This window comes from Polaromonas sp. P1_E3 (genome assembly GCF_056405935.1).
In genome coordinates this window covers 1-49,059 of record NZ_JBFUBD010000011.1, presented here as the reverse complement: position 1 = coordinate 49,059, position 49,059 = coordinate 1, and the positions used below count along the sequence as shown (strand labels likewise).

The 49,059-nt window shown below is 62.2% G+C and carries 48 protein-coding genes; 17 read left to right on the top strand and 31 right to left on the bottom strand.

Features of this window, described 5'->3' with window-relative positions:
• A partial coding sequence (locus AC1D0Z_RS04025; RefSeq protein WP_477656956.1) for an ABC transporter ATP-binding protein occupies positions 1-565 on the bottom strand: 565 nt, incomplete at its 3' end.
• 209 nt (positions 566-774) lie between these two features.
• Here AC1D0Z_RS04025 and AC1D0Z_RS04020 point away from each other — a divergent pair.
• Positions 775-1,596 carry an IclR family transcriptional regulator gene (locus AC1D0Z_RS04020; RefSeq protein WP_477656955.1) on the top strand — a complete coding sequence of 274 codons (822 nt, stop codon included), beginning with the start codon at positions 775-777 and terminating at the stop codon, positions 1,594-1,596.
• Between the two features lie 46 nt (positions 1,597-1,642).
• The gene (locus AC1D0Z_RS04015; protein ID WP_477656954.1) at positions 1,643-1,921 is read left to right on the top strand and encodes a hypothetical protein; all 279 of its coding nucleotides are present in this window, start codon (positions 1,643-1,645) and stop codon (positions 1,919-1,921) included.
• 13 nt (positions 1,922-1,934) lie between these two features.
• Here AC1D0Z_RS04015 and AC1D0Z_RS04010 read toward each other — a convergent pair whose 3' ends face one another.
• Entirely contained in the window at positions 1,935-2,831 is an 897-nt protein-coding gene (locus tag AC1D0Z_RS04010) for a LysR family transcriptional regulator (RefSeq protein WP_477656953.1), read from the bottom strand.
• A 100-nt stretch (positions 2,832-2,931) separates the two neighbouring features.
• Here AC1D0Z_RS04010 and AC1D0Z_RS04005 point away from each other — a divergent pair, with 100 nt between their 5' ends.
• Genes AC1D0Z_RS04005 through amaB form a run of 3 tightly spaced genes read left to right on the top strand, consistent with a single transcriptional unit; the run spans position 2,932 to position 6,716 of the window.
• Positions 2,932-3,960 (top strand): 2-oxoadipate dioxygenase/decarboxylase family protein, encoded by a 1,029-nt coding sequence (locus tag AC1D0Z_RS04005; protein WP_477656952.1) that lies wholly within the window; start codon positions 2,932-2,934, stop codon positions 3,958-3,960.
• Entirely contained in the window at positions 3,957-5,174 is a 1,218-nt protein-coding gene (locus AC1D0Z_RS04000) for an aminotransferase-like domain-containing protein (RefSeq protein WP_477656951.1), read from the top strand. Before AC1D0Z_RS04005 ends, AC1D0Z_RS04000 begins: the two co-directional genes overlap by 4 nt.
• 30 nt (positions 5,175-5,204) lie before the next feature.
• Entirely contained in the window at positions 5,205-6,716 is a 1,512-nt protein-coding gene (amaB, locus tag AC1D0Z_RS03995; RefSeq protein ID WP_477656950.1) for an L-piperidine-6-carboxylate dehydrogenase, read from the top strand.
• 62 nt (positions 6,717-6,778) lie between these two features.
• Here amaB and AC1D0Z_RS03990 read toward each other — a convergent pair whose 3' ends face one another.
• The 14 genes from AC1D0Z_RS03990 to AC1D0Z_RS03925 form a co-directional block, all read right to left on the bottom strand.
• Positions 6,779-7,561, bottom strand: coding sequence for an enoyl-CoA hydratase (locus tag AC1D0Z_RS03990; protein WP_477656949.1), 783 nt, complete (start codon positions 7,559-7,561; stop codon positions 6,779-6,781).
• Between the two features lie 47 nt (positions 7,562-7,608).
• Positions 7,609-8,433 (bottom strand): acyl-CoA thioesterase, encoded by an 825-nt coding sequence (locus AC1D0Z_RS03985; protein ID WP_477656948.1) that lies wholly within the window; start codon positions 8,431-8,433, stop codon positions 7,609-7,611.
• Between the two features lie 27 nt (positions 8,434-8,460).
• The gene (locus tag AC1D0Z_RS03980) at positions 8,461-9,339 is read right to left on the bottom strand and encodes an alpha/beta hydrolase family protein (RefSeq protein ID WP_477656947.1); all 879 of its coding nucleotides are present in this window, start codon (positions 9,337-9,339) and stop codon (positions 8,461-8,463) included.
• Positions 9,340-9,382: 43 nt separating this feature from the next.
• Positions 9,383-10,240 (bottom strand): alpha/beta hydrolase family protein, encoded by an 858-nt coding sequence (locus AC1D0Z_RS03975; protein ID WP_477656946.1) that lies wholly within the window; start codon positions 10,238-10,240, stop codon positions 9,383-9,385.
• A 90-nt stretch (positions 10,241-10,330) separates the two neighbouring features.
• On the bottom strand, positions 10,331-11,530 hold the full coding sequence (locus tag AC1D0Z_RS03970; RefSeq protein ID WP_477656945.1) for an acetyl-CoA C-acyltransferase: 1,200 nt from the start codon (positions 11,528-11,530) through the stop codon (positions 10,331-10,333).
• 24 nt (positions 11,531-11,554) lie between these two features.
• A complete protein-coding gene (locus tag AC1D0Z_RS03965; RefSeq protein ID WP_477656944.1) occupies positions 11,555-12,061 on the bottom strand; it encodes a DUF4442 domain-containing protein in 507 nt (168 codons plus the stop codon).
• A gap of 112 nt (positions 12,062-12,173) precedes the next feature.
• Positions 12,174-14,606 (bottom strand): 3-hydroxyacyl-CoA dehydrogenase/enoyl-CoA hydratase family protein, encoded by a 2,433-nt coding sequence (locus tag AC1D0Z_RS03960; RefSeq protein WP_477656943.1) that lies wholly within the window; start codon positions 14,604-14,606, stop codon positions 12,174-12,176.
• 2 nt (positions 14,607-14,608) lie between these two features.
• On the bottom strand, positions 14,609-15,493 hold the full coding sequence (locus tag AC1D0Z_RS03955) for an alpha/beta hydrolase family protein (RefSeq protein WP_477656942.1): 885 nt from the start codon (positions 15,491-15,493) through the stop codon (positions 14,609-14,611).
• 24 nt (positions 15,494-15,517) lie between these two features.
• Positions 15,518-15,952: a DUF2147 domain-containing protein gene (locus AC1D0Z_RS03950; protein ID WP_477656941.1), complete on the bottom strand. Its 435-nt coding sequence runs from the start codon at positions 15,950-15,952 to the stop codon at positions 15,518-15,520.
• 29 nt (positions 15,953-15,981) lie between these two features.
• Positions 15,982-17,778 carry an acyl-CoA dehydrogenase C-terminal domain-containing protein gene (locus tag AC1D0Z_RS03945; protein WP_477656940.1) on the bottom strand — a complete coding sequence of 599 codons (1,797 nt, stop codon included), beginning with the start codon at positions 17,776-17,778 and terminating at the stop codon, positions 15,982-15,984.
• 16 nt (positions 17,779-17,794) lie between these two features.
• Positions 17,795-18,514: a TetR/AcrR family transcriptional regulator gene (locus tag AC1D0Z_RS03940; RefSeq protein ID WP_477656939.1), complete on the bottom strand. Its 720-nt coding sequence runs from the start codon at positions 18,512-18,514 to the stop codon at positions 17,795-17,797.
• A gap of 405 nt (positions 18,515-18,919) precedes the next feature.
• On the bottom strand, positions 18,920-19,768 hold the full coding sequence (locus tag AC1D0Z_RS03935; protein WP_477656938.1) for a fumarylacetoacetate hydrolase family protein: 849 nt from the start codon (positions 19,766-19,768) through the stop codon (positions 18,920-18,922).
• 29 nt (positions 19,769-19,797) lie between these two features.
• Entirely contained in the window at positions 19,798-20,544 is a 747-nt protein-coding gene (locus AC1D0Z_RS03930; protein ID WP_477656937.1) for an SDR family NAD(P)-dependent oxidoreductase, read from the bottom strand.
• Positions 20,541-21,275 carry an SDR family oxidoreductase gene (locus AC1D0Z_RS03925; RefSeq protein ID WP_477656936.1) on the bottom strand — a complete coding sequence of 245 codons (735 nt, stop codon included), beginning with the start codon at positions 21,273-21,275 and terminating at the stop codon, positions 20,541-20,543. The genes AC1D0Z_RS03930 and AC1D0Z_RS03925 overlap by 4 nt, the downstream gene beginning before the upstream one ends.
• Before the next feature lie 230 nt (positions 21,276-21,505).
• Here AC1D0Z_RS03925 and AC1D0Z_RS03920 point away from each other — a divergent pair, with 230 nt between their 5' ends.
• The 6 genes from AC1D0Z_RS03920 to AC1D0Z_RS03895 all read left to right on the top strand — a co-directional run bounded on the left by AC1D0Z_RS03920 (position 21,506) and on the right by AC1D0Z_RS03895 (position 28,106).
• Complete coding sequence (locus AC1D0Z_RS03920; protein ID WP_477656935.1) at positions 21,506-22,264, top strand: FadR/GntR family transcriptional regulator; 759 nt, start codon at positions 21,506-21,508, stop codon at positions 22,262-22,264.
• 72 nt (positions 22,265-22,336) lie between these two features.
• Entirely contained in the window at positions 22,337-23,335 is a 999-nt protein-coding gene (locus AC1D0Z_RS03915) for a sialic acid TRAP transporter substrate-binding protein SiaP (RefSeq protein WP_477656934.1), read from the top strand.
• Positions 23,336-23,417: 82 nt separating this feature from the next.
• Complete coding sequence (locus AC1D0Z_RS03910) at positions 23,418-23,993, top strand: TRAP transporter small permease (RefSeq protein WP_477656933.1); 576 nt, start codon at positions 23,418-23,420, stop codon at positions 23,991-23,993.
• Positions 23,994-25,388, top strand: a complete 1,395-nt coding sequence (locus tag AC1D0Z_RS03905) for a TRAP transporter large permease (protein WP_477656932.1) — start codon at positions 23,994-23,996, stop codon at positions 25,386-25,388.
• A 118-nt stretch (positions 25,389-25,506) separates the two neighbouring features.
• A complete protein-coding gene (locus AC1D0Z_RS03900) occupies positions 25,507-27,033 on the top strand; it encodes a UxaA family hydrolase (protein WP_477656931.1) in 1,527 nt (508 codons plus the stop codon).
• 11 nt (positions 27,034-27,044) lie between these two features.
• The gene (locus tag AC1D0Z_RS03895) at positions 27,045-28,106 is read left to right on the top strand and encodes a malate/lactate/ureidoglycolate dehydrogenase (protein WP_477656930.1); all 1,062 of its coding nucleotides are present in this window, start codon (positions 27,045-27,047) and stop codon (positions 28,104-28,106) included.
• Between the two features lie 17 nt (positions 28,107-28,123).
• Here AC1D0Z_RS03895 and AC1D0Z_RS03890 read toward each other — a convergent pair whose 3' ends face one another.
• Positions 28,124-28,879, bottom strand: coding sequence for an SDR family NAD(P)-dependent oxidoreductase (locus AC1D0Z_RS03890; RefSeq protein WP_477656929.1), 756 nt, complete (start codon positions 28,877-28,879; stop codon positions 28,124-28,126).
• Positions 28,880-28,936: 57 nt separating this feature from the next.
• Positions 28,937-30,355, bottom strand: coding sequence for a mannitol dehydrogenase family protein (locus tag AC1D0Z_RS03885; protein WP_477656928.1), 1,419 nt, complete (start codon positions 30,353-30,355; stop codon positions 28,937-28,939).
• Positions 30,356-30,456: 101 nt separating this feature from the next.
• Here AC1D0Z_RS03885 and AC1D0Z_RS03880 point away from each other — a divergent pair, with 101 nt between their 5' ends.
• From AC1D0Z_RS03880 to manD, 6 genes are all read left to right on the top strand, one after another.
• Positions 30,457-31,191, top strand: coding sequence for a FadR/GntR family transcriptional regulator (locus tag AC1D0Z_RS03880; protein ID WP_477656927.1), 735 nt, complete (start codon positions 30,457-30,459; stop codon positions 31,189-31,191).
• Positions 31,192-31,398: 207 nt separating this feature from the next.
• Positions 31,399-32,244 carry a substrate-binding periplasmic protein gene (locus AC1D0Z_RS03875; protein ID WP_477656926.1) on the top strand — a complete coding sequence of 282 codons (846 nt, stop codon included), beginning with the start codon at positions 31,399-31,401 and terminating at the stop codon, positions 32,242-32,244.
• A gap of 66 nt (positions 32,245-32,310) precedes the next feature.
• A complete protein-coding gene (locus AC1D0Z_RS03870) occupies positions 32,311-32,976 on the top strand; it encodes an amino acid ABC transporter permease (protein WP_477656925.1) in 666 nt (221 codons plus the stop codon).
• Positions 32,973-33,632 carry an amino acid ABC transporter permease gene (locus AC1D0Z_RS03865; protein ID WP_477656924.1) on the top strand — a complete coding sequence of 220 codons (660 nt, stop codon included), beginning with the start codon at positions 32,973-32,975 and terminating at the stop codon, positions 33,630-33,632. The genes AC1D0Z_RS03870 and AC1D0Z_RS03865 overlap by 4 nt, the downstream gene beginning before the upstream one ends.
• Before the next feature lie 11 nt (positions 33,633-33,643).
• Positions 33,644-34,429, top strand: a complete 786-nt coding sequence (locus AC1D0Z_RS03860; RefSeq protein ID WP_477656923.1) for an amino acid ABC transporter ATP-binding protein — start codon at positions 33,644-33,646, stop codon at positions 34,427-34,429.
• A gap of 59 nt (positions 34,430-34,488) precedes the next feature.
• Positions 34,489-35,700, top strand: a complete 1,212-nt coding sequence (gene manD / locus AC1D0Z_RS03855) for a D-mannonate dehydratase ManD (protein WP_477656922.1) — start codon at positions 34,489-34,491, stop codon at positions 35,698-35,700.
• A 185-nt stretch (positions 35,701-35,885) separates the two neighbouring features.
• On the opposite strand, the gene slmA is transcribed toward manD, so the two are convergent.
• From slmA to AC1D0Z_RS03790, 13 genes are all read right to left on the bottom strand, one after another.
• Positions 35,886-36,533 (bottom strand): nucleoid occlusion factor SlmA, encoded by a 648-nt coding sequence (gene slmA, locus AC1D0Z_RS03850; protein ID WP_477656921.1) that lies wholly within the window; start codon positions 36,531-36,533, stop codon positions 35,886-35,888.
• A gap of 165 nt (positions 36,534-36,698) precedes the next feature.
• Positions 36,699-38,153 (bottom strand): sensor histidine kinase, encoded by a 1,455-nt coding sequence (locus AC1D0Z_RS03845; RefSeq protein WP_477656957.1) that lies wholly within the window; start codon positions 38,151-38,153, stop codon positions 36,699-36,701.
• A gap of 108 nt (positions 38,154-38,261) precedes the next feature.
• The gene (locus tag AC1D0Z_RS03840) at positions 38,262-38,966 is read right to left on the bottom strand and encodes a response regulator (protein WP_477656920.1); all 705 of its coding nucleotides are present in this window, start codon (positions 38,964-38,966) and stop codon (positions 38,262-38,264) included.
• Between the two features lie 282 nt (positions 38,967-39,248).
• Positions 39,249-40,160: an acetylglutamate kinase gene (gene argB / locus AC1D0Z_RS03835; protein ID WP_477656919.1), complete on the bottom strand. Its 912-nt coding sequence runs from the start codon at positions 40,158-40,160 to the stop codon at positions 39,249-39,251.
• Between the two features lie 75 nt (positions 40,161-40,235).
• Complete coding sequence (locus AC1D0Z_RS03830; protein WP_477656918.1) at positions 40,236-41,339, bottom strand: glycosyltransferase family 4 protein; 1,104 nt, start codon at positions 41,337-41,339, stop codon at positions 40,236-40,238.
• A gap of 167 nt (positions 41,340-41,506) precedes the next feature.
• On the bottom strand, positions 41,507-42,301 hold the full coding sequence (locus tag AC1D0Z_RS03825; protein ID WP_477656917.1) for a glycosyltransferase family 2 protein: 795 nt from the start codon (positions 42,299-42,301) through the stop codon (positions 41,507-41,509).
• Positions 42,301-43,317, bottom strand: coding sequence for a glycosyltransferase family protein (locus AC1D0Z_RS03820; protein WP_477656916.1), 1,017 nt, complete (start codon positions 43,315-43,317; stop codon positions 42,301-42,303). Before AC1D0Z_RS03820 ends, AC1D0Z_RS03825 begins: the two co-directional genes overlap by 1 nt.
• Positions 43,318-43,384: 67 nt before the next feature.
• The gene (locus AC1D0Z_RS03815) at positions 43,385-44,182 is read right to left on the bottom strand and encodes a class I SAM-dependent methyltransferase (RefSeq protein WP_477656915.1); all 798 of its coding nucleotides are present in this window, start codon (positions 44,180-44,182) and stop codon (positions 43,385-43,387) included.
• Complete coding sequence (locus AC1D0Z_RS03810) at positions 44,179-45,315, bottom strand: glycosyltransferase family protein (protein ID WP_477656914.1); 1,137 nt, start codon at positions 45,313-45,315, stop codon at positions 44,179-44,181. Before AC1D0Z_RS03810 ends, AC1D0Z_RS03815 begins: the two co-directional genes overlap by 4 nt.
• 9 nt (positions 45,316-45,324) lie before the next feature.
• The gene (locus AC1D0Z_RS03805; RefSeq protein ID WP_477656913.1) at positions 45,325-46,329 is read right to left on the bottom strand and encodes a class I SAM-dependent methyltransferase; all 1,005 of its coding nucleotides are present in this window, start codon (positions 46,327-46,329) and stop codon (positions 45,325-45,327) included.
• Positions 46,326-47,201: a glycosyltransferase family 2 protein gene (locus tag AC1D0Z_RS03800; RefSeq protein ID WP_477656912.1), complete on the bottom strand. Its 876-nt coding sequence runs from the start codon at positions 47,199-47,201 to the stop codon at positions 46,326-46,328. The genes AC1D0Z_RS03805 and AC1D0Z_RS03800 overlap by 4 nt, the downstream gene beginning before the upstream one ends.
• 15 nt (positions 47,202-47,216) lie before the next feature.
• Positions 47,217-48,062: a methyltransferase, TIGR04325 family gene (locus AC1D0Z_RS03795; protein ID WP_477656911.1), complete on the bottom strand. Its 846-nt coding sequence runs from the start codon at positions 48,060-48,062 to the stop codon at positions 47,217-47,219.
• Positions 48,059-48,940, bottom strand: coding sequence for a hypothetical protein (locus AC1D0Z_RS03790; RefSeq protein WP_477656910.1), 882 nt, complete (start codon positions 48,938-48,940; stop codon positions 48,059-48,061). Before AC1D0Z_RS03790 ends, AC1D0Z_RS03795 begins: the two co-directional genes overlap by 4 nt.
• Positions 48,941-49,059 lie beyond the last annotated feature (119 nt).

Sequence of the window (49,059 nt, the reverse complement as noted above, 5' to 3'; positions counted from 1 at the left end):
TCACGGTGGTGGTGCCGACCTTGCGCTGGATCTGCCGCAATTCGAACTGCATTTCCTCGCGCAGCTTGGCGTCGAGGTTGGACAGCGGCTCGTCCAGCAGCAACACCGGCGGCGAGATGACCAGGGCGCGGGCCAGTGCCACGCGCTGGCGCTGGCCTCCCGAGAGCTCACGCGGGTAGCGGTCCGCATGCGCCTCAAGGTGCACCAGGGCCAGCGCGGCCTTCACGCGCTCGGCGCGCTCTTCCTTGGGCACACGGCGCATCTCCAGGCCGAAACTCACGTTGTCGTACACGCTCATGTGGGGAAACAGCGCATAGCTCTGGAACACGATGCCCAGGCCCCGCGAATTGGGTTTGGCGTGGGTGATGTCGCGGCCGTCCAGCGTGACCTGGCCAGCGGTCACTTCGCAAAAGCCCGCGATCATTTGCAAGGTGGTGGTCTTGCCGCAGCCCGAGGGGCCGAGCAGCGAGACAAATTCCCCTTTTTCCACCGACAGGTTCATGTCGGCCACGGCGCGTGTGGCGCCATAAGACTTGTTCACATTCGCCAGAGTCAAAAAAGACATGGGGAGCACCTCTGCAACAAGGGGAATGGCCAGCGCCGCAACATGCAAACGATGTGCAAGACGATGACACCCTGATGACTTCATGCTAGGGCATCATCTGAAAAATCGTCAATAGGTTATTCCGTATAGAGATATCTTTTTTTAATTTATTCCGCTTAATGGAATTTATATACACTCCGTCGAGTATGAATTCCGCCAAAGGAGAGACTGTGAAAGACGACGAGAATAGCTCCAGCAGCGTGCAACGCGCTTTTTCCATCATCCGGGCGCTGGCCGCTACGCAGGCCAGAGGCGGTCGCATCACGCACATCGCCAAGGCCACGGGTCTGACGCAGGCCACCACACACCGCATCCTGCAAAGCCTGGTCGCCGAGCGGGTGGTGGAGCAGGAAAGCGGCTCCAAGCTGTACCGCCTGAGCATTGATTTTTTTGCGCTGGCCGCGCAGGCTGGCAACACCATGGACCTGCGCAGCCTGTGCCGGCCCTCCATGCTGCGCCTGTGTGCCAGCCTGGGCGACACCATCTTTTTGCTGGTGCGCAGCGGTTTTGACGCTGTGTGCCTGGACCGCAGCGAAGGCCCGTTTCCCATCCGCTCTTTCACGGGGGACATCGGCGGGCGCGTGGCGCTGGGCATGGGCCAGGGCAGCCTGGCCATCCTGGCCTTCCTGCCCGAGACAGAGCGTGAAGAAGTCATCCGCTACAACCTGCCGCGCGTGCGCGAGTTCGGCGTGTACGACGAGGTCTACCTGCGCACCGAGATCGAACGCGTGCGCGAGCTCGGCTATGCGGGACGCAACACCAATTTGCTCGACGGCATGGCCGGCGTCGGAGTGCCGGTGCTGGACCGCGAAGGCCGCGCCGTCGCCGCGCTCAGCGTGGGCACMATCTCGTCACGCCTGAGCCCTGACCGCCTGCCTACGGTGGTGGAGCTGCTCAAGCGCGAAGCCACGGCCATCAGCGCGCAGATCAACCCGTTTGACAGCACGCTGCGGCGGCCGGCGCAGAGTCTGGCGCCGGCTGACAACACCTGAGACACTCTCACAGCGGCAATTTTCCCAGACCTGAAAGAGAGCGCTCATGGATAACGAACTCGCCAAGAAACAACGCGCAGGCTTTTCGGTCAAAGAGCGCGCCGTTGCAAAACTGGGGATCGCAGCAGGCGCTTTTTGCCTGGCCTGGATGGAATGGCTCACCCCTTCCGTCCCGCCTTTTACCGGCAAATGGGCCTGGACAAAAATCTGGGCTTTCGAGGCGATGGGACCACATGGAATTGTCGGCATATGGATGGCCCTGGGAGCGCTGCTGCTGGCATTCGGTCTTGTGCAGCTATGGCATTCGGGCAAGAACGTCGACTAAAAGCACGCGGCAATCACGGCATAGAAGTCGCCTGCTCGCGCAGCCAGCCGCGCAACTGCACCAACGGCCGCCAACTGGTTTTCTGTGAAGGCCAGACCAGGTAGTAGGCAAAATCCGAACTCAGCGACAGATCAAACGGCACGGCCAGCGTGCCGTCCGCAATGTCATCGGCGACCAGGAAGCGCGGCAGCACCGCCAGGCCCAGACCTGCTTTAACGGCCTGCGCGATCATGGAAAAGAGTTCATATTTAGGGCCGGTGCCTGCGCCCTGTGCATCGTCAATGCCGGCCAGCTGGAACCAGTCGCGCCAGGCATGCGGGCGAGTGCTCTGGTGAATAAGCGTGAACTTCAGGACATCGGCCGGACGGCGCAGCTGGCGCTTTTTCATGAGCAGCGGGCTGCACACCACCACGCTGTCTTCGCCCATCAGGTAGTCGGACTCGGTGCCGGGCCAGTCGGGCCGGCCGTAGTGAATCGCGGCGTCCAGTCCCGTCAATGAAAAATCAAAGGGCTGCAGGCGCGTGGCCAGGTTCAACGTCACATGCGGATGCGCCTTCAAAAACGACGGCATGCGCGGGATCAGCCACTTGGTGGCAAAGGTGGGCACCACGCCCAGCTCCAGCGTGCCGCCCTCGCCTTTGGACGACACCAGGTCCAGCATGGCGGCCTCCAGCGAATCCAGCGCCGGGCCGACGCGCGCGAGCAGCGAGCGGCCGGCGTCGGTGAGTTCCAGCTGGCGGGGCAGGCGGCGGAACAGGCTCACGTCCAGCTCCTGCTCCAGCCCCAGGATCTGGTGGCTGACGGCGCTCTGGCTCACCGAGAGGTCTTGCGCCGCCAGGGTGAAGCTGCCGCGGTGGGCGGCCGCTTCAAAAGCCAGCAAGGCCTGGGTGGAGGGGATTTTCCGTCGCATCGCATGAATATATCTCATGCATGCATCGAAATTGATCCTTTGCCTCAGCTACCGTAATTGCCGAAAATCCGACCTTCAATCGAACAAAAATACCCTTCAAATGACCCACCTCCAGAAGCTTCTCGCCGTTGTACTGTCGTCCGAAGCCGTCAAAACAATCCATGAGCAGATGTACGTTCATCCCGGACTGCAGCAAGCCGCTTCCAGCACGGTGACACGCGCGGAACTGGCCCAGGCGCTCAATATGGCCTTGTTCCACGACCTGGTGCAACGCGTGCCGGACGGGCAGGACTACATCGCCAGCGACGTGGTGGGCCAGCAACGCAAGGTGGTGTTCGACCACGGCGCGCTGCGCACGGTGCGCTGGCCTAGCGGTGCATTGCCGGCCGGCGAAGCGGCCTTCACGCGTGTGCTGCGCCCGCTGGGTTTTGAATTGCAGGGCACTTACCCGCTGCCGCGCCTCAAGATGACCGGACGTGCCTACAGCCACCGTGATTTCCCCGAAGACATCGCGCAGTTCTTCGTTTCCGAGCTGCACCCCGAGCAGTTCTCCGCGTCCTTCCAGTCCGCCGTCACACGCGTGCTGGCCAGCTCGCGGGACCCGCTGGGGCCACAGGACGTCGCCGACCTGGAGCAACTGACGCGCGACGGCGTGCTGCCCTTGGCGCAGGCGCTGCGCCTGCTGCCGCAACTGCTGCAGTGTTTTGACCGCCAGCACGGCGTGTTCACCATGGATGATTACGAATTGCTGCTGGCCGAGTCTGCCGAGATGGCCTGGATTTCCACCGAAGGCAATGCCTTCAACCACGCGACCGACCGCGTGGCCGACGTCGATGCGGTGGCCGAACGCCAGCGTGCGCTGGGCCGGCCCATCAAGGACAAGGTCGAGGTCTCGGCGAGCGGCCGCGTGCGGCAAACCGCCTTTCGCGCCGCCAGTGTGCAGCGCGACTTCATCACCGCCGAAGGCCGCGTCTCGCGCGAGGTGTCCGGCTCGTTCTACGAATTCATCACGCGCGATGAAGTGCAAACAGCCGGCGCGGCCAACGACCCGGTGCAGCCGCGGCTGGACCTGGCCTTTGACGCCGGCAATGCCACCGGCATCTTCGGCATGACATCCGCCCGCGCATGACGGACGCGCGCGGGGCACTGCGCCCGCTGTATGCGCGGGCCAGCGGCTCGCCGATACGTGCCATGCTGGCGTTGGCCGGCCGCGAGGGCATGATTTCATTGGCCGGCGGGCATCCTGACCCGGCGCTGTTGCCGGCTGACTGGCTGCGCGAGTCGCTGCAGGAAGTGGCCGGCCAGCTGCAGGGGCGTAGCCTGCAGTACGGCGCCACCGAAGGACTTCCCGTACTGCGCGAAGCCAGCGCGGCCCTGCTGCAACAGCGCGGCCTCAAGGCGGAGGTCGGGGACGTGCTGATCACCACCGGATCGCAGCAGGCCATCGACCTGCTCGCGCGCGTGCTGGTTGAGCCCGGCGAGGGCGTGGCGCTGGAATCCTTCAACTACCCGGCCGCGCTGCAGGCCTTCCGTTTCGCGGGCGCGCGCCTCGTCGAAGTGCCGACCGACGCGCAAGGCATGGATATCGACCAGCTCGAAGCCATCCTGCAGGCCGACCGACCGCGCGTGCTGTACGTCGTGCCCAATTTCGCGAACCCGACCGGCGCCGTGATGCCGCTGGCGCGCCGGCTGCGCTTGCTGGAATTGGCCGCGCAGTACGGCGTCACGCTGATCGAGGACGACCCCTACGGCGAACTCTGGTTTGATGAAGTACCGCCGCCTTCGCTCGCGCAGTTAAACCGGCAGGCGGGCTCGCCCGCGCAGGTCGCGTATATGACCAGCTACTCCAAGGTGGTCGCCCCAGCCTTGCGCCTGGGTGTGCTGCTGGCGCCGGCGGAGATCGCGCGCGGGGTGGTGCTGGCCAAGCAGGCGGCCGACGTGCACAGCGGTTCGCTGGAGCAGCTGACGCTGGCGGCCATGCTCGCCTCCGGGCGCCTGGCACCCCACCTGGCGGACCTGCGCCCGGCTTACGCCGCCAAAGGCAGGACGCTGGACCAGGCCTTGCGCGCGCAATGCGGCGGCCTGCTTGAATTTGACACCCCGCGAGGCGGCATGTTCATATGGGCAAAGCTCAGCGCTGCCCTGCCCTTGCTGCCCACGCAGGCCTGGGTGGACTTCGGCCTTGAACACCAGGTGCTGGTAGTGCCGGGCGCCGCCTTCAGCATCAGCAACAGCGCGCAACCCTGGTTGCGCCTGAGTTTTGCCAACCCCACGCCGGACGCGCTGCGGCAAGGCGCTGAACGCCTGGGCCGCGGCCTGCGCGAGCTCGACACCCAACACTGATTTCAAGACACACCACGAAAGGACTTCATCATGAGTCACGCCAACGACGTTTTATCCCTCTTCAAGGCCCTGGGCCTCAGCGCCGACCTGGCCAGCAAAGCACCTGCGGCCATCACGGTGGCCACACCCATCGACGGCAGCCAGCTGGCCCGTGTAGCCGTGCACAGCACGGCCGAGGTCGACGGCGCGCTCAACGTCGCACAACAGCGTTTCCTCGAGTGGCGCAACGTGCCCGCGCCCAAGCGCGGCGAACTGGTGCGCGCCTTTGGTGAAACGGTACGCCGCCACAAGGCCGGACTGGGCCAGCTGATCTCGCTGGAGACCGGGAAAATTTTGCAGGAAGGCCTGGGCGAGGTGCAGGAGGTCATCGACATCTGCGAGTTCGCGGTCGGCCTGTCGCGCCAGCTCTACGGCCTGACGATCGCCAGCGAACGTCCCGACCACAAGCTGCTGGAAACCTGGCATCCGGTAGGTGTGGTTGGCATCATCTCGGCCTTCAACTTCCCGATGGCGGTGTTCGCCTGGAACGCCGCGCTGGCGCTGGTCTGCGGAAACACGCTGGCCTGGAAGCCGTCGGAAAAAACGCCGCTGTCGGCCATTGCGCTGAACGGACTGCTGCTGCAAACGGCGAAAGACCTGGGCCTGGCTACTGAAGGCCTGAGCGAGCTGCTGATCGGCGAGCGCGCCACCGGCGAGGCGCTGGTCAAGCACCCGCATGTGAAATTGATCAGCGCCACTGGTTCCACCGCCATGGGCAAGAATGTGGCGATTGCCTGCGCCGGCCTTTTCAAACGCTCGCTGCTGGAGCTGGGCGGCAACAACGCCGCCATCGTCTGTCCTTCGGCCAACCTGGAGCTGGTGGTGCGCGGCGCAACCTTTGCTGCCGCCGGCACTGCGGGCCAACGCTGCACCAGCCTGCGCCGCCTGATCGTTCACCGCTCGATTTACCCGGAGCTGGTCAAACGCCTGGTGACCGTCTTTGAACGCCTGCCCATCGGCAATCCGCTGAAGGACGGCACGCTGGTCGGCCCGTTGATCGATGGCCGCGCGTTTGAGGCCATGCAGGCCGCCCTGGGCGAGGCGAAGAAGCTGGACGCCACCGTGCATTTCGGTGACCGCCAGCCGGGTGACGGCACGGCCCACTATGTGCGCCCCGCCATCGTGGAGCTGAAAGAACAGGCCGGCCCCATGCTGCACGAGACCTTTGCGCCGATTTTGTACGTGGTGCCTTATGACAACTTTGTCGAAGCCATTGCGCTGAACAACGCTGTGGCGCACGGCCTGTCGTCGGCCGTCTTCACACAGGACCTGCGCGAGGCAGAGCAGTTCACTTCGGCGCGCGGTTCAGATTGCGGCATTGCCAACGTCAACATCGGCACCAGCGGTGCCGAGATCGGCGGTGCTTTCGGTGGCGAGAAAGAAACGGGCGGCGGACGTGAATCGGGATCCGACGCGTGGAAGGCTTATATGCGCCGGGCGACGAATACCGTCAACTACGGATCCAGCTTGCCATTGGCGCAGGGCATACGATTCGATATTTAAGCCACAGAGGAGGCGGAGCGAAACCGCCGGCCTGCTTCGCAGTCGCCCTTCGGGCGCAGACTTCAGACTGCGCTGAAGTCTGGCCGGCGCTTTTCCATAAAAGCCGAGAACGCTTCGCGCGCAGCGGGCTCGCCCAGCATGCGCCCGAAGCTGGCACCTTCTTCGGCCATGCGCTCGGCCACCACGGTGGCGTTACCTTTTTTCATGAGGCGCTTGGTTTCCATTAACGCGCTCAGCGGCTTGGCCACCAGTTTTTGCGCCTGCCGCTGTGCCAGCGCATTGGCTTCGGCGGGTGGCACGATGCGGTTGATGAGGCCGATCTCCAGTGCTGTTTCGGCCGTGAAAGGCTCGCCCAGCAACAGTGCTTCGGCGGCACGCGGATAACCCATGAGCTGCGGCACCAGGAAACTGGAGGCAGCCTCAGGGCACAGGCCGAGATTGACAAAAGGCATTGAGAACGCGGCGTTGTCGCCGGCGTAGACCAGATCGCAGTGCAGCAGCAGCGTGGTACCTATGCCCACGGCGGGGCCACATACGGCAGCAACCAGCGGCTTGGGAAAGCTGCTGATACCGCGCAGAAAACGGAACACCGGGGAATCGGGCGTTGAAGGCGGCTTGTTCAGGAAATCGCCGATATCGTTGCCGGCGGAAAAAATGGTTTCATGTCCCTGGATCACCACCACGCGCACAGCCCCGTCGTGGTGGGCCGACTCCAGCGCATCGGCCATCGCGCCATACATCGCAGAGGTAATGGAATTTTTCTTGTCCAGGCGGTTCAGCGTGATGGTCATCACACCCGCGTCGATGTGGCTCAGGATTTCGGGAATAGGGGCTGAAGTGTTCATGGTGTTTTCCGTTGAGAGGCCAAGTGTAGGGGCCCTGGAAGCCGTTCTCATTCTTTGTAATAGACGATCTGCGTGCTCGTGGCCAGCAGCACGCCGGTTTCGCTCCACAGCTGCGCGGTCTGGTCGAAGAAACCGTTGCGAAAAGCCTGCGCCTTTGCCTGCCCCAGCAAGAACCCCTCGCCGCATTCCGCGAGCTGCCTGCTGTCCGCATGAAAGTAGGTCGTGATTGAAACAGTGCCGGCCGGCACGCGCGTGGCACGGCGCAGCCAGACGCGCGGATAGAACACGTCTGACATGGCGGCCAATGCCGGAAAATCGAGTGGGCGCGGCGGGTCGTCTCGCACCCACAGCTGCGTAAGGCTTTCCGTGCCACTGCCGTCCCAGACCTGCGGAATCACGCCGCGCACCGGCCGCATGTCGTAGCGGTTCGTCCATGCGGATGTTGAGAACCGCAGCCTGCCTGAGGCCTCAGCCAGCGTGACTGCGGGCATGGGTGTGTCGTTGGCACTCCAGGTCTCGCGGCGCGCCGCCGTGACGGCTGTGGCGGTCATTACGGCGCCGCCGGCATCGCCGTCCTGCGACAGCTCCACCGCCCAGTGCTGGGTGGAACGGTTGGTGCGGGCCGGCCTCGCCGTGACGGTGAAAGGCCCTTCTGCCATGGCCGCTGCGTAGTTCACCGTCAGCGCTACCGGCTCGCCCAGCAGGGCGGGGTGCAGCAGGATGGCGCGCAGGGCCGTGGCCGCTGTAGTGCCGCCGAAGGGCCCCACCATATTCCAGTACGCCGGACTGCTGTGGCCCAGCCAGGTGTCAGGCCTGCCGGCGCCGGCGGGTTCGAGCCTGAGCGCGTCGTCAAAAGAATGCGTGCTTGTCATGTTGGCGGTGTGATGCAGCTTTACGCTTCAGGCCGGGGAGTTGGCGGCGCCGGCCATACCTTCAATGATCCGCTGGGCGCGCGGCCACAAGGTCTGGTTGAACTGCTCCCGAAAGAAACCGAAGTGCCCGATGCGGCTGACCTGTATATCTGCCGGTGCTATGCGTTCAAAGCTGCGCGGCGCATTGCTGTACAGGTTGATGAGGTTTTGCGTGCCGCGCCAGGTCATCAGCTCGTCGTCTGTCATGGACAGCGCGGTCACCGGAAAACTGACCCGCCCATAACTCAGCCGTGCGCTTTCACCCTCGGCCCCCACGCTGTAGTGCGGATCCAGACACCACTTGCGCCACTGCAGCATCACGCCGGCCGGCAGGTCGCCCACTTTTTTGAGCCTGCGCCCCGGGAAATAACCGCAAAGGCGCGTAGCCAATGGCACCAGCACATACCAGAAATACAAAATCAGGCGCCTGAGCTGCGGCGCATTGTCGCGCCAGTAGCCGCTTCCTGCCGCGATGCTGACGAGCCCATCGATCTTGTCCTGATTTTTCAGGAAACCCGGCAGCTGCGCACCGAGGCTGTGACCCAGCAGGTATAGCGGTGCATCGGGCAAGGCCGCCTTGGCGGCATCTACCACCGCCTCATAGTCGGCGGCCCAGTCGAGCAGATCGGCCTTGAAACCGCGCAGGCTGCCGCTAGCGGTGCCGGGCAGGGATTCTCCTGAACCCCGGTAGTCAAATGTGGTGACGCGAAAGCCCTGACCGGAAAGCCATTGTGCAAACGGCGCGTAATAGTCCTGCCGCACACCCATGGCGCCGCCAATGACCACGCTGGCGCGCGCGGGCTTTGAAGGCGCATACACACGGGCGGCAAGTTGCGCCGTTCCTGAACTGAGGATCTGCATCTGCATCACATGCTCCTGGAAGTGGCTGAATTGGAATACGGCACGCGCATCAGGCGTGAAGGTGTTGCACCAGCTGCGGCCAGAAACTGGCGCGAAGCCTGTCGCGAAAGTACCCGAAGTGGCCGATATGCCTGACGCCCAGGTTTTCCGGCTCCAGGGTCAGGCATTGCACTGGCTCCCGCCGTGCACCGAACAAGGCCACGAACCGGTCTGCCGACCACTGGGAAAAGACCTCGTCGTCGCTGGAGTTGAAGTAGGTGATCGGCGTCTGCACGCGCTCAAAACGTTCACGCTGGTGGGCATCACGCGCCAGGTAGTCGGGATGGCGGCACCAGCGCGTCCATTGCCGCATCACACCGGCGGGAATGTTGCCGACCTTGCGCAGTCTTTGACCCGGGAAATAGCCGAACAGCGGCACCAGCAAGGGCCCCCAGATCTGCGTGGCGGCAAACAGGCCCCATCGCGGCACGGCCCTGCGCAGGCGGGGCCAGTAACCGCTGCCGCTGGCAACCAGGATGGCACGCTGGAAGAGGTGTGTGGTTTCAGAACTGGCAAACAACTGCCCGCCCAGGCTGTGGCCCAGGTAATACAACGGAAGGTCCGGTACGCGTTGCCGCAGGAACCGTGCAGCGGCGCTCACGTCCTGCTGGCCCCAGGTATCGAAGGTGGCAACAGTGGATGCCACGCGCTCACCGCCGGAGGCAAAAGTGCCGCGGTAGTCGAGCGTCAGAACGGTAAAGCCTTGCGCGGCCAGCCAGCGGGCGAAGGGCTCGTAATGTTGCTGGGGCGTGGCCATCGCACCGGCCAGCAGTACGCCGCCGCGGGCCTCGCCTCCCGCGGGATCCGCTGCAAACACCGTCGCTGCCAGCGCCCAGGAGTCCTGGGTCAGAACCGTGATTCGCTCCATCTTCTGTCTCCAGTCAGGAAAAGCCCAGTCTGCCCCGCAGCTGCCATAACCGCTGCCGCAAGCGCGACAGCGGGGCCGCCGCCGACGGCCTTACACGCGTTCGAAAATACCCGCAGCGCCCTGACCCATACCTACGCACATGGTCACCATGCCGTACTTGAGCTGGTGGCGATGCAGCGCATGGATCACGGTCGCGGCGCGGATCGCACCGGTCGCGCCCAGGGGATGGCCCAGCGCGATGGCGCCCCCCATGCGGTTGACCTTGGAGGCATCGAGCTTGAGCGTGTTGATCACCGCCAGCGACTGTGCGGCGAAGGCTTCGTTCAATTCAAACCAGTCGATGTCTTCCTGCTTGAGGCCGGCGTAGCGCAGAGCTGCCGGAATGGCTTCGATCGGACCGATCCCCATGATTTCGGGCGGCACGCCCTTGGCGGCGTAGCTGACAAAGCGGGCGAGCGGCTTCAGGCCGAAGTCCTTGACGGCCTTTTCGCTGGCCAATACCAGCGCACCCGCACCATCGGAGGTCTGCGAGCTGTTGCCGGCGGTGACCGAGCCGCGCGCGGCAAACACCGTCTTGAGTTTGGCCAAGCCTTCCAGCGAGGTATCAGGCCGTGGGCCTTCATCCAGGCTCACGGTGCGCGTCTTGGCGACGACTTCGCCGGTTTCCAGGTTGGCGGTGCGGTCGGTCACCTCAACCGGCGTGATCTCGTTACTGAACTCGCCGGCCTGCTGCGCCTTGATGGCCTTGAGGTGCGACTCGAGCGCGAACTGGTCCTGCGCCTCGCGCGAAACCTTCCACTGCTGTGCCACCTTCTCGGCCGTCAGGCCCATGCCGTAGGCGATGCCGACGTTCTCGTCGTTCATGAACATATTGGGCGACAGCGAGGGCGAGTTGCCCGACATGGGCACCATGCTCATGCTTTCGGTGCCGGCGGCAATCATCACGTCGGCTTCGCCCACGCGGATGCGGTCGGCCGCCATCTGGATGGCCGACAAGCCGGAAGCGCAGAAACGGTTGACCGTGATGCCGCCCACACTGGTGGGCAGGCCGGCCAGCACCGCGCCGATGCGCGCCACGTTCAGGCCTTGCGGGCCTTCGGGGATTGCGCAGCCGCAGATGATGTCTTCAATCGCCTTCGGGTCAAGCGACGGCACTTGCGCCAACGCGGCCTGCAGCGCCTTGACCAGCAGGTCATCGGGCCGCATGTTGCGGAAATAGCCGCGGCCCGAGCGCCCGATGGGCGTGCGAGTGGCGGCGACGATGTAGGCGTCCTGGACTTGTTTGGCCATGATGGTTTCCTTGAAATTTCTCGGTTAACTTTTCCGTGGGCCGGCGGGAATCCAGGCCCAGACAAATTCGCATTCGACCGGGTTGACGCCGGCTTCATCGGTCACAGTGACCGGCACGGTGACTTCACCCTTGTCGCTGGCTTGCATGGCCGCGCGCTGCTCGTCGCTCAGCGTGGCCACCGCGCGCAGGGCGCCGGTGGCGCGCTTCCTGAACGACATCTTCAGTTCCTTGGCCAGCGGGATGCAGTCGTCGCGCACGTTCATGCCCACCACCATGCCGGTGGCGGTTTCCGCCACCAGGTTCATGGCCGAGGCATGCACGCCGCCGATGTGGTTCTGCACCTTCTTCTCGTTCCTGATGCCGATCTCGACCCGGCCCGTGCCCATCTCAATAAAGTCCAGGCCAGCGGTGCCGGTAAATGGCACGGCGCGACGCAGCACCACGCTGCGGAACCAGCCGCGCGCAAAGGCTGGCACCTCATCGAGCCGCTGCAGCTGCCGCGCCAGGCGGTTGGGCTTGTGGTCGCTCATATCTTTCTCCCAACCAGCAAACGCCGCGGAACCGGCTTTGCCGGGCCGCAGGCGTTGCCCCCTGCAAGGGGGAAAGGCGCTACACGCAGTGAGTGTCCGATGGGGGTGTTCATCAATTGCGAACAGGTTTTCCGGTGCTCATCATTCCCATAATTCGCTCTTGCGTTTTTGGGTGCTCGAGCAATGAACAGAACGCCTTGCGCTCCAGCGTCATCAAATACTCCTCGGTCACCAGCGTGCCGGCATCAACATCACCGCCGCACACCACGCCGGCGATCAGGCTGGCGATGTGGAAGTCGTGCGCGCTGATGAAGCCGCCGTCGCGCATGTTGACCAGCTGGCCCTTGATGGTGGCCAGGCCGCTGCGGCCCACCACCGGGAACTGGCGTTTGTGCGGCGCGCGGTAGCCCGAGTTGAACAGCGCGCGCGCTTCATTGAGCGCCACGAACAGCAGCTCATCCTTGTTCGGCACGATTACGTCGCTGTCGAGCAGATAGCCGATCTTGCGGCTTTCAATCGCGCTGGTGCCGACCTTGGCCATGGCCGCGGCAGTGAAGCCTTCGGTCAGGAAAGGCAGGATGTCCTTGTTGGTCGAGGTAGAGGCGTTCTCCGCGGCACGGCGGGCAATGTAAGCCAGGCCACCGGCGCCGGGCACCAGGCCCACACCGACTTCGACGAGGCCGATGTAGCTTTCCATCGCGGCCACGCGTTTGGCCGAATACACTGCCATTTCGCAACCGCCGCCCAGCGCCAGGCCGCGAATGGCCGACACCACGGGCACGGCTGCGTAACGCAGCTTGAGCATCACGTTCTGCAATTCGGCCTCAGCGCCTTCAATCGCCTTGGCGCCGCCCATCATGAAGGCGGGCAGCATGGCCTGCAAGTCGGCGCCGGCCGAGAACATCTCGTCGTTGGACCAGATGACCATGCCCTTGTAGCTTTTCTCCGCCAGATCCACACCCATCGCGAGGCCTTCGGCCACGTCAGGGCTGATGGCGTGCATCTTGGTCTTGATGCTGGCGATCAACACGTCGCCCACTTCACCATTGACGCCGTCCAGCGTCCAGAGGCGGATCGCGTCATCTTCATGCAGGGTCGTGCCGGCGGTTTCAAAGGCGGGCGCTTTTGAACCCAGCACATCTTCGGGGAAGAACTGGCGCTCATACACGGGCAGCTTGCGGCGCGGGATGAATTTTTTGGCTGAGGCGCTCCACGAGCCTTCGGCCGTGTGCACGCCACCGGCCTCGGCCACAGGGCCCTTGAACACCCACTCAGGCAGCGGCGCTTTGGACAGCGCCTTGCCGGCATCAATGTCTTCCTGGATCCAGGTGGCGACCTGCTTCCAGCCGGCCTGCTGCCACAGCTCGAAGGGACCCTGTTTGGAACCAAAGCCCCAGCGCATGGCGAAGTCGATGTCGCGTGCGGTTTCGGCAATGCTTTCCAGGTGCACGGCGGCGTAATGAAACTGGTCGCGCAGGATGGCCCAGAGGAAACGCGCTTCGGCGCCCTCGGCTTCACGCAAGAGCTTGAGGCGTTCGCCCGCGGTCTTCTTCAGCATGCGGCCGACGACCTCATTGGCCTTGGCGCCGGCGGGCACGTATTCCATGCTTTCCGGATCCAGGCGCAGGATGTCGCGGCCCTGCTTCTTGTAAAAACCGGCGCCGGTCTTCTGGCCCAGGCTTTTGGATTCAAGCAGTTTGGCCAGCACGGGCGGCGTGCCATACACATCGGAGAACGGGTCTTCGACTTTTCCGCTGCCGGCGGGGCCCAGGTTGTCTTGCAGCGTCTTGATGACGTGGGCCATGGTGTCCAGGCCCACCACGTCGGCGGTGCGGAAGGTGCCCGAACTCGCACGGCCCAGCTTCTTGCCGGTGAGGTCGTCGACCACGTCATAGGTCAGACCAAAAGTTTCGGCTTCCTTGATGGTGGCCAGCATGCTGGCAATGCCCACGCGGTTGGCGATGAAGTTGGGTGTGTCGTGCGCGCGGATCACGCCTTTCCCCAGCGCGCTGGTGACAAACGCCTCCAGGTCGTCGAGCACCTTGGGTTCGGTGGTCGGCGTGTTGATCAGCTCGACCAGCGTCATGTAGCGCGGCGGGTTGAAGAAGTGGATGCCGCAAAAGCGCGGCTTGATGGATTCGGGCAGCGCCTCGCTCAGCTTGGTGATCGACAGGCCGGAGGTATTGCTGGCCACGATGGCGCCTTCAGCAATGAAGGGCGCGATCTTGTGGTACAGGTCGGTCTTCCAGTCCATGCGCTCRGCAATCGCCTCGATGATGAGGTCGCACTCCTTGAGCAGCTCCATGTTCTCTTCGTAATTGGCCTGCTGGATCAGCGCCGCATCTTCAGGCACGCCCAGCGGGGCCGGCTTGAGTTTTTTCAGGCCTTCGACCGCTTTGATGACGATGCCGTTCTTCGGGCCGTCCTTGGCCGCGAGGTCAAACAGCACCACAGGCACCTTGACGTTGACCAGATGGGCGGCGATCTGCGCGCCCATGACACCGGCGCCGAGGACGGCGACTTTCTTGACTTGGAATCGGGACATGGTTAAGACCTGGTTGAGGGAATCTGGTTGAAAAATTCGAGCACGGCGCTCCAGTAGCGCTGTGGCTCGTCGCGCATGCCGTGGGTGTGGGCGGCGCGTTCAAGGATCAGGCGCTGGATGCGTTCAGGACGTGAAGCAGCCTGCTGCAATGCATCGCCGAAAGGCACCGGCGTCCAGCGGTCGCCCTGGCTGTGTATCAGCAGCACGTCCACGTCGCGCATGTTGGCAAGGTGGTGTACGGGCCGCAGGCGCAACTCGCCTTGCGGGTTAATGCGCCGGCTGATGTTGAGCACGGCATGGGCAAAAGGATAAGCTTTCCAGAAATCGGGCAGCGAGGGCGCGCAAGCTTCAGCCACCACCTTGTCGTAAGGAAAATCCGCTTCATCAATCGCGCTCAGCGTATTGATCGCGCCGAAAGACGCCGTCAGCGCATGCACCGGCAGCCCGGCAAAAGCGCCACGCGCCCAGCAGCCCACCGATATCACGTCACCGGGGTAATCGAAATTGGTCGACGGGCTTTCGCCGAAACCGTTGAAGTCGAAAGCCACCACATGAAAGCCTGCGTCCAGCAGCGCCTGGGCATGGCCGTGGCGCAGCCAGAACCCCTTGCATGAAAAACCCATGGGATGGGCGCACACCACCACACCGCGCGGGGCCAGCGGCGTGCGCGCGACGATGGCCTCAAGCTGGCTGGTGCTGCGGCTGGCTATCTGCACCCTTTCCCAGCCTTCTTGCGGCACACTGGCCGGCCAGCGCCAGGGTTTCATGAAGCGGCCGAAAAACGGCTTCTTGAGCAGGTGGTGGCCCCACCAGCGGCGCGCGGCCGGCGCAGTGCTGCCACCGCCGCCAAAAGGCAATGACCGCAAACGGGAAATTGCTTCACCCATGGCGAGTCCTCACTTTCAGCATGCTCATTGCACACGCACCCAGGTCTGGGTGCGGCCAAAAGGCCCGATGGAGCCACGCACTTCCATCTTCTTGCCACCCTCAATGGGCGTCATCTTGAGGGAATAGCTCTTGCCGTTCTCGGGGTCGAGAATCTTGCCGCCTTCCCAGACGTCGCTGTCGGGCGACTTCTTGGCACCGCGAATGATTTCAAGTCCCAACCGCGACTTGTCCTTGCGGTCGTCCGTGCATTCGGTGCAGATGTCGTCGGGTTTGACACCGGGGGACAGACGCTTTTCGACCTTGCCGTTCAGCACGCCGCCCGCCTCCACGATGCGGACCTCGACTTTGGGGTCACCGGTTTTTTCGTCAAAGCCACGCCACAAGCCCACGGGCGTATTCTGGGCAAGCGCAGGGATGGCAACAAGACTCAAGGCCAGGACCAGCAATTTGCGTTTCATGGTGTCTCCCGTTGATCTGTACAAAAGGCTCAGGCTAACGCTTCGTCGGTTTCCATCAGCGCCTTGCTGCCGGCGCGCGCCGTGCGCATCAGCGTGGCGGTCTCGGGGAACAGCTTGGCGAAGTAAAAACGTGCGGTCTGCAACTTGGCCACATAGAACTTGTCCGTGTTGCCGGCAGCGATTTCGCGCAGCGCGGTTTGCGCCATCAAGGCCCAGAAGTAGCCAAACACCAGGTGGCCGGCCACGCGCAGGTAGTCCACTGCAGCAGCGCCCACTTCGTCGGGGTTCTGGAAGCCCTTGAAGCCTAGTTCTGTAGTGAACTTGGTCATCTGGTCGGCGAGGTAAGCCAGTGGGTTGATGAACTCGGCCATCTTCTCATTGACACCTTCTTCGGCGATCAGCGCACCGATCACCTTGCCGAATTTCTTCAGCGTGGCGCCGTTGTTGCCCAGCACCTTGCGACCCAGCAAGTCGAGCGACTGGATGGTGTTGGTGCCTTCGTAAATCATGTTGATGCGGTTGTCGCGCACAAACTGCTCCATGCCCCACTCTTTGATGAAGCCGTGGCCGCCGAAGACCTGCATGCAGGCGTTGGTCGAAATGTGGCCGTTGTCGGTCAGGAAGGCTTTGACGATGGGTGTGAGCAAGGCGACGATTTCACCGGAATCCTTGCGCACCTTTTCGTCGGGGTGGTGCAGTTCCTTGTCGAGCAACAGCGTGCAATAAATCGCCAGTGCACGGCCGCCTTCAGCATAGGCCTTGGCCGTGAGCAGCATCTTGCGCACGTCGGGGTGCACGATGATCGGGTCGGCCGGCTTGTCTTTGGCCTTGACGCCAGACAGCGAGCGCATCTGAATCCGGTCCTTGGCATAGGCCAGCGCATTCTGGAAGGCTACTTCGGTCAGGCCCAGCGACTGGTTGCCCACGCCCAGGCGTGCGGCATTCATCATCACGAACATCGCAGCCAAGCCTTTGTTGGGAGCACCCACCATGGTGCCGACAGCATCTTCGAGCACCATCTGCGCGGTAGCGTTGCCGTGGATGCCCATCTTGTGCTCCAGGCCGCCGCAGTAAATGCCGTTGCGCGAACCGAGGGCGCCGTCTTTGCCGATGTTGAACTTGGGCACGGCGAACAGGCTGATGCCCTTGCTACCCTGCGGCGCATCAGGCAACCGGGCCAGCACCAGGTGCACGATGTTGGCGGCCATGTCGTGTTCACCAGCGCTGATGAATATCTTGTTGCCGGTCAGGCGGTAGGTGCCGTCGGGTTGCGGCTCGGCCTTGGTGCGCAAGAGGCCCAGGTCGGTGCCGCAATGCGGTTCGGTCAGGCACATGGTGCCGGTCCATTCGCCGCTGGTGAGCTTGGGCAGGTAGAGTTTTTTCTGGTCGTCGGTGCCATGCGCATGCAGGGCTTCATAGGCGCCGTGCGAGAGGCCCGGGTACATGGTCCAGGCCTGGTTGGCCGAGTTGAGCATTTCGTAGAGGCACTGGTTCAGCACAAACGGCAGGCCCTGCCCACCATATTCAGGGTCGCAGCTCAGCGCAGCCCAGCCACCTTCGACGTACTGCGCGTAAGCTTCCTTGAACCCTTTGGGCGGCGTGACTTCATGCGTGGTCTTGTCGAGCTTGCAGCCTTCTTCGTCACCGCTGATGTTCAGCGGAAAGGTTACTTCGGCAGCGAACTTGCCGGCCTCTTCAAGCACGGCGTTGATGGTCTCGACGTCAACCTCCGCATGCTTGGGAATGGCCTTGAATTCGTCGGTGACCTTGAGCACTTCGTGCATGACGAATTGCATGTCGCGCAAGGGCGGGCTGTACTGGGGCATGGTGGATTCCTTTTGCTTAAACTGGTTTGGAAGGGGACGCCTTGCCGGAAGCTTTCTTCGGCAAGGTGGAAAGGGAGGCATCGCTGCCGTAGCGCGCCAGGATGTTGGCAAAACCGGTATTGGCGCGGTCAATGGAACCGGGCGTCTTCAGGAAACGGGCTTCGTAGTGCAGAGCGAGAATGAGGCCGTGGATTTCAAAAGCCATCTGGTGTTCGTCCGCATCGGGAAGCAGGTGCCCAGCCTCCTTGGCCTGCACCACAGCGCGGTACATGGCCGCGAGCCAGGTGCGCACCGAGCCTGCCAGCGCATCGCGCACCGGGCCGGGCCTGTCGTCAAACTCCACCGCTCCGCTGATGTAAAGGCAGCCCGAATCAATTTCGATGGAGGTGCGGTTCATCCAGTTATGGAACAGCGCCGCCAGGCGCGGCAGGCCGCGCGGCTGCTGCAAGGCAGGGAAGAAGACTTCTTCTTCAAAGCGCACGTGGTATTCGCGGATGACGGAAATCTGCAGTTCTTCACGTGAGCCGAAATGGGCGAACACGCCCGACTTGCTCATGCGCATGACTTCGGCCAGCGCGCCAATGCTCAGACCTTCCAGCCCGATCTGCGTCGCCAGGCCCAGCGCGGCATCCACGATGGCAGCCTTGGTCTGCTGGCCTTTTTGCTGGCTTTTGGCCACGGCGCTGCCCGTTGCCGGGGCGCGGGAGGCTTTAGCGGGGAGTTCTGTGATGGCCATGGGTGCTACAAAATAAAACGAACGGTCGTTCTATTTTGCAACACTTTGATGACCATCGGCAAGCAGGGGTTGTTTGGCCCCCACGTATAGAGACCCAGTTCTAACGTTGAATAGGGTAAACCCCCCGTTCAGACTCACTTCCTGCCCCGAGAACCGGCCGCCCTGCGGCCCGGCAAGGCCAGTTCCGCGGCTCAAGCTGGCCTTGGCTCAGGTCGCTTCGCATCGCTCTGCATGCCATGCGCTATCAAATTAGTAGCTACTTGCGCACGTTCCGCATGGGCTGGAGGTCGATTTGATGCACAAATCCGGCCAGCCCCATTTTCACGGCTGTTGCCGGGTTGAAAAATGCCAGCGGGCAGCCCGCGGGGACTGGCTTTGCCAGACCGCAGGCGCCGCTCTCTTGGATTACTTCTTGAACGCCACCACCGTCTGGTGTTGCTCGCCCAGGCCTTCGATGCCCAGGGAGATTTTGTCGCCCTTCTTCAGGTACACAGGCGGTTTCATGCCCAAGCCCACGCCCGGCGGGGTGCCGGTGGTGATGACATCGCCGGGCTCCAGCGTCATGAACTGGCTCACGTAGCTGACGATCCTGGCGACGCTGAAGATCATGGTCTTGGTGTTGCCTTTTTGAACGCGCTTGCCGTTCACTTCCAGCCACAGGCCCAGCTTCTGCGGGTTGGGCACTTCGTCGCGTGTAACGAGCCAGGGACCCAGCGGGCCGAAAGTGTCGCAGCCTTTGCCCTTGTCCCAGGTGCCGCCACGCTCGATCTGGAACTCGCGTTCGCTCACGTCGTTGATGGTGCAGTAGCCGGCCACGTAGTCCAGCGCTTCTTTTTGCGAGACGTAGCGGGCGGTCTTGCCGATGATCACGCCAAGCTCGACTTCCCAGTCGGTCTTGACCGAACCTTTGGGCAGCATGATGGGATCGTTCGGGCCCTGGATGCAACTGGTGGCCTTCATGAAGACCACCGGCTCGGCGGGAATCGGCAAACCGGATTCGGCCGCATGGTCGGCGTAGTTCAGGCCAATGGCGATGAACTTGGGCACGCCCGTAACGGGACTGCCGTAACGCGGCGAGCCCTTGACCAGCGGCAGTTTGTCGGTCTTGAGCTTGCGCAGTTTGGCAATGGCTGCATCGCCCAGCTGGTCAGGGCCAATGTCCTTGATGACGGCGCTCAGGTCGCGCAGCTTGCCGTCGGCATCGATGAGGCCCGGCTTTTCCTTGCCGGGGTTGCCATAGCGAACGAGTTTCATGGTTTTTCCTTTTGGTTAATGATGGGCAATTAGTAAGTAGAGCGGCCGCCCGACAGGTCGAAAACCGCGCCGGTGGAAAACGAACAATCTTCGGTGCAGAGCCAGCTGACCATGGCTGCCACCTCATCGGGCGTACCGAAGCGGCCCATGGGGATTTTCGAGAGCATGAACTGGATGTGTTCCGGCGTCATCTGGTCGAAGATCGGCGTTTTCACCGCGGCCGGCGTCACGCAGTTGACGCGTACACCGGTGTCAGCCAGTTCCTTGCCCAGCGATTTGGTCAGCGCGATCACCGCCGCCTTGCTGGCGCTGTAGGCGCTGGCATTCGGGTTGCCATCCTTGCCGGCCACCGAGGCAATATTGACGATGCGGCCATAGTTGCGTGCTCGCATGTGCGGCACGACTTCGCGGCAGCAAAAAAAGAGGCCGTTAAGGTTGACCTGCTGCACCAGCATCCACTGCTCGGGTGGGTAATCCCAGAGCTTGACGTTGGGGCCGGTGATACCGGCTGAATTCACCAGTGCGTCAATGGCCGGGTTGTGTGCCACGGTTTGTTTGACCGCCTCCACCACGCTGACATGGCTGGCCACATCAACGGCCACCGTATGCACGCCCACACCCAGTGCACCCCGGGCCGCGGCCAGCGCCTCGGGGTTGATGTCCCACAGGGTGACTGTGCCGCCCGAAGCCAGCATGCGCTGTGCAATGGCAAAACCCAGCCCGACCGCGCCGCCGGTGATCACCGCATGGCGCCCCCGCAGGTCCAGCTGGTTCATATGGTGATGCCACCATCGACGTTGTAGGCCTGGCCGGTCACAAACGCCGCTTCGTCGCTGGCAAGAAAGACCACCAGCGGCGCAATTTCATGCGCCTGCGCCAGCCGGCCCAGCGGCTGGCGTGCGATGAAGGCCTTGCGGGCCGCCACGGGATCCTCATTGGCATTGATGCGGTCCTGCAGCGAAGGCGTGTCCACGGTACCGGGGCAAATCGCATTGCAGCGCACGCTGTCGCCCACAAAGTCGGCCGCGACGCTTTTGGTGAGGCCAATCACGGCTGCCTTGGTGGTGCCATAGACAAAGCGGTTAGGCAGCCCCTTGATGCTGCTGCAGACGCTGGCCATATTGACAATACTGCCGCCCTTTTTGGCCTGCATGCCGGGCAACACTGCCTGGATCATCCAGAACTGGGCGCGCACATTCAGGTTGAAGGCGAACTCAAGATCGGCATCGGTGGCTTGCAGGGCAGTACCACCATGCACAAAGCCGGCGCAGTTAAACAGGATGTCCAGGGGGGGCAGGCCGCCTACCAGCTTCTGGATTGCCGCCTTGTCCAGCACGTCCAGCGGCAATGCCGTGATGTTGGCAATTCCTTTGTAGCTTTCCAGCAGCTCAGGTTTCAGGTCGGTCGCCCACACCTGTGCACCTTCAGCCGCCATCGCCAGCGCGGTGGCATGGCCGATGCCCTGCCCGGCTGCGGTGACCAGTGCCTTCTTTCCTTTTAATCTCATGCGTTCTCCTTGGTAATCGGCGGCTAATTGCCGGTAATTGATGAAGGCGGCGTTACCGACCTGACGGCATCCGCCGGATCCCCTCGGCCTACGGGGTGGACCATCAGCTTTACAGGGTTTTGCCGGATGCTCGCGCAGCAGTTTCATGGGATTATTAATTGGCCTTACCACTTGTCCAATTCTGGCTTACCCTTAATTTCCCCCGTTTTCACCTTTGACTGTCCCACCGCATGCCACTGCAAACCGTTGAGCCGAAACGCCTTTACCGTCAGATCGCTGAGCAGCTTCGTTCGTTGATCATGACGGGGGAGTTTCCTGTGGGYTCGCGGCTTCCGGCCGAAAGGGACCTGGCCAAACAGCTGGGAGTGAGCCGTCCCTCCGTGCGGGAAGCCCTGATTGCCATGGAAGTCGAGGGTTGGGTGGAAGTGCGCACCGGTTCCGGCATTTATGTGCTGGACAGGAACATGCCGACCGCCCTGGATGGCGATGCGCGGCCGCAGATTGCCGCCGATGAATGGGGCCCGCTGGAGCTCATACGCGCGCGCCGTGTCGTGGAAGGCGAAACCGCCGCCATGGCCGCGGCCCAATCCAGCGGCAGGAACATTGCACTCATGGCCGAAGCGATTGAATCCATGAAACATGACGCTGATCGCGGCGTCATGCCGCTGGATGGCGACCGTGCCTTTCATACCGCCATTGTGGAAGCCTGCGACAACGTGGTGCTGATCGAAACCGTCCAGAACTTCTGGGATTCCCGCCGCGGGCCGCTTTTCGAGCGGCTGGGCGGCTATTTCGAAACCGTCCAGTCCTGGCGCGCCGCCATCGTTGAGCATGAGGCGATCCTGGCCGCCATCCGCAACCATGACACGGCCGGAGCCCGCCTGGCGATGCACCAGCACATGGACAACTCACATACCCGCTTCAGCGTGAGCTGGACGGAGGCGCAGGAATTGAAGGAACCCGGCGAGCAGGCGGCTGCCCCGGGGTGAGAGCAAGACGGCATGCGATTGGCGCGCCTGCCGGGATTTCAAAGCCAGCCAACCACCCCTAGAGGAGACATCATGAATGCACTGACGAAAAAACGATTTGCTATTAAAACAATAGCTGCTTGCGCTTTACTGGCGGGCACCATGGGCTTTTCCGGCATTGCGTCGGCACAAGCCAAGCTGAAATGGGCGCACGTTTACGAGACCTCCGAGGCCTACCACAAGTGGTCAGTCTGGGCAGCCGACGAGATCAAGAAGCGCACCAGCGCCCGCTATGAGATCCAGGTGTTCCCGGCGTCCACGCTCGGCAAGGAGAGCGACATCAACCAGGGCCTGCAGCTGGGCACCGTCGACATCATCATTTCCGGCGCCTCGTTCGCAGCCCGCAGCTTCCCGCGCATTGGCGTGGCCTACTACCCCTACACCTTCCGCGACCCGGAGCACCTGCTGAAATACGCGAAGAGCGACGTCTTCAAGGAACTGACCGACGGCTACAAGCAGAAAACCGGTGTCCAGACCGTGGCCGTTACCTATTACGGCGCGCGCCACTCTACCAGCAACAAGCCCTTCAAGACCTGTGAGGAAATGAAGGGCCTGAAGATGCGTGTGCCCGACGTGCCGGCTTACATGGCCCTGCCGCGCGCCTGCGGCGCCAACCCGACGCCCATCGCTTTTGCCGAGGTCTACCTGGCACTGCAAAACGGCACGGTTGATGCACAGGAAAATCCGCTGCCCACCATCGAAGCCAAGAAGTTCTATGAAGTCCAGAAGAACATCATCCTGACCGGTCACATCCTCGATTCGCTGGTCACGCAGATTGGCCCCCACGTCTGGACCAAGCTCAGCGACGCCGACAAAAAAGTTTTTACCGACGTGATGCAGGAAGCGGCCGCCAAAGCCACAGCCGACATCCAGAAACGTGAAGCCGAGCTGGTGGACGAGTTCAAGAAAAAAGGCATCAACATGATTACGGTCAACAAGGACGAGTTCCGCGACCACATCGTCAAGGCCGTGGACATGGCCTCGATGGGCTACGACCGGAAGGACTGGGACCGCATCCAGGCCATCAAGTAAGTCCTTGCCCCCGCCGGGGCCAGCACTTCCCGCCCTTTCCTCCATCGGAGGAAAGGGCCTCCCCACTTCACACCCCACCAACATGACTTCCATTCCCGACATTGACGCCTTGCCCAAGGTCATGGGCGACGACGGCGAGTTCCATGCGACGGATGAAGCCGTCGACCTGTCCGGCACGCCTGTTGAAGCCTGGGCGGCGCTGTTTTTCTTCTGGGCCCTGGGCCTGACGGTTTTCTACCAGTTCTTCACGCGCTACGTCATGAACAACTCTGCCGCCTGGACGGAAGAAATCGCGCGCTACCTGCTGATCGCCACCGTCTTCGTCGGCGCCGCCATTGGCGTGGCCAAGAACAACCATATCCAGGTCGACTTCTTTTACCGCTTCATGCCCACCTGGCTGGCGCGCGCCATGGCCCTGCTGACCGACGTGCTGCGCATTGCCTTCCTGGCCGCCATGGTCGTGCTGACCTGGCAAATGATGGACAAGATGGGCAACTACAAGATGACCATCATTGACCTGCCGATGAACCTGGTGTACGGCGTCTGCCTGATCGGATTCGCGGCCATGGCCGTGCGCTCCGTCTGGGTCATGCGTACCAATTTCCGGCGCGGCTACAGCGTACTGGAACGCCCTGAATCCACGATGGAGGACCGCTGAATGTTGAAGGTTATTTTCCTGTTCCTGATGAGCGGTGGCCTGCCGGTGGCCATGGCCATGGCCGGGGCGTCGCTGGTCTACATCCTGTTCACCAACAGCTCGCCGCCCTTTGTGGTGGTTCACCGCATGGTCAGCGGCATCGACAGTTTTCCGCTGCTGGCCGTGCCGTTCTTCATCCTGGCCGGCAACCTGATGAACAACGCCGGCATCACCAACCGCATCTACAACTACGCACTGGCGCTGGTCGGCTGGATGAAGGGCGGCCTGGGCCATGTCAACGTGGTGGGCTCGGTGGTGTTTGCCGGCATGAGCGGCACCGCAATTGCCGACGCAGCCGGCCTGGGCACCATTGAGATCAAGGCCATGAAGGACCATGGCTACAGCACCGAGTTTGCCGTGGGTGTGACGGCCGCCTCGGCAACGCTGGGCCCCATCATTCCGCCCAGCCTGCCCTTTGTGATCTACGGCATGATGGCCAACGTCAGCGTGGGTGCGCTCTTCCTGGCGGGCATTTTGCCGGGGGTCATGATGGCCATCCTGATGATGCTGACCGTGGCCTACTTCGCGCACAAGAACGGCTGGGGCGCCGATGTTCCCTTCGCATGGAGCCGCCTGAACAAGGCGCTGGTGGAAACCGCCGTGGTCATCGGCTGGCCATTATTGCTGTGGCTGCTGATCGGCAAACTGAACTTTCCGCCGCAGATTACCGTGGCCGCCGCGCTGGTGGCGCTGTTTGCGGCCGACAAGGCCTTCAAATTCCAGGCCGTGTTGCCCATCATGACGCCTGTGCTGCTGATAGGCGGCATGACCACCGGCATCTTTACCCCCACCGAAGGCGCCATTGCCGCCTGCGTCTGGGCGCTGATCCTCGGGTTTGCCTGGTACCGCACGCTGACCTTCAAGAGCTTTGTGAAGGTCTGCCTTGATACGGTGGAAACCACCTCTACCGTGCTGTTCATTGTGGCCGCGGCCTCAATCTTCGGCTGGATGCTCACCGCCACCGGCGTGACCACTGACATTGCCAAATGGGTGCTGGACTTCACCAAGGAGGCCTGGGTCTTCCTGCTGCTGGCCAACCTGCTGATGCTGTTTGTGGGCTGCTTCCTCGAACCCACCGCCGCCATCACGATTCTGGTGCCCATCCTGGTGCCGATTGCCACGCAGCTGGGCGTCGACCCGGTCCACTTCGGACTGGTGATGGTGCTCAATTTGATGATCGGCCTGCTGCATCCACCCATGGGCATGGTGCTCTTTGTGCTGGCCCGCGTGGCCAAGCTGTCGGTGGAGCGCACCACCGTCGCCATCCTGCCCTGGCTGTTTCCGCTGCTGGGCAGCCTGATCATCATCACCTACTTCCCCAAATTGGTACTCTGGTTGCCGAAGATGTTTTACTGAAGATGAAACAATCACCCCCTGGGGCGCCTTCGTGCTTCTCTCCTGAGGGGGCGCCACCTGCGGTCCGGCGAAGCCGGTTCCGCGATGGCCCTCGATGTAAAACACAGAAATTCAGACCATGACCCCGTTTATTCGCCTTCACCCCGCCGATGACGTCCTGATTGCCCGCGCCCAGCTGGTGGGCGGCACCCAGGTCGAAAACATCGCCGTGCGCGGCCTGATCCCGGCCGGCCACAAGATCGCCACGCGCGCGCTGGCCGCGGGCGAGCCCGTGCGGCGCTACAACCAGATCATCGGTTTTGCCAGCAAACCTATCGCACCCGGCGAGCATGTGCACACGCACAACCTCGATATGGGCCCCGACAAGGGCGATTTCACGCGGGATTACGCGTTTGGCGCCGACGTGAAGCCGGCACCTGCCAAACGCGAAGCCACTTTCATGGGCATCAAGCGGCCCGACGGCCGTGTTGCCACGCGCAACTACATCGGTATTTTGTCCAGCGTGAACTGCTCGGCCACCGCCGCGCGCGCCATTGCCGACCATTTCTCGCGGCAAAACAATCCTGCCGCGCTCAAGGACTTCCCCAACGTCGACGGCGTGGTCGCGCTGACGCACGGCACTGGCTGCGGCATGGACAGCGATGGCCTGGGCCTGCAGATCCTGCAACGCACGCTGACCGGCTACGCCACGCACCCCAATTTCGCCGGCGTGCTGGTGGTGGGCCTGGGCTGCGAGTCCAACCAGATCAATGCCTGGCTGGCCCACGGCAGCCTGCGCGAAGGCGAGACCCTGCGCGTCTTCAGCATCCAGGACACGGGTGGCACAGCCAAGACGGTGGCCAAGGGCATTGCGATGATCAAGGAAATGTTGCCCGAAGCGAACAAGGTCAAGCGCGAGCCCTGCAGCGCCGCGCACATCACCATCGGACTGCAGTGCGGTGGCTCCGACGGCTACTCGGGCATCAGCGCCAACCCGGCGCTGGGCGCGGCAGTGGACTTGCTGGTGGCGCATGGCGGCACCGCCATCCTCAGCGAAACGCCTGAAATTTACGGCGCCGAGCATTTGCTGACGCGGCGCGCCGTGCGCCCTGAGATCGCCGAAAAACTGATCTCTCGCATCAAGTGGTGGGAGCACTACACCGAGATCAACGAGGGCGAAATGAACAACAACCCCTCGCCCGGCAACAAGGCCGGCGGCCTGACCACCATCCTGGAAAAGTCGCTGGGAGCAGTGGCCAAGGGGGGCACGTCCAACCTGGAGGCGGTGTATGAATACGCCGAGCCCGTCAAGGACCACGGCTTTGTCTACATGGACACGCCGGGCTACGACCCGGTCAGCGCGACAGGGCAGGTGGCCGGCGGCGCCAACATCATCTGCTTTACCACCGGCCGAGGCTCGGCCTACGGCTGCGCACCCTCGCCTTCGCTCAAGCTCGCCACCAACTCGGCGCTGTGGCAGCGGCAGGAAGAAGACATGGACATCAACTGCGGCGAGATCATCGACAGCGGCGTGACGGTGCAGGAGATGGGGCAGCGCATTTTCGAGATGGTGCTGGCCACGGCCTCCGGCGCACCGAGCAAGAGTGAAAAACACGGCTACGGGCAAAACGAGTTTGTGCCCTGGCAAGTCGGCGCGGTGATGTAAGAGGGCGTCACATGCAAAAAGTGCTTCAAGCCCAATACCTGCGTGCGCAAGCAGCTACTATTTTCATAGCAGCCGGTAGTACGGCCGCCGAGGCGGAAAAAGTCGCCGCCAACCTGGTGATGGCCAACCTGAGCGGCCACGACTCCCACGGCATCGGCATGCTGCCGCGCTACGTCGATGCCGTTCTCGAAGGCGGCCTCACGCCCAACGCCAGCGTCAAAACCTTGCTCGATACCGGTTCGCTGCTCAGCCTTGATGGCCAGCGCGGTTACGGCCAGGCCATTGGCGAGCAGGCGATGGCGCTGGGCATGGCCCGCGCCAAAACACACGGCAGCTGCATCATGACGCTGGCGCAATCCCACCATCTGGGCCGGATCGGCCACTTCGCCGAGATGGCGGTGGCCCAGGGGCTGGTGTCCCTGCACTTCGTGAACGTGATGACACGGCCGGTCGTGGCGGCCTGGGGCGGCACGGATGGGCGTTACGGCACCAACCCCTGCTGCATCGGCATACCGCTCAAGGACAAACCACCTTTCGTGCTGGATTTCGCGACAAGCCGCGTGGCCCAGGGAAAAATGCGCGTGGCGCACAACCAGGGCAAATCCGTCCAGCCGGGCCTGCTGATCGACGAACACGGCCAGCCGACCACCAACCCCGGTGTGGTAGTGGTGCCGCAAGCGAACGGATTCTTTGGCGCGCTCATGCCCTTCGGCGAGCACAAGGGTTACGGCCTGGCGGTGGCTTGCGAGCTGCTGGGCGGCGCGCTCTCCGGCGGTGGCACCTGGCACCATCCCACCGTGAGCGGGCGGGCTGTCTACAACAGCATGCTCACCATCCTGATCGACCCGGGCAAGCTGGGCACACAGTCGAGCATGGAAACCGAGGCGCTGGCTTTCGTCGATTGGCTGCGCAAAAGCCCGCCGGCCGACGGTGTCGACGCCGTGCAGATAGCCGGTGAACCGGAGCGCCGCGCGCGTGTGGAGCGCGAGCGAGATGGCATTGAGATCGACGCCAGCACGTGGGAAGAGATCGTGGCCGCAGCCAGCAAGGTGGGTCTCAGCCTGGCGGCTTGAAAAGCCGGTTTTGCACTTCAGTCAAACTGCAGACCACCATTAAGGTCCAGCACCTCGCCGGTGATGAAGCCGCTGAGCGGATGCGCCAGGAACAGCACGCTGTGGGCCAGCTCTTCAAGCTCACAGAAGCGGCCCACAGGAATCTTTTGCCGCAACTCTGCCTGCCGCTCCGCACTCACCTGCTCGGTCAGCATCTGCGTTTTGACAAAAGTGGGCGCCAGCGCATTGCAGGTGACGCCGAAGGGTGCGTACTCACGCGCAAAGCTGAAGGTCAGAGAAATGACCGCGCCCTTGCTGGCCGCATACGCGGGTAGTGGCGACAAGCCGCCGGTCTTCGCGCCGTAGGACGATATGTTGACGATGCGGCCGAAGCCGCGCGCCTTCATGCCGGGAGCGACGCGCTGGCTCACATAGAACACGCCGTCCAGGTTGATCCTCAGCGTCTTGTGCCAGAGCTCGGGCGTGGTCTGCTCGCAGTTGGCGTATTGCAGAAAGCCGGCGTTGTTGACGCAGACGTCGATGCGGCCGAAGTGTTTTTCGATCTGGTCACACGCCGAATGCACCTGGGCATGGTCGCTCACATCCATGACAAAACAGGCCAGGCGGTTGCCGTGGTGGGCGAGCTCGCTGGCCACTGCCTCGGTGTGCAAATCTGTTGCCGCGACACGGTAGCCCGCATCCAGCAACGCTCGTACCGTGGCCAGCCCCATACCGGCATTGGCGCCGGTGACAAGGGCGACCTGGTCGTGGATGGGGGGATGCTTGGGGATCATGGTGGAGGTTCGTTTTCGGTTGTTGGAATGAGGGGGACGTGAAGAGGGCAAGCGCAGTCATGCGTGCGGCGCGTGCGCTGCCTTGAATTGCGCAAGCGCCACACCAACGCCAAGCGCCTGGATACGTTCCAGCCAGAAGCCCACCCGCGAAGTCCAGCGCGTATCGGCCGGCAGCATGTCGCCCCAGATGGCCGGTTGCCCGAGCAAGGCCGCGACTGTGGCAAGCACATCATCAGGGTGCTGTTTCGCAAGCGTCTGCAGGCGCTCGCCGGCAGGGTCTGAAATCACATAAGGCCGGCCCTGCTCATCTTCGGCCAACAGGTAGCGCATCCAGACGGCCGCCGCGAAGGCCAGTGGCTCGACATCAGCGCCGGCCGACAGCCGAGTTTGCAGTGTGGGCAACCAACGCAAGGGTATCTTGAGCGAGCTGTCAGAGGCGATCTGGTGCACCTTGTGATGCAGCTCTGCATTGGCGAAACGCGCGAGCAGGGCATCGCGGTAGGCCGGCAGGCCGGGACGCTGCAGCTGCGGCATCATGGTATCGGTCATCAGGTAGTGGACAAACCAGCGGATGTCCGCATTGGCCACGCAATCGGCGACTGTCGGCAGCCCCAAAACGGCGCCCATCAAGGCTATGGCGGTATGGCTGCCGTTGAGCATGCAGAGCTTGGCTTGCTCGAAGGGCTTCACGTCCGCCACCACTTGTACGTCCGCCGAGGCCAGAACCTTTGCGTCGGCCGGTTCGGCGAAGCGGTCTTCAATCACCCATTCCCAAAAGCCTTCAGTGCTGACGGCGCATTGATCGGCAGCGCCCAGCGCTTGAGCTGCTTCCTGCAGCCGTTCGGCGGTAGCGGCCGGAACAATGCGGTCAACCATGCTGTTCGGAAAGGCGCAGTATTCCTTTATCCAGTCCGCCAGTGTTGCGTCGTGCTTCCCGGCATGGTCCAGGCATAAGCTTTGCAGCTTGCGGCCGTTGTCGGTGAGGTTGTCGCACGAAGCTATCGTCAACCCGCCGACGCCAGCCTGGCAGCGTGCGTCCAGGCCTTTGACCAGTAAAGCCGCAAGGTCCGGGCCGTAGCCTTTCTCGGTCACCGTCAGCGTGACCCAGCGCGTGGAAGGCGCGGCAATGGCATCGATCACGCGCTGCGCCTCGCGCGCCGCCACGCAGGTGCCGAGCACCGAGCCCACCACCTGCCAGCTACGGCCCACATGGCTGTTGATTTGCATCGAATACAAGCCCTGTTGCTGCGCGAGTGCGTCGGCGAGCTGCGTGGTGCGCATGGCCACGCCCAGCACACCCCAGCGGGCGTCACCGTTTTGAAGCAAGGTATCAAACACCACGGCCTGGTGGGCGCGGTGAAAAGCACCCAGGCCCAGATGCACTACGCCGATGCGGGAAGACTTTCTGTCAAAAAGGGGAATCGTGATGCCGCAGTCGGCCAGGGCGGGCAGCGCCGCCGGAGTGAGTTMTTGCATGGCGCCATCTTAGGGAGGCCAGGCGGGCATATTTATAGTGGTAAACCACGATATCGAGAATTGGTGTGCCATGAATAATTTGGTCCAACCACTTTATTCTTATGAGTACATCACCCGTCAAAGCCCCCACAGTTCCAGAGGTAGTGCTTCCGGCCTCTAACACAGACCGGTCTTACCAAAAGCTGGCTGCGCAGATCCTGGAGCTGATTGGGCAGGGCGAATTTGCCTCCGGCGCCCGCCTGCCTTCAGAGCGCGCGCTGGCCGAGCGGTTTGACGTAAGCCGCACCTCGGTACGCGAGGCCATCATTGCGCTGGAGCTGCAGGGCGCAGTCGAGGTGCGCGGCGGCTCCGGCATTTATGTGGCGCAGTTGCCGGCCATACGCCCGCCCGTGTTCATGCCACAAACCGGCCCGGGGCCTTTTGAGGTGCTGCGCGCCCGCTGCCTGATCGAATCGGAAATTGCTTCGGTGGCCGCAGTGACCCGCCAGGACGCCGACCTGGACCGCATCTTTGCCGCTCTGGCGGCCATGCGCGAACACATGGCCGACAAGCTCGCCAACGAATCGGCTGACCGGCTCTTTCACCTGCGGATTGCAGAAGCCACCGGCAACAGCGTGCTGCTGCAGATGGTGACTGCGCTGTGGGATCACGCGCGTGGGCCGCTATGGTCGCAGATGGAAGCGCACTTTCACTCCCCTGCGCTGCGCGCAGCTTCGCAGGAAGACCACCAGCGTGTGTTTAGCGCATTGCTGGCACGCGACGCCGAAGGCGCACGCGCTGCCATGCGCGCCCACCTGGAACGGGTCATCAGCGAATTCGCCCAAGCCTGGCGCTGAGTATGGCCCCCACGCTTTTCGCTTCGCGTAATGCGCTGCCCCCCGAGGGGGCCGCCCGCCTGTGGCCCGGCAAAGCCGGTTCCACGGCTCATGCTTGGCTAATTCCCGCCTTTTGCGCAGGCCGGCGGTACTGAACATTCCAGGCAGACACATCACCATCACCCACCCGCGCCGGGGAAACGGCGCATTACAACCAGGAGACAAAGCATGAAACATCCCTCACTCATCCGCCGGCAGCTGCCGGCGCTCATCGCCGGCCTGCTGATGGCAGCCGGCGTGGGCCAGGCTTTTGCGCAGGCTGTGCCGGCGCCGGGTACCAGCGCGCGCATTGACGCCATCAAGAAAGCCGGCGTGCTGCGCGCCGCCGTGCTGTCGAACCCGCCCTGGCTGGTCGAAAACACCACCGGTTCGGGCGATGCCTGGGCCGGCCCGGCGTGGATTCTGGCCAATGAATATGCGCGCCTCTTGGGCGTGAAGCTGCAGCCGGTTCCCGTCTCGCACGAGACCAAGGTGCCGGTGCTGGCCTCCAACCAGGCCGACATGACGATCTCGCCGCTGTCGGTAACGCCTGAGCGACTGAAGGTGGTGGACTTCGTGACCTACTCGGCCACGGCGCTGTGCATGTTCGGCCGTGCCGACAACCCGAAGGTGGCCAAGGCGAAATCGATTGACGAGTTCAACAGCCCCGACATCACGGTGGCGTATTTCACCGGCGGCGGAGAAGAGAACTGGGTCAAGAAGCGCTTCCCCAATGCCAAACTGCGCGGCGTGTCCACCGCCGGCACAGCCGCGCCCGTGGAAGAAATCATGGCCAAACGAGCCGACGTGACGCCTATCAACCGGGTGCCATGGGTCGCACTGAACCGCAAGGTCAAGGGCCTGAAGGCGCTGCCTGATGGCAACAATTGCCAGAACAGTAACGAGCAGGCGGTGCCCATCGGCCTGGCCATCGACAAGAACCAGCCCGAGTACTTCAACTGGCTCAAGGCCGTGAACGAAACCATGAAGCCGAAGCTCGAAGCGGACGAAATCCGCGTCATCGGCACGATGTAACCCTGCGCGGCCGGGTGTGGCCCACAGGCTGCACCCGGCCCTGCCTTGCGAGACAGACCCGTCCCCATGGAACTTGATTTTTCACCCCTGATCGACAGCTGGCAGTACCTGCTGGGCGGCCTGGGGCTCACATTGCTTCTGTCGGTGCTGACCGCTGCGGGCAGCCTGGTGCTGGGCACCGCGCTCGGCCTGGGCCGCGTATACGGCCCCGCGTGGCTGCGCATCCCGATTGTTTTTTACATCGACACGCAGCGCGCCATTCCCGTGCTGGTGATTCTGGTGTGGTTTTATTTCGCCGTGCCCATCCTGACGGGCATCAGCTTTCACCCCTTCTGGGCCGCGCTGATGGCGCTGACGCTGCACATCGCCGCGTACGTGGCCGAGATCGTACGGGCCGGCATTGAATCCATCCGCCCCGGGCAGGTACGCGCCGCGCTGGCGCTGGGTATGTCTCGCGCGCAGATCGTGCGCAAGGTGGTACTGCCGCAAGCGCTGGTGCGCATGCTGCCCTCCTTCGGCTCCATCCTTTCCATCACCATCAAAGACACTGCCATTGCTGCCGTGATCGCCGTGCCGGAGCTCATGAAGCGCGCCGAAACCATCGCCGGCCAAAGCTACCGGCCGATTGAGGTGTTCACCACCGTGATGGTGATTTATTTCATCATCCTGTTCCCGGGCTCGCGGCTGATCGACCGCCTCTACCAGCGCATCGCGCACCTGGGGCGCTCATGAATCTCGACTGGAACATTGTCTGGGAACACCGCTGGGACCTGGCGCACGGCGCCGGGCTGACCGTGCTGCTCACCGTGCTGACCATGCTGGCGGCGGTCCCGGCCGGCATCGTGCTGGCGCTGATGCGGCTGTCGCGCTCGCGCATCCTTTCTACCGCGTCACTGTGGTTTGTGGAGTTCTTTCGCAACCTGCCGCTGATCCTCGTTGTGTATTGGGCGTTCTATGTGATGCCGGTGTTTCTGCACATCGAGTTCTCGGCCTTCACCACCGGGCTGATCGCGCTCTGCCTGAATGTCTCTGCCTACAACGCCGAGACCTTCCGCGCCGGCATCAATTCGATTCGCAAAGGCCAGATGGAAGCGGCGATTGCCGTGGGCATGAGCCGCTGGCAAGCGATGAAGAAGATCATCATCCCGCAGGCCTGGAGACGTGTGCTGCCGGTGTTGGCCAGCACCTGGGTATCGCTGTTCAAGGACACTTCGCTGGTGTCGGTGATCGCGGTGGGAGAACTTGCGCATGTGGCGCTGCAGATTCGCTCATCGAGCTTTCGCGTGCTGGAAATGCTGACCGCCATGGCGGTGATTTACTGGTTGATGGGTTATCCGCAGGCCAAGCTGGTCGACTGGATTCACAAACGATTTGAGGTCAAGGAATGAACGGCGACAACATGACGACAAGCCCCGCTGCCCACGGCGAGCGCCGCGGCGCCCACCTGCCGCCGGTGGTGGTGTATGACCAGGTGCGCAAGCTATATGGCGACTTCGTGGCTATCGACGGGGTGTCGGTGCAAGTCAACAAGGGCGAGGTGATGTGCCTGATCGGGCCGTCGGGATCGGGCAAGTCCACCCTGCTTCGCTGCACGAATGCACTTGAGGTGGTGGACGGCGGACGCGTGCTGTTTGACGGCGTGCCGCTGCCGACCGATGAGACCGAGGCACGCAAGGTGCGCCGGCGCATGGGCATGGTGTTCCAGAATTTCGAGCTGTTTCCGCACAAGAGCGCACTCGACAACGTGGCGATTGGCCCGGTCACTGTGTTGGGCATGAGCGAAGACGAAGCGCGCGCCCGCGCGATGAAGTTGCTTGAAAAAGTAGGCCTTGCCGACAAGGCGAACAACTTCCCGAGCGGACTCTCAGGCGGCCAGCAGCAGCGTGTGGCGATCGCCCGAGCGCTGGCGATGGAGCCGGAGGTGATGCTGTTTGACGAGCCAACCTCGGCGCTTGACCCGGAGACCATCGGCGAGGTGCTTAACGTGATGAAGCGCCTGGCCGAAGAAGGCATGACCATGGTGGTTGTCACGCATGAAATGGCTTTTGCCCAACGGGTGGCGAACTGGGTGGTGGTGTTTGACCACGGCAAAGTGGTCGAGCAGGGGCCGCCGGACCAGATATTCGAAAACCCTGCACAGGAGCGTACGCGCGACTTCCTTGGTCACTTGGGCTGGAGCGGCTGAACCTCCGCACACTTTTTTGAACCTCTTCACCACAAACATACCGGCCTTCCGGAGACTTCATGAAAATTACCAACGCACGCGTCATCGTCTGCAGCCCCGGCCGCAACTTCGTCACCCTCAAAATCGAAACCGATGAGGGCCTGACCGGCATCGGCGATGCCACGCTCAACGGGCGTGAGCTGTCCGTGGTCAGCTACCTGACGGAACACGTGATTCCCTGCCTGATCGGCCGCGACCCGCATCAGATCGAAGACATCTGGCAGTATCTCTACAAGGGTGCCTACTGGCGGCGCGGCCCTGTCACCATGAGCGCGACCGCTGCGGTGGACACCGCACTCTGGGACATCAAGGCCAAGGCCGCCAACATGCCGCTGTACCAGCTGCTGGGCGGGCGCAGCCGCAACGGCGTGATGGTCTACGGCCACGCCAATGGCAGCGATATCGGGCACACCGTCGAGGAAGTGCTGCGCTACAAGGAAATGGGCTACCAGGCCATACGCGCGCAAAGCGGTGTGCCGGGCCTGGAGAAGGTTTACGGCGTGGGCAAGGGCAACATGTTTTACGAGCCGGCCGACGCCGACCTGCCCAGCGAACACGACTGGAGCAGCGAAAAATACCTGCTGCACACGCCAAAGTTGTTCGACGCAGTACGCCAGGCCGTCGGGCCGGACATCCATTTGCTGCACGACGTGCATCACCGCCTGACCCCCATTGAGGCAGGCCGGCTGGGCAAATCACTGGAGCCCTATCACCTGTTCTGGATCGAGGACGCGACACCGGCCGAAAACCAGGAGGCTTTTCGCCTGATCCGCCAGCACACGACCACGCCGTTGGCCGTGGGCGAGATTTTCAACACCATCTGGGACTGCAAGGACTTGATCCAGAACCAGTTGATTGACTACATCCGTGCAACGGTGGTGCATGCCGGCGGCATTACCCACCTTCGGCGCATTGCCGACTTCGCGGCGATGTACCAGGTACGCACCGGCTGCCACGGCGCAACCGACCTCTCACCGGTGTGCATGGGCGCAGCGCTGCACTTTGACACCTGGGTCCCCAACTTCGGGGTGCAGGAGTACATGCGCCACACCGACCAGACTGACGAGGTGTTCCCGCACGGTTATCGCTTCGACAAAGGCTTTATGCACTGCGGCGAAACGCCTGGTCATGGCGTGGAGATTGACGAGAAGCTGGCCGCCAAATACCCGTACCAGCGCGCCTACCTGCCGGTGAACCGCCTGCAGCACGACGGCACCTTGTGGAATTGGTGAGGGCGGAAAATTTAAGCAAAATCAGCCTCTAGCCCAATCAGGACGTGCACGAGCAGCTACCAATTTAATAGCAATCGTTTGAACTGAGTCAAGCCAGCGGGCGCCGCGGAACGGGCTTCGCCCGGCCGCAGGCGCCGTCCCCTGAAAGGGGAAAAGGCGCTACACGAAGTGAGCGCCGATAGGGGTCAGCCCAATATATTGGCGAGGCTGGCTTCCAGGTGCTCTGAGGGTAGGCGTTTGAAGCCTGAGCGGGCGAAACGCTGAAGGCGGCCGACCATGAAGGCCACGATGACCGAGGCGCGAACCTGGGCATCTACCGTGGGGGTGGCGGCGCCGTTGGCGGCCGCGGCATCGCGCAGGCTTTGCTTCAGGCTGGATTCCAGTTTGTCGAAGAACTGGTTCATGCGTTCCTGCAGGCGGTCGTTTTCAAACACCAGCGCGTCGCCCACCATGACGCGCGTCATGCCAGGGTTCTTTTCGGCAAACTGCAAGATCATGACGACCAGCTTGCGGGTGCGGGCCGAATGGTCGGGTTCGCGTTCGCCTATCTGGTTAATGAGGGTGAAAACACTTTGCTCGATAAATTCGATCAGGCCTTCGAACATCTGCGCCTTGCTGGCGAAATGGCGATACAGGGCTGCTTCGCTCACGTCCAGTTTGGCCGCCAGGGCCGAAGTGGTGATGCGCTCTGCGCCCGGCTGCTCCAGCATGGTGGCCAGCGCCTGAAGGATCTGGACCCGGCGCTCACCCGGTTTGGGGCGCTTGCGCACCACAGGCTCAGCTGCTGGCGTGGCGTGCGGGCTCAGTTCGGATTCAGACGCTAAGTCGGACATAGGCGATGAGAAAGTAGGAAATGTTTCAAAAAACCGGGAATCGTTGCAATTGATTCTCGCACAGCCAAGTGACAGTTCGTCTCTCAACCTACCCGGGTTTTTGCCAGTGAGGCAAAGGCACAACGGTATGTTTCGTAACAGCAAGCGCTTACTGTGGTGGGCTAGCTACAAACTCAATCGAACCCGTAATCCATACGGCCCTGCGGGACCAGTGCCGRCATGGTCGAGCTCCAGATGTGAATGGTGGACCCGGGCGATTTCACTGGCAATGGCTAATCCCAGGCCATTGCCTTCCCCGGCTGTGCCCTGCACGCGGTAAAAGCGCTGCAGCGCCATGCCCCGCTCATCAGGGGCAATGCCCGGGCCGTCGTCTTCCACCTCCAGGAAGACGCCCCAACGCCCGTGCGTGGAGCCGCCCGAAGACCCATGCTGGTCCGGTGCACCTGACGCGGCCAGGCCCGCCCCCTGACCGCAGCGAATCGTGACCGTGCCGCCCAGTGGTGTGTATTTGACGGCGTTGTCCACCAGATTGCCCAGCAACTCGCGCAGCAGCCACTCATAGCCGCTCACCTGTGCGGGCTGGGTTTCAAGCCCGAGGTCAATGCCTTTGCGCATGGCGGCATCCAGGTACAACGGCAGAATCGATTCGCAGAGGTCTTTCAGGTCTACCCGTTGCATAGGCTGCGCACCGGCGGCTGACGCGTCGGCGCGCGAGAGCGCCAGCAGCTGGTTGGCGAGCTGCGAGGTCCGGCGGGTGGCATTGCGCAGCTTGATGATTTTTTCGGCCGATAAGGTGACCGCCCCGTCCGAGCCTGCGGCCTCAGCCACTTTGGCCGCTTGTGCCCAAGCCTCGACCTGGGCCTGCAGCCCGGCCAGTGGTGTGCGCAGCTGGTGCGCTGCATCGGCCACAAAACGGCGCTGCCCTTCCGCCTGGTCATTTACCAGGCCAAAAAGACGGTTCAAGGCACTCACCAGCGGCTGCACCTCGGCCGGCGTGGCCAGCGGGTCAATGGCGCTCAAGTCGCGCGGGTTGCGGCGCTCCACCGCGTCCTTGAGCTCAATCAAGGGCTTGAGTGCCCGTGTGACGGCCCAGTTGACGGCAAAACCCGCAGCCACAACCAGAATCAGGTTGGGCAGCAGCACCTTGAACAAGACGGAGCGCACCCACTGCTGGCGCGGGTCGGACCCGTCCGCCAGCTGGACGATCAGCTCACCCACCGCAGTCTTCATGCGCTGCGCGGCGATGCGATAGGTCACGCCGTTGTATTCGATGCTGTGGAATTCCGGTTCATGGGTGGCCGGCAGCAGTTCGGGAATCCAGGGCTCACCGGCCAGAAAGTCCCCTTCCGCATCGGCAAGGCGAAATCCGGCAAAGCTGGTCCGGCCCTTGAGGAAATCATCCACGGCAGGGGCCAGGAGCAGCACAGGCGCACTTCCCGGGGTGGCGCCCGGCGCGACAACCGAATCGGCCAGCAGGGGAATCAGCCGGAGCAACTGCTGGTCTTTTTGCAGGGCGACATCGCCCGCCGTCTGGTAGTCGAAATAAATGCTCACCAGCGCAAAAGTCCCCAGCGGGAAAAGCAGCAGCATGAGCAGCCGGCGCTGCAGGCCGGACTTCATGGCGGCAGGAACAAACGCATTGCCGCCCGTGCGTGCGGCCACCGCACGAAGCCAGCCTCTCAGGCGCGCAGCCCGGGGCCAGCCGAAAAAATTCATGGCCACACCGCCCTATTCGGCGCCGGCGCCGGGTGGCGTCCCGGGCGGATTGTCTGCAAGCTCCAGCCGATAACCGAAGCCGCGAATGGACCGCACCGCTATGCCATGCGGCTCCAGCTTGCCGCGCAGCCGGGAGATGTATACCTCAATGGCATTGGGCGTGATTTCCTTGTCCCAGCCCGTCATGGCCTGCAGCAGCTTGTCCTTGCTGGCCGGCTTGGGCGCGTTGATCAGCAAATATTCCATCACCGTCCATTCGCGCGGCCCGAGCTCTATCAACTGGCCGTTGGCACGGGCCTCGCGGTTGGCGGTGTCCAGCTCCAGCGCGCCAAAACTCAGCGTGGCGCTGGTCGCGGCCTGAGACCGGCGCAGCAGCGCACGCAGGCGCGCCAGCAGTTCGGGCAGCTCAAAAGGTTTGACCATGTAGTCATCCGCCCCGAGGTCCAGCCCCTGGACACGGTCCTGCAAGGCGTCGCGGGCCGTCAGGATGAGTACCGGCATGGCCATTCCGCTGCGGCGCAGGCGGCGTGTCAGTTCCAGCCCGTCAATGCGCGGCAGCCCAATGTCAATGATCGCGGCGTCGAAGGACTCGCCCTGCAGGACTTCTTCCGCGCGCTCGGCACTGCCGACCCAGTCGACCGCGTAGCCGGCGTCACTGAGCCCCAGCTTGATGCCGCTGGCCACCATCACGTCGTCTTCAACCAGTAAGAGTCGCATAACGATTGTCCGTTTCGTCGCCAATGCCGATTAACCCGCCGGGCTGGGTCAATTGAAAAGCCGGTGCCGTTGCCCGATCTTGTTTTTTGCCCGGTATGGGCCGCCAGTCTGCCAGACGGGCACTGTCGCCACCCTGACGGCGGAAGAAAAGCCCTTACTTTGCTATAATTTTTATAGCTGCTAGCGCTCGTCCAATAAGGCCTACAGCCGGTTTTTACTCAAAATCAGAGCGTCGGTGAACCCTGGGAGGCTGCTACTGGACTGCTTACTGCCCCGTGGGGCTCAGTGCGAACGGATCATGGTCCCGTAGGCCTGATCGGTCAGGATTTCCAGCAGCATGGCATGCGGCACCCGGCCATCGATGATGTGGACCGAATTCACGCCGCTTTTGGCGGCATCCAGCGCACCCTCAATCTTGGGCAGCATGCCGCCTGAAATCGTTCCGTCGGCAAACAGCTCGTCGATTTCGCGCGCGCTCAGGTCGGTCAGCAATTCCCCGGCCTTGTTCAGCACGCCGGGCGTGTTGGTGAGCAGCACCAGTTTCTCGGCTTTCAGCACGGTGGCCAGCTTGCCCGCAACCACGTCGGCATTGATGTTGTAGCTCTCGTTTTCCTCGCCAAACCCGATCGGGCTGATCACCGGAATGAAGGCATCATCCTGCAGCGCCTTGACCACGCTCGGGTCAATGCTGACGATGTCGCCCACAAAGCCGATGTCGTGCTCCTTCGCCGGGTCATCCTTGTCGACCATCTTGAGCTTTTGCGCACGGATCAACCCGCCGTCGCGGCCCGTCAGGCCCACAGCCTTGCCGCCGGCCTGGTTGATCAGCCCCACGATGTCTTGCTGAACCTGTCCGGCCAGCACCCACTCCACCACTTCCATGGTTTCTTCGTCGGTGACGCGCATGCCCTGGATGAAATGTCCCTTTTTGCCCAGGCGGTTCAACGCAGCCTCGATTTGCGGGCCGCCGCCGTGCACCACCACCGGGTTCATGCCGACCAGCTTGAGCAGCACCACGTCCTCCGCAAAATCAGCCTGCAGGGCCGGGTCCGTCATGGCGTTGCCGCCATATTTGATGACCATGGTCTTGCCGTGAAACTTGCGGATGTAGGGTAGCGCCTGGGCCAGGATCTCGGCTTTGTCGCGCGGGCCTACGTGGGAAAGGTCAGGGTCGTTGGCGGTGTGAGTGGTCATTCGCAAGGTGCCTTTTCAGGAGAGGGCAGAGGTGAATATGCCTGAATTGTGCCGCATTGCCATATCGCCGGAAGCTCAGCGGCGCAACCAGCGCGGCACCTTGAAGCGGATGATGGCAATGTAAAAGCCAACGTAGGAAAAGACAAACAGCGCGCAAAACAGCATGAGCACCACCGTATTGCGCCAAAACAGAATGGCAGGCACCACCGTCATCAAGGTGAAGCTCCACAGGTAGGGGGAGGTCCGGTTGTTTCGCATCAGCATGCGGCGCGAAGCATCGTCGTGAAACACACCGCGCACAATCCGGCGGTAGATAAGCTGGTGGAAATGCAGGGCATCGGCAAGCCCCGGGGAACTGCCGCGCGCAAGCTTGCGATAAATGGAAAAGATCGTCTCCCAGACCGGATAGATCAGCAGCAGCATCGGAAACCACGGCGAGACCGATTCATGACGCTGAACCAGCAGGATGGACGCGACAGCGATCACGACTCCCCACAAGTAAGCGCCGCCGTCACCGGCAAAAATGAGCCCCCTCGGGTAATTCCAGTAAAGAAAGCCGGCAGTTGCACCGACCAGACAAATCAACATGGCAGCCAGTTGCCTGTCACCGAGCTGGAGCGCCACGTGGGTAATCGCCATACAAACCAGCAGGGCAACCGTTCCCGCCAATCCGTTATACCCATCAATGATATTGAACGCATGGGGCAGGCCGCAGATCGCAAATACCGCGAGTGCGATACCCAACCAGGGCATGGCCAGCAGCCAGTTGTCGATGGCAGGCAAGCCCAGACGGGAGAGGGACAATCCGAGCAATCCGCAGGCCAGCGCGGCGGAGATGCCGGTTAGTACAAGCCGATAACGTACCGACAGTCGCTGTGTCGTATCTTCGTAAATTCCCCCCAACACAGCCGGCAGAACGACCACGATCCAGCTCACGGCGAATTTCCAGTCGACGCCGACATTGATGGGAATGCCCACGCTTTCAGCCACCGCCGCCGCAAACCAGCTCACCGCCACGCCAGCCAGTATGCCCACACCCCCCAGGCGCGGAATATCGCCGGCGTGAAAGCGCTGGGGCTTGGACGCGTCATAGTTTCTGGCGTGGCCTCGCGCACCCCGTATGCACAGGATGCCCCCCACCAGGGACAGCGCAAAACTTATTGCCAGCAGTAAAACCATAAGATCGCGTCCAGTTATCGGTTGAGGGCAAGCCTGGCCCGGGGTGTTCAGGGAAACAGGACTACCAGCCAGGTGGGCAAGGCAGGCGCCTCAGCGACCCGCCAAGGTGGGCCATTTTATCCAGCAACGGATTCCTCACCCCGGTGCGATATGCGGTGCTTTTCCTGTCAGGGCGCCGGGCGGATGAATTCCCAGACCTTGAGCGGGTAACGCGAAAGCATCCTGAACCAGCCGGTAGGGATCGAATTGGCGCGGCAGGCCCTTATCATTTCACGGTTAAGGAGCAGCGTTGCGCGCCAGCCGCTGGTACTGACGCCCCCCGTCTGCATGCGCACCAGCACCTCAGGCCAATGCCGATGCCGAAGGTCATGGTGGTGAAACACCCTCGCGATGAACTCGAAATCGCCCGCGATGCGGTAATCCGTGCGGAAGGCACCAAAGCGGTCGAAGAGTGATTTGCGCACAAACAGGCCGGGGTGCGCGGGCATCCACCCCCAGCCGAGACGCCCGGGCCTGAAACGGCCAGAGTTGTAGCGGCGAACCACCTTGCCCATCTGTGAGGCGTTGAAAAATTCAACGTCGCCGTACAACGCATCGAGTTGCTCCGCCTCCATTGCGGTGGCAATACGCGCCAGCACACCCTCATCGGCATAAAAATCGTCAGCATTCAAAAATGCCACGACGTCGCCCGTGGCCCGGGCCACACCCTTATTCATGGCATCGTAAATGCCCTTGTCGGGTTCGGAAACGAGTGTTGAGACGCGGCCGCTGCTGGCGGCGATCACAGCCAGCGTGTTGTCTTTGGACGCCCCATCAATTACCACGTGCTCGACATGAGGCCATGTTTGCGAGGCGACCGACTGCAGGGTCCGTGCGATCGTCGCTGCGCTGTTGTAGCAGACGGTAATCACGCTGATTTTGAGTGGGGCGGCAGTTGCCGCCCGGTCGGGCGCCGCGGCCATCAGAGACGCAGCAACCGCCGCAGGACGTCTTTGACCGGGCGCGGCAGGAAGCGCTGAACCCATCGCCTTCCGGCGATCTGGGCCGCGGGTTTCATCCCGGCGCTGAAACCTGGTTTGGCATGCCGCACTTCAACCACCGCCTCCTTGAGAGCGGCCTCATAAGCGTCGTAGATTGCAGAAGGTTCCGCGCATTCGGAGGTGTAAAAAGCCGAAAGCCGGTCGAACTTGCCGTTATCGAGCAACTGGAACTGGTGAAAGTGATAAAAAATCACCGGCATCCCCTCGACACTCGGCGTGCCATCGGCCAACACGCCAAACTTGTATTGCGCATAGTTCCAGGGAGCAATGCCCGCACCCGGATGCTGCAGGATATGCGTCGACGAATAACGCGCCGGCCACGCGTCGAGATACTTCTGATCGCCCATGCGCTCGTCCTCTAGCCGGTAATAGCACCACTCGACGCACTGCTCACGCCAGCGAGCAAGGCATGCCATGCCCTGTTCGTCACGCCGGAAACTCACCCACTCCACACAAAACCGCCCATTCACCTCCAGGTGCTGGAGTCTGGGCGTGAAGCGGTGCTCGATGATCGCAATTGAGGCATCGCCAATTTCGTCGAACAGCGGCTGAAGCGGCGAATAAAACAGAAGGTCGGCGTCGACGTAGGTCAGCATCGAAATACCGGGATTGTTCGCCAACACGTAGGAAGGCAGTACCGGTGACAGGGTCCAGCAGTACTCGGCGACCGAACGGTCCTTTTTTGCTTCCAGCAGCGCCGCGTCTTCTATCTCGGCCAGCGAGATGCAGGTGACCGCCGGGAAGTTGAGTGCGGTGATGATTTCACGCGTCTGTTCATCCATGCACAACAGGTGAACGTGCGCCTCGGGGCAATACGTAAAAAGCGAGCGCAGCATCGCGACGCCCTTGAGCAGGTAATTGCTGTCGAACAGCGTGCAGAAATTTCGGGTGATCATCTTGGGCTTTTGAACCACCGCCAAGCGGCTGGCGTTCCGCATGTTTCAGTGCGGCGTGTGAGGCTGATTTTCGCACAGCCATGAACCGCTCCTGCGGTGACCACGCCAGTCAGCTGACGCGGCAGAGATAGGTGCGTACAGCGCTGGTCGGAGCGCCTGGCGGGTCTTCGGACAAAGTCCAGGTCTGAATCAATTCCAGCCCGTTGGCTTGCAGCAAATCCAGAAACTGCGTTTCATTGAAATGGATTTCGATCGTCTCCACGCCATACGCCAGCTTGCGGAAATACCGGTTCGGCTGCTCGAGCACCACCGGCGTACGGTGAAAAACCGCATAGTGGCGTGCGACGCGCGCAGTTTCTGCGACCGCCGCCTCGTATTCGGGAATATGCAAAAGGCAACAACCGGAGATCACCACGTCGAATGCATCGGCCGGATAGCGCAGCGCTGTGGCGTCCTCGACATCGAACTTCAAAGCTGGGTATTTCTGCCGTGCCAGCGCAACGAAAGCCTCGGAATAATCGGCCCCCGCATAATCAACGCCCAGCCCAGCGATGGCAAAAACCTCGGAGTAAAACCCACTCGAACAACCCACTTCAAGTACAGATGTAGGGCCTCCAGTTTTAGGCAAGCCCCGCAGGGCCTCGACCATGACGTCGAAGACATCAATCTTCGCGCCGTTGCGGTAGTCGGCGAGTTGCCGGTCTACAAGTTCACGCTGCTTTTGGGGCAATTCATTGTCTTGCCATGCGCTGCGCAGGCGCGAGGATTCGGTACCGGCAACGGCACCCTGTACCTCTACATAACGTGAGGACACGCTCGAGGACGGCAGCAATGTGTCGCGTACACGTTTGAGCTGTGCCTTCAGCCGCGGGAACTTCCCCAGGAACGCCCTTAACGCCATCATCATGCCTTGCGTGCCGAAAGGTGACGCTCAAGAATGGGCGCAAGCTCTTCCATCCGCCTTTTGTAGGTATGGTCGCGCAACGTGCGCGCCTGGCCGGCCTTTGCGATGGCAGCGGCCTCCTGTGGATGCGCCAGGTAGTAACGGACAAGTTCAGCCGCTTCTTCCTGGCTTGAGTAGGCAACCACCTCTTTGCCAACCTCGAAGATGGCACCCAGGTTGTCCTTGCGATCCGTCAGCAGCAGCGAACCAACGCCCGTGGCTTCGTAGAGCCRCATGTTGTTCGCGTTGTTTTCAGCGACATTGATATGGCGGTTGATGGTAATTTTGCTGCGTGCCAGCGCCCGGTACATGTCGAGCCCCCAAACCTCGCCGTTGTGGCGCTTGCGGATCAATGAACTGCGCGGCAGGGTCTTCGCGCCATAACCGAAAAACTGGATTGGTGTGGTTGCAGCAAGATGCTCAAGCAGGGGCACCGCCTTGCCGTGATACCGGCTGATACCGCCGACAAAGCTGACATCAACATCCTTCGGAACCTGGCCGAGCATATCAAGCACGCGGGTGTCAAAGCCGATCTTGAAATACTCCGAATCAATTCCCGTAGCTTTCAGCCTTTCGACGAAGTGCGGGAAAGAGGTGAGTATGAGGTCATACCCGTCGAGAAACGATTGGGGAGGGAGCGGACAGGCTATCTGCCCAACCACCAGTTTGACGTCCTTCTTGAGGTCGCGCAGCACATCACCCGGGAAAAAACTCAGGTCCTGGCAATACAGCACATCGGGCTTGAAGGATTTCACCTGGGCAATGGCCACCTCCATGAGGCCAGGAAGGGCGGCAAGGCGCCGCCCTATGACCGGCAGGCGGAATGTTCTGTGCGGCAGCTTGAGCGCAAAGGCGCTGAAAGGCACCTGGTTCTCTCGTGCCCACCTGTCCTGAAGTGGCACACAGTTAGCGATCAGGTCGATAGCTTCATGGCCCATCTCGCCAAGATGGCGGGAATAGAAGTCCGATGTGCCAAACGCTGCCTCCAGCAGCGAGGCGCGCTGGCTGGCGGAATCCTTTTGCTTGAGGCCGTTGTTACGCCGGTAGTGCGCCTTCAGGAATTTGGCGTAATAGGTGTCGAGTATGGCAATGCGCATGTTCACCACCTACTTGCTGGCGCGCACGCGCAGCTCGACCAGCAGGCTGTCGCCCTGCCCCAGCGCATCCACCACCCGGTTGAAGGCAGCCATGGCCAGACTGATGACCCCTCGCAGCCTGCGGGCCAGTCCGTTTTTGACACGGGTGAAAAAACTGATACGCGCCGCAGCCTCGCCACCATGCGCCCAGCCCTCGGAGGCCTGGCCTTCTACCGTGCTTTCGGCCATTGCACGCAATTGCAGAACCGTCCAGAGGTTCGGCGTGATCGTCCGGGCCCGAACCACTTCGAAACCAGCTTTCTCGGCAAGCTTGCCAAACGACCTGCGGTTGAAATGGTGCTGGTGGTAAGGCACATGCCAGTTGATCCATTTGTGGCCCGACAACTTGCGTTGCAAAGAGCCGGCATTGGGAAAGGACATCACGGCGCGTCCGCCGGGCTTCAGCCGCTCGCGGACATTGCGCATCAGCGCCTCAGGCTCCGGTACATGTTCAATAACCTGGTTCAAAACCACCATGTCGAAGGACTCGCCGGGAAACGGCTGGTCGTGGATACTGCCTACATGGACCCGCAGGCCGAAATGATCGGCGATGCGTTTGACATTGGGGTCTGCCTCAACGCCGTAACCTTGAACGCCAAGATTGCGCTGCTCAAGAAGTGACAGACAGGAGCCGCTGCCGATGTCAAGCACCTTCTCCCCCGGTTTGGCAAGGTAGTGCCCCTGGTTGTCGGTGCCCGCGAGCCAGCGCCTGAAACCCGCGCGCGGAGCAAGTACCTGCGCGGCTTCCTTCTCAAGCGCATCAAAATCAACGCTGCGGCGTGGGTAATAGGTGCTGTAGAGGTGCGGGAGATCCGACTCAAGTAACGGCGGCGTGGTTGCCATCTGCGTGCATGATGGGCAGCGCTGAATCGAGTACACGCCGGGACAGCCGTAACGGTCGTCCCAAATTTTGTCGATGAAGCCCTGCATGGCGCTGCCACAGACGATACAGGTGGATGGGACGGCTGCGTTCATGAGGGGGAGTTTCCTGTTCTGCGGAATCTATATTGTTGCAAAGCGCGCCACGCCGCAAAAACCGACATGCGCAAAGGCGCTGTCAGGCGCTGCAGTGGCGAGCCGACGAGCATATGGAATGCCAGACGGCGAATGATATTGCTGGATGAGCGGGGACTGAAAAGGCGGTCCCACCAGCCCAGGCGCGACACATCATTACCGTAGACCGGTGGTGAATGCACGGCAGCGTGGCTGCTGACCAGCAACGGTACACCTGCACGCCCAAAACGCATGGCCACTTCATAGTCGGCAAAATAATGTGGCAACCAGAACGTCCGCATCTGGCCATAACGCTCAAAAAGTTCGATCGGATAAAGCGTGCCGCGGCCCGACAAGGCATCGACCTTGTAGGTCGGTGCCGGGTTGCGGATCTGTTCGGGTGAAAGCTCGCTGAACAAATCCCAAACCGCGATGCGGTTCAGGTTGACGCGCGGCCCGATACTCACCAGCGGCGGGTCGCGGTCATCTTCGTGAATCACGCTGCCTACCGCCGCACCTCGGGCGTCCTGGCTGACCTTGATGAGCGTCTCGACATAATCTTCAGCAAACCAGGTATCGTTATTCAAAAACAGGACATAGTCTCCCTCCCGCTTGCGGGAGGCTGCATACTCAAGGCCCTTCTGGATCGCACCACCCCACCACAGGTTGCCGTCGCCGCGCAGTTCAACCACATCCTTTTGCTGCGCGAGCCAGGCGGCGGTGCCATCGGTCGAGCCATCGTTGATCACAACAATACAAAGCTGGGGCGCGAGAGTTTGCGCGCGCAGGGAGGCGATCACGCGCTCCGTGTGCTGCAACCGGTTGAATACCGGGATCAAAACGTAAATGGTCATACCTTGTGCGATTGCTCAGAGCCGCTTTTGAAGAAACCAGCCCGCGTAAGGCGACGAGAAGCCGTCAATATCGACACTGCTGCCTGGGTAAGGATCAAAAGTATCGATGATTTCGTAGCCATGGCGGGCAAACGCCGCCTCGAGCCGGTCCGCATCGAGCAGCCAGACCGGGTAGCTGGCGTCATATATCCACGCCGGCACATGCTGGACGGCGAGCCTGTCGCCGCCGTTCCGGTGAGCCAGGGTACGGTCGATAAGCACGTAAGGCAATCCGAGCGACAGCAGTTCGTCGAGCCGTTCGTAAGGATTTTCAAGGTACTGCAGCGTGGCCGACGACAGGCCAAAGTTGGGCGCTATCGCTGCGGCACAATCTGTGATCGACAGGTAATAGTCCAGCGTCGCGGTCGTAAACTCGCGACGCCCCGCCTCGACATAGTGGGCCTGCTCGACGACACCCCAGCGAAGCTCAGGCAGGTGCCCGAGCACCGCGCGATGCTGATGGTACGAGCTGCCGAGCGCCCCGCCGAAATCCAGCACACGCAGATGCCCATTCTCGCGCGAGGCAGCGTAGAGCAGCCACGCAAGCAGCGGATGCGAATAGGCGGCCCGGTCATAGACCACAGTGTCGCGTTCATAAGCAGCCGTGCCTTCGTGCACAAGCCGGGTCGCAGCTACCGCTTTCTGGAGAATCGCCGGACGGTCATAGCCGCCGGCGGCAGCAAGGGCGTCGCGCCATAGCGTGTAATCCCCGTCGAAATAATTGTTGGTCGCCCGGTATTGCGCTTCGCGTTCCGCGCGCTCGTCCCGGCCCAATTGCGCAAAGGCACGGAAACCAAACAAGGTGAGATCGACGGTCTTCACGAACCGCCTTCCAGACATGCTGCGAACGGGACGCGCGGAAACTCGTCCAGCTCGCCTCCAGGCGTCGCGTTCACCACAGTAATTCCGTTAGCCGAGGCGATCTGCCTCAGCACGCGGTATTGACGCCAAAGCCGCGCAAGTGACTGAAATTCGTCGTGCCACGGCGTTTGCACTACGCCGCTCTCAGAGACCGAAATATCCTTGCCTGCTTGCACCCCCAACTCGAACGCATAACGATAATTTCGGCTACGGAAGTGATCGTGATCGACACCGAGCAGTGCAACGCGATTGAAACCGAGGTACATCGCGATCATTAGCGCCATCACCGGCACCGACTCAACCCTTGGGACCGGACCCGACAGGTCGATCAGTGCAGTCGATTCGATCTCGTCAAAGCTTTCTCTAAACGCAAGATAGTGAACCTTGCGGCCTTCAAACAACCCATGCTCGCGCACCAGCGCGGCCTCGGTCTCATTGAGGAACAGTTCCGCGGCTCCAAGTCGCGCGTGCATTTCACGAAACCAAGTCACGACATCCAGGGATTTCATACGCCCATAGGTCACTTGCGGAACACAGTGATAGCGTGGCGCGATTGCGGCATAGTCACGATGCAAATAACCGTTTGACACACTGATCACGGTCTTGCCGCGCAGCACCGCGAGATCAAGTCCTTTGGCGCTCGGTCCGTTGCCAAGGATAAAACAATGTTGCCCCGCGTGCCGTCCTCGCAACGCAGCATTGGCCGCGAGCGTTTGGGCGGAAAGCTCATCAGGCGGTATCGGGCGCGCACGCTCGAGCCAGCGCCGGCGCGCCACATGAACACCATGCGGGAGCAGCCAGGACAGCCAGCGAGCGAAACGCCTCAGGTTTGCAGCCATTTCACAACCTCATAGACCTCGGCATACCGCACGCCGATGCGCTGGCCAGCGTTTTCCGCTTCATTGCTGAAAAAACTGATCCACTTGGCCCCCGTCCGCTCCATCTCGGATTCGTGCGC

Coding starts and splice junctions, on each gene's coding strand:
- argB (WP_477656919.1), bottom strand. CDS start 40,160: ATGACCACTCACACCGCCAACGACCCTGACCTTTCCCACGTAGGCCCG.
- AC1D0Z_RS03935 (WP_477656938.1), bottom strand. CDS start 19,768: ATGAAACTCGTTCGCTATGGCAACCCCGGCAAGGAAAAGCCGGGCCTC.
- AC1D0Z_RS03940 (WP_477656939.1), bottom strand. CDS start 18,514: ATGGCCATCACAGAACTCCCCGCTAAAGCCTCCCGCGCCCCGGCAACG.
- AC1D0Z_RS03830 (WP_477656918.1), bottom strand. CDS start 41,339: ATGGTTTTACTGCTGGCAATAAGTTTTGCGCTGTCCCTGGTGGGGGGC.
- AC1D0Z_RS03945 (WP_477656940.1), bottom strand. CDS start 17,778: ATGCCCCAGTACAGCCCGCCCTTGCGCGACATGCAATTCGTCATGCAC.
- AC1D0Z_RS03875 (WP_477656926.1), top strand. CDS start 31,399: ATGAAACATCCCTCACTCATCCGCCGGCAGCTGCCGGCGCTCATCGCC.
- AC1D0Z_RS03895 (WP_477656930.1), top strand. CDS start 27,045: ATGCAAAAAGTGCTTCAAGCCCAATACCTGCGTGCGCAAGCAGCTACT.
- AC1D0Z_RS03925 (WP_477656936.1), bottom strand. CDS start 21,275: ATGAGATTAAAAGGAAAGAAGGCACTGGTCACCGCAGCCGGGCAGGGC.
- AC1D0Z_RS04015 (WP_477656954.1), top strand. CDS start 1,643: ATGGATAACGAACTCGCCAAGAAACAACGCGCAGGCTTTTCGGTCAAA.
- AC1D0Z_RS03915 (WP_477656934.1), top strand. CDS start 22,337: ATGAATGCACTGACGAAAAAACGATTTGCTATTAAAACAATAGCTGCT.
- AC1D0Z_RS03815 (WP_477656915.1), bottom strand. CDS start 44,182: ATGATGATGGCGTTAAGGGCGTTCCTGGGGAAGTTCCCGCGGCTGAAG.
- AC1D0Z_RS03980 (WP_477656947.1), bottom strand. CDS start 9,339: ATGCAGATGCAGATCCTCAGTTCAGGAACGGCGCAACTTGCCGCCCGT.
- AC1D0Z_RS03930 (WP_477656937.1), bottom strand. CDS start 20,544: ATGAACCAGCTGGACCTGCGGGGGCGCCATGCGGTGATCACCGGCGGC.
- manD (WP_477656922.1), top strand. CDS start 34,489: ATGAAAATTACCAACGCACGCGTCATCGTCTGCAGCCCCGGCCGCAAC.
- amaB (WP_477656950.1), top strand. CDS start 5,205: ATGAGTCACGCCAACGACGTTTTATCCCTCTTCAAGGCCCTGGGCCTC.
- AC1D0Z_RS03965 (WP_477656944.1), bottom strand. CDS start 12,061: ATGAGCGACCACAAGCCCAACCGCCTGGCGCGGCAGCTGCAGCGGCTC.
- AC1D0Z_RS04005 (WP_477656952.1), top strand. CDS start 2,932: ATGACCCACCTCCAGAAGCTTCTCGCCGTTGTACTGTCGTCCGAAGCC.
- AC1D0Z_RS03900 (WP_477656931.1), top strand. CDS start 25,507: ATGACCCCGTTTATTCGCCTTCACCCCGCCGATGACGTCCTGATTGCC.
- AC1D0Z_RS03805 (WP_477656913.1), bottom strand. CDS start 46,329: ATGAACGCAGCCGTCCCATCCACCTGTATCGTCTGTGGCAGCGCCATG.
- AC1D0Z_RS04000 (WP_477656951.1), top strand. CDS start 3,957: ATGACGGACGCGCGCGGGGCACTGCGCCCGCTGTATGCGCGGGCCAGC.
- AC1D0Z_RS03955 (WP_477656942.1), bottom strand. CDS start 15,493: ATGGGTGAAGCAATTTCCCGTTTGCGGTCATTGCCTTTTGGCGGCGGT.
- AC1D0Z_RS03985 (WP_477656948.1), bottom strand. CDS start 8,433: ATGACAAGCACGCATTCTTTTGACGACGCGCTCAGGCTCGAACCCGCC.
- slmA (WP_477656921.1), bottom strand. CDS start 36,533: ATGTCCGACTTAGCGTCTGAATCCGAACTGAGCCCGCACGCCACGCCA.
- AC1D0Z_RS03870 (WP_477656925.1), top strand. CDS start 32,311: ATGGAACTTGATTTTTCACCCCTGATCGACAGCTGGCAGTACCTGCTG.
- AC1D0Z_RS04010 (WP_477656953.1), bottom strand. CDS start 2,831: ATGCGACGGAAAATCCCCTCCACCCAGGCCTTGCTGGCTTTTGAAGCG.
- AC1D0Z_RS03840 (WP_477656920.1), bottom strand. CDS start 38,966: ATGCGACTCTTACTGGTTGAAGACGACGTGATGGTGGCCAGCGGCATC.
- AC1D0Z_RS03905 (WP_477656932.1), top strand. CDS start 23,994: ATGTTGAAGGTTATTTTCCTGTTCCTGATGAGCGGTGGCCTGCCGGTG.
- AC1D0Z_RS03910 (WP_477656933.1), top strand. CDS start 23,418: ATGACTTCCATTCCCGACATTGACGCCTTGCCCAAGGTCATGGGCGAC.
- AC1D0Z_RS03970 (WP_477656945.1), bottom strand. CDS start 11,530: ATGGCCAAACAAGTCCAGGACGCCTACATCGTCGCCGCCACTCGCACG.
- AC1D0Z_RS03790 (WP_477656910.1), bottom strand. CDS start 48,940: ATGGCTGCAAACCTGAGGCGTTTCGCTCGCTGGCTGTCCTGGCTGCTC.
- AC1D0Z_RS03860 (WP_477656923.1), top strand. CDS start 33,644: ATGACGACAAGCCCCGCTGCCCACGGCGAGCGCCGCGGCGCCCACCTG.
- AC1D0Z_RS03950 (WP_477656941.1), bottom strand. CDS start 15,952: ATGAAACGCAAATTGCTGGTCCTGGCCTTGAGTCTTGTTGCCATCCCT.
- AC1D0Z_RS03975 (WP_477656946.1), bottom strand. CDS start 10,240: ATGGAGCGAATCACGGTTCTGACCCAGGACTCCTGGGCGCTGGCAGCG.
- AC1D0Z_RS03990 (WP_477656949.1), bottom strand. CDS start 7,561: ATGAACACTTCAGCCCCTATTCCCGAAATCCTGAGCCACATCGACGCG.
- AC1D0Z_RS03800 (WP_477656912.1), bottom strand. CDS start 47,201: ATGACCATTTACGTTTTGATCCCGGTATTCAACCGGTTGCAGCACACG.
- AC1D0Z_RS03865 (WP_477656924.1), top strand. CDS start 32,973: ATGAATCTCGACTGGAACATTGTCTGGGAACACCGCTGGGACCTGGCG.
- AC1D0Z_RS03820 (WP_477656916.1), bottom strand. CDS start 43,317: ATGCGGAACGCCAGCCGCTTGGCGGTGGTTCAAAAGCCCAAGATGATC.
- AC1D0Z_RS03890 (WP_477656929.1), bottom strand. CDS start 28,879: ATGATCCCCAAGCATCCCCCCATCCACGACCAGGTCGCCCTTGTCACC.
- AC1D0Z_RS03825 (WP_477656917.1), bottom strand. CDS start 42,301: ATGGCCGCGGCGCCCGACCGGGCGGCAACTGCCGCCCCACTCAAAATC.
- AC1D0Z_RS03880 (WP_477656927.1), top strand. CDS start 30,457: ATGAGTACATCACCCGTCAAAGCCCCCACAGTTCCAGAGGTAGTGCTT.